Here is a 56,383-nt window from a genome sequence, read left to right as displayed (position 1 = left end):
GCTGGCCGAAGCCACCGAGCGCGACGCCGAGCTGGCACGCGGCGAGCGGCGCGGCTGGATGCACGGCTTTCCGCTGGCCGTGAAAGACCTGAGCCACGCCGCGGGCCTGCCGACCTCGATGGGCTCGCCGCTGTCGCCGCGCTCGCCGGCGCGCACCGACAGCCTGCACGTGGCGCGCGCCCGCGCGGCCGGCGCGGTGGTCATCGGCAAGACCAACACGCCGGAGTTCGGGCTGGGCTCGCACACCTACAACCCGGTGTTCGGCATCACCCGCAACGCCTATGCGCCCGAGCGCAGCGCGGGCGGCAGCAGCGGCGGCGCGGCCGTGGCGCTGGCCCTGGGCATGCTGCCCGTGGCGGACGGCAGCGACATGATGGGGTCGCTGCGCAACCCGGCCGCCTTCAACAACGTGATCGGCATGCGGCCCTCGCGCGGGCGCGTGCCGGGCAACCCCGACGACGAGCTGTTCTTTCAGCAACTGGGCACCGAAGGCCCGATGGCCCGCACGGTCGAAGACGCGGCGCGGCTGCTGGCGGTGCAGTCGGGCTTCGATGCGCGCGTGCCGCTTTCTTCGCCCCACGCCCTGCCCTCGCCCGATGCGCTGCAGCTGGACGGCGACGGCCAGGGCCTGCGCGTCGGCTGGCTAGGCAGCATCTGGCCTGACTTGCCGCTGGCGCCCGGCGTGCGCGAGCTCGGCGAAAAAGCGCTCGACACCTTCCGCACCATCGGTTGCGAGGTCGAGGCCTGCACGCTCGACGTGCCGCGCGAGCACAACTGGAGCGCATGGCTGCGGCTGCGGCAGTTGCTGGTGGGCGGCAAGCTGGGCGCCTACATGAGCGACCCCAAGCTCTTTGCGCAACTCAAGCCCGAGGCGCAATGGGAAATCGAGCAGAGCCGGCACCTCGACGCGGCCTCGCTTTATCAGGCGTCGCTTTACCGCTCGAACGTGTACCGCGCGTTCCTGAAGCTGTTCGAGCGCTTCGACTTCGTGGTGGCGCCCACGGCGCAGGTGTTCCCGTTCGATGCCGAGCTGCACTGGCCGGCGGAGGTGGGCGGCGTGAAGAGCGACACGTACCACCGCTGGATGGAGATCGTCACGCCGTTCACGCTGGCGGGGCTGCCGACCTTGAACGTGCGCGCGGGGTTCAGCGAAGGCGGGCTGCCGATGGGGCTGCAGCTTGCGGGGCCGATCCATGCGGACCTGGAGGTGCTGCGGCTCGGGCATGCGTACGACCAGGCCTGCGGCTGGGGCGCCCACCGCCCGCCGGTTTTGGGCTGACTCTCTCCCCCGCTGGGCGGAGGGTTGGGGCGGGGGCCAGCGGCGCATCCACTGAGCGCTCTGCCTGCCCCCATCCCAGCCTTCCCCCGGAGGGGGAAGGCGCAATACATCACACGGGCGTGACCACGCCGCGGCCTGCGAAGTGCCCTTCGGCGTTCGCAAGGAAATGGTCGACCGACTTCTGCGTCGCCTCGGGCGACCAGCCCGCCACGTGCGGCGTGAGCAGCACGTTGTTCAGCCCGACCAGCGGCTCGGGCCGCTTCGGTTCGCTCTCGTACACGTCCACGCCAGCACCCGCAATGCGGTGCTCGCGCAGCGCCGCCGCCAGCGCCTCGGTGTCGACCACGCTGCCGCGCCCGATGCTCACCAGGTAGCCCTTCGGCCCCAGCGCGTCGAGCACCTCGGCATTCACCATGTGCTTCGTCGCCGGCCCGCCAGGCGCCACCAGCACCAGGAAGTCGGCCCATGCCGCCAGCGACTTCAGGTCGTCGAAGTAGCGGTGCGTGGCGCCCTCGCGCGGCTTGCGGTTGTGATAGCCGACCTCCAGGTCGAACGCCGCGGCCCTCTTGGCAATCTTCTGGCCGATGGTGCCCAGCCCCAGAATGCCCAGCTTCTTGCCCGACACGTTGGCCGGCTGCTCGATCGCTTCGCGCCACACGCCTTCGCGGCACAGCCGGTCGAGCGTGCGGAAATCGCGAACGATGCTGATCAGCATGCCCATGGCGTGGTCGGCCACGCAGTCGTCGTTGGTGCCGGCGCCGTTGGCCGTTGCAATGCCGCGCGCACGCGTCACCTCCAGCGGCACGCCTTCGTAGCCCGCGCCCATGCAGCAGATGAGCTCCACCGCGGGCATGGCCGCAATTTCTTCCGGCGTGATGCCGATCACGCCAATGGTCAGCACCGCGCGAAACTTCTTGCCGTGCTCGGCGATGGCGGCGGCGCGCTGGGCGGGGCCGAAGGCATAGGTCATGTCGTAGACCTCGGCAATCTGCGCCTGGTGGGCACTCGACAGGCTGTTGAGCACCAGCAGGGGAATCTTGGTCGGCACGTGGGAGCTCCTGAAATCGATGAAAAAGAACTGAATGGGTCGCGAATGATCGCGCTAGAGCAGTGGCGCTGCTTCGCTCTTTTGCAATGCCCACATGTGGGCGTAGCGGCCTTGCCGGGCCAGCAGCTCCGCATGCGTGCCGCGCTCCACGATCACGCCGCTTTCGAGCACCAGGATCTCGTGCGCGTCGACCACCGTGGACAGCCGGTGCGCAATGACCAGCGTGGTCTTGTCCTGCGCGGCGCTCTTCAGCTCCGACTGAATGGCGCGCTCGTTGGCCGAGTCGAGCGCCGAGGTGGCTTCGTCGAAGATCACGATGGGCGGGTTCTTCAGCAGCGTGCGCGCAATGGCCACGCGCTGCTTTTCGCCCCCCGACAGCTTCAGCCCGCGCTCGCCCACCGTGGTGTCGTAGCCCTTGGGCGAGGCCGCGATGAAGTCGTGAATGCGCGCGGCGCGTGCGGCGTTTTCCACCTCTTCGCGCGTGGCGCCCGGGCGGCCGTAGGCAATGTTGTATTCGATGGTGTCGTTGAACAGCACCGTGTCCTGCGGCACGATGCCGATGGCGCGGCGCACGCTGGATTGCTGCACCTCGCGGATGTCCTCGCCGCCGATGGTGATGCGCCCCTGCTGCACGTCGTAGAAGCGGTACAGCAGCCGCGCCAGCGTCGACTTGCCCGAGCCCGAGGGGCCGACCACCGCCACCGTCTTGCCCGCGGGAATCTCGAAGCTCAGGTGCTTCAGGATGGGCCGCGCGGGCTCGTAGGCAAAGCTCACGTCCTCGAAGCGCACGGTGGCGTCGGTGCCGGCCAGCGGCTGCGCACCGGGCGCGTCGCGCACCTCGCGGTCTTTCTCCATCAGCACGAACATCTTGTCCAGGTCGGTCAGGCTCTGCTTGATCTCGCGATAGATCACGCCCAGAAAGTTCAGCGGAATGTAGAGCTGGATCATGAAGGCGTTGACCATCACCAGGTCGCCCAGCGTCATGCGCCCCTCGACCACGCCCGACGTGGCGCGCCACAGCATCAGCACCAGGCTCACGGCAATCAGCGCCTGCTGGCCGGTGTTGAGCATGCTCAGCGTGCGCTGGCTCTTGATGGCGGCCTTGCGGTAGCGGTCCAGGCTGGCGTCGTAGCGTTTGGCCTCGAAGTCTTCGTTGTTGAAGTACTTGACCGTTTCGTAGTTCAGCAGCGAGTCGACCGCGCGGCTCTGCGCCACCGAGTCGAGCTCGTTCATGGTCTTGCGGAACTGGGTGCGCCACTCGGTCACCGTGACGGTGAAGCCGATGTACAGCACCAGCGCGCCACCGGTGATCCAGACGAACAGCGAATCGAACTTCACGCCCAGAATGGTGAGCACCAGCACCAGCTCGATGATGGTGGGCACGATGCTGTAGAGCGACATCGAAATCAGCGAGTGCACGCCGCGCGTGCCGCGCTCGATGTCGCGCGTCATGCCGCCGGTCTGGCGCTCCAGGTGAAAGCGCAGGCTCAGCGAGTGCAGGTGCTGAAACACCTCCAGCGCAATGCGCCGCGCGGTGCCTTCGGTGGCCTTGGCGAAGATCAGCTCGCGCAACTCGCCGAACAGCGAGGTCGAAAAGCGCAGCAGCCCGTAAGCCAGCAGCAGGCTGATGGGCACGATGAGCAGGGCCTGCGCCATGTCCGGCTTGGGCGTCATCGTGTCGACCAGGTTCTTCAGCAGCACCGGCACGCCCACGTTGGCCACCTTGGCGCCCACCATGAAGGCCAGCGCGGCCGCCACGCGCCACTTGTATTGCCAGAGGTAAGGGAACAGCCGCCGCAGCGTCGCCCAGTCGGAGCGGTCGCTGCGCTCGGGCGGGTGGCCGGACACGGTGTGGGAGGGGGAGGACGGTGGGGGGAGGGCTTCGCCACTGCGGCGCATGGAGGACAATCGTGGTTGCTTGTTTGTTCCAGATTGTGCCCATGTCAGATACTTCCAGTGCCGCCGCCGCTGCCACCCTCAAGAGCCTGCCCACCGACATGGAGCTGGTGCTCAAGGTCATTCCGATGCCGGCCGACTGCAATGCCAATGGCGACATCTTCGGCGGCTGGGTCATGGCGCAGTGCGACCTGGCCGGCTCGGTGATTCCCGCGCGCTACGCCAAGGGCCGCCAGGCCACGGTGGCGGTGAACGAGTTCATCTTCAAGCAGCCGGTGCGCCTGGGCGACATTCTGTCGTTCTATTCGAAGCTGGTGCGCATCGGGCGCACGTCGGTCACGGTCACGGTCGAGGTGTTTGCCGAGCGCTTTCGCGCGCAGGGCGAGTACATCAAGGTGACGCAGGCCACCTTCACCTACGTGGCCATCGACGACAACGGCCGCCCGCGCCCCATCGAGCCGCTGACCGAATAAGGCTCCGGCGCGCGGGCCCCTCGGGCCCGGCGCTCACGCCGCAGCGCGCTCAGACCTTCGAAAAGTCCGGCTTGCGCTTTTCCATGAACGCGCCAAAGGCTTCGCGCGCCGCGGGTTCGCGCAGCATGCGCCCGAAGCTCGCGCCCTCCTCCCCCATGCGTTCCAGCACGGCGGGCATCTGCGCTTTTTTCAGCAGCCGCTTGGTTTCGACCAGCGCGGTCAGCGGCTTGGCCGCGAGCTTGCGTGCCTGAATTTGCGCAATGGCGTTCGCCTCGGTCGGCGGCACCACGCGGTTGACCAAGCCCACTTCGAGCGCAGCCTCGGCCATGAAGGGCTCGCCCAGCAGCAGCGCCTCGGCCGCGCGGTGGTAGCCCAGCATCTGCGGCACCAGCAGGCTGGACGCTGCTTCGGGGCACAGGCCCAGGTTCACGAAAGGCATCGAGAACGCGGCGTTGTCGCCCGCGTAGACCAGGTCGCAATGGAACAGCATCGTGGTGCCGATGCCCACGGCCGGGCCGCACACCGAGGCCACGATGGGCTTGGGAAAGGTCGCGATGCCGCGCAGGAAGCGGAACACGGGCGACTCTTGCGTGGACGGCGGGCCGTTGAGAAAGTCGCCGATGTCGTTGCCGGCGCTGAAGATGGTCGGGTCGCCCTGCAGCAGCACGCAGCGCACGGCGGGGTCGGCCTCGGCCGTGGCCAGCGCATCGGCCAGTTCGCCGTACATGGCGCTGGTGATGGAGTTCTTCTTGTCGACGCGGTTGAAGGTGAGGGTCATCACACCGGCTTCGGTGTGGACGAGGATGTCGCTCATGAAAATGATCCTTGAATAAAAACGGGTGGAGCCGCGCTCAGGCGGCAAGGGCTTCGCGCACAAAATCGAGCCGGTCCTGGCCCCAGAACATCTGGGTGCCGACGAACATGGTCGGCGCGCCGAACACGCCGCGCGCCACGGCCTCCTGGGTCACGGTCTTCAGTCGGTCCTTGGTTTCCTGCGCGCCGGCCAGCGCAAGCAGTTCGGCGGCGTCGAAGCCCGCATTCTGCAAGACGGCGCCGACGGTGGCCGGGTCGTTGAGGTTCGTGGGCTCGACCCACATGGCATGGAACACGGCGTCGACGTAGGCACCGAAGCGCTCGGGTTGCGTCGCTTGGATGCCGGTGGCGCCGCGCATGAGCAGCAGGGTGTTGATCGGAAAATGCGGGTTGAGCACAAAGGGCACGCCGTAGCGTTTCGCAAAGCGCTGCAGGTCGACGTTCATGTACGGGCCCTTGGGCTTGATGTCGACGGGCGAGTGGTTGCCCGTGGCCTGGAACACGCCCCCCAGCAGCATGGGTTTCCACACCAGTTCGGCACCGGTGTCGGCGCACACATGCGGCAGTTGCGTTGCGGCCAGGTAGGCGGCGGGGCTGCCGAAGTCGAAATAGAACTCTACGGAATGGGTCATTGCTGTCTCCTTTGGGGGCTGTCTTGTTCAGGGCTTTTTTTCAGGGCGCTGTTGTTCGGGGCTCATTTTTTCAGGGCTCATTTTTCAGGGCGGGTGCACAGGCCGCCGGGTACTCCCCTCCGCGAATGTCCTCCGGCCTGCGGCCTCCCCCTTTATTTCGCTGCGGGGAGCACCCGACGCCCTGTGCACTTGGGCACGCTGCTGGTGATCGCACGATCAACGACTGCTCCGCGTAACGCTCGTGAGGGTGGGGTGCCTTGCGCAGCGAAATAAAGGAGGAGGGGCGCAGCCCCGGGGGACATTCGCGGAGCAAGGTACCCCGCCCTCGCGAGCGCGCCCTGAAGAACGACCGCAATCAAGCCAACGCCCGAAAGTCATCTCAAAACTTCTCGGACCACGGCCGCAGATCGATCTCATGCGTCCAGGCATCACGCGGTTGCGCATGCAGCATCCAGTACGTATCGGCGATGTGCTCAGGGTTCAAGATGCCGTCGCTTTCCTTCAGCGCATAGCGCTCCGGAAAAGTCGTGCGAATGAATTCGGTGTCGATTGCGCCGTCGACCACCACGTGCGCCACATGAATGCCCTGCGGCCCAAGCTCGCGCGCCATCGACTGCGCCAACGCGCGCAAAGCCATCTTGGCACCCGAAAAGGCACCAAAGTTTGCCGCGCCGCGCAACGACGCCGTGGCCCCCGTGAAGATCATCGTGCCGCGATGGCCAGTGCGGGGCATGTCGCGCGCCACCATGCGCTTGGCCACCTCGCGCCCGTTGAGAAAGCCCGAGAAACAGGCCATCTCCCACACCTTGAAATACTTGCGCGCCGTCTCCGTGAGGATGCTCTCCGGCACGTTCGCGCCAATGTTGAACACCATCACCTCGATCGGCCCGATGGTCGACTCGATCTGTTCGACCAGCGCCACCACGTCCTCCTCCTTGCGCGCATCGCAGGCGAAGGCGTGGGCCTTGCCGCCCTCGGCCTCGATCTGCGCCACCAACGGCTGCAGCTTGTCCAGGCTGCGCCGCGTGACACAGGTGGCATAGCCCTCGCGCGCGAAGCGCCGGGCAATGGCGCCGCCAGTGGCGTCACCGGCGCCGACGATCAGTGCAGTCTTGGTCAGCGCCATGGCGGTCATTCCTTGTAGTAGACGATCTGGTTCGACGTGGCCAGCAGCGCGCCGCTTTCGCTCCACAGCTGCGCAGCCTGGTCGAAGAAGCCGTTGCTGAACTGCTGACCCGTGGCGCTGCCCAGCAGAAAGCCGGTGCCGACCTCGGCCAACTGCGCCGCATTGGCGTGAAAGTACGTGGTGATCGAAACCGTGCCCGCCGGCACCGGCTTGGCGCGGCGCAACCACACACGCGGGTAGAACAGGTCGCTCATGGCGGCCAGCGAAGGAAAGTCCAGCGGGCGGGCTTGCGCGTCGCGCAGCCACAGGCGGCTTTGGCTGTGGTGGCCGCTGCCGTCCCACTGCGCGGGAATGCCGCCGCTGACCGGGCGCATCTCGTACTGACGCACCCACGCCACGCCCGACGGGCCGATGGTGATGCGCTCGACCGCATCGGGCCTGGGCACCTCGGGCATCGGCAGGTCGTTCTCGCCCCAGGTCTCGCGGCGCAACGCGGTGATCACCGTGGCGGTGGTCGTCATGGTCGGCACGCCACCCGCTCCACCAACACCACCCGCGCCACCCTGCGTGATCTGCACCGTCCAGTGCTGCGTCGAGCGGTTGGTGCGCACGGCCGTGGCCTGGATGTCGAACGCACCGGCCTCCAGCGCCGCCGCGTAATTCACCGTGAGCGCAATCGGCACGCCGAGCAGGTCAGGGTGTTTCAGCACCGCCTGCAGCGCCAGCGCCGCCGTGGTGCCGCCGAAGGGCCCGACCATGTTCCAGTAGTCGGGGCTGGTGGTGCCGGTGAAGTGGCCCACGCGAATGTCGCTGTGGTGGAGCTCCAGGGCTTTGTCGAAGGGGTGCGTGCTGGTCATGTTCGGCAGTGTGCCTTCGGTGGGTCGGCGCGGGCAGTCGTGTGCGGGACGCCGGCGTGCTGCACTGCAGTACGCGCGGCAACCATGCTCAAACGCGCTCGAAAATGCCGGCGGCGCCCTGCCCCATGCCCACGCACATCGTGACCATGCCGTACTTGAGGTTCTCGCGGCGCAGCGCATGCACCACGGTGGCCGCACGAATGGCGCCGGTCGCGCCCAGCGGATGCCCCAGCGCAATGGCGCCGCCCATCGGGTTGACCTTGGCCGGGTCGAGCCCCAGCGTGCGAATGACGGCCAGCGACTGCGCGGCGAAGGCTTCGTTCAGCTCGAACCAGTCGATGTCTTCATGCTTCAGGCCGGCATAGCGCAGCGCGGCGGGAATGGCCTCGATCGGGCCGATGCCCATGATGTGCGGCGGCACGCCCTTGCTGGCAAAGCTCACGAAGCGCGCGAGCGGCGTGAGGCCGTATTGCTTGACGGCCTTCTCGCTCGCCAGAATCAGCGCGCCGGCGCCGTCCGAGGTCTGCGAGCTGTTGCCGGCCGTGACCGTGCCGCGCGCGGCGAACACGGTGCGCAGCCTGGCCAGGCCTTCGATGCTGGTGTCGGGGCGCGCGCCTTCGTCGAGGCTGACGGTGCGGGTCTTGGCAATGGACTCGCCGGTTTCCAGATTGGGCGTGCGGTCGGTCACTTCGATGGGCGTGATCTCGTCGGCAAACTTGCCGGCCTTCTGCGCGGCCAGCGCCTTCTGGTGCGAGGCGAGCGCAAATTCGTCTTGCGCCTCGCGGCTCACCTTCCATTGCTGCGCGACCTTCTCGGCCGTGAGGCCCATGCCGTAGGCAATGCCCACGTCGCCTTCGCGTTCGAAGATGGCGGGCGACAGCGAGGGCGCGTTGCCCATCATGGGCACCATGCTCATGCTCTCGACACCGGCCGCGATCATCACGTCGGCTTCGCCCACGCGGATGCGGTCGGCGGCCATCTGCACGGCCGAGAGGCCGGAGGCGCAGAAGCGGTTGACGGTGATGCCGCCGATGCTGGTCGGCAGACCGGCCAGCACCGCGCCGATGCGCGCCACGTTCAGGCCCTGCTGCGACTCGGGAATGGCGCAGCCGCAGATGATGTCTTCGATGGCCTTGGGGTCGAGGCCTGGTACTGCGGCGAGTGCAGCCTTGAGCGTGGTGGCGAGCAGGTCGTCGGGGCGGTAGTTGCGGAAAAAGCCGCGGTGGGACTTGCCGATGGGGGTGCGGGTGGCGGAGACGATGTAGGCGTCTTGGATTTGTTTCATGGCGTCAGATTCCTGGTGTCTTGTGTGGCTCGTCCGTCCGATGGGACGGTGGCTTGCTGTCTTGCCCCCTCTCCCGCTTGCGGGAGAGGGTTGGGGTGAGGGCTGTCTTCCTGCAGCGCCTGCAGGATCCGCTCCCGCACCGCATCTGTCTGCGTCAGCACTTCGTGGTTCCAGAACCGCAACACGCGATAGCCCTGGGCTTGCATGAAGCGCGTGCGGTTCTCGTCGTACTCGGCGGCATCCACATGCTGTCCGCCATCCAGCTCCACGATCAACTTTGCGTCGATACATGCGAAGTCTGCAAAGTAAAGGCCGATCGGGCGTTGGCGGCGGAACTTGTGGTCGGCGAGACGGCGGTCGCGCAGGTGGAACCAGAGCAGGGCCTCGGCGTCGGTCGGGGTTTCGCGAAGGCTGCGTGCCCTCACCCTAACCCTCTCCCGCGAGCGGGAGAGGGGACCGGACGTGTCGAGGTTGTCGCTCATGGTCCTTGCCAGAATCAGTTACGCACCGGCTTCCCCGTGCTCAACATCCCCATGATCCGCTCCTGCGTTTTCGGATGCACGATCAGCGAGCAGAACGCCTTGCGTTCCAGCGTCATCAGATACGCCTCCGTCACGAGCGACCCCGCATCCACATCACCCCCGGTGACCACCTCCGCAATCAGGCTAGCAATGTGGAAGTCGTGCGCGCTGATGAAGCCACCGTCGCGCATGTTCACCAACTGCCCCTTGATCGTGGCCGCGCCGCTGCGCCCGGCCACGCGGAAGCTGCGGCGCAACGGCGGGCGGTAGCCGGCGTCGGCCATGGCATTGGCCTGCTGCAGCGCCACGTACAGCAGCTCGTCCTTGTTCGGCACGATCACGTCGCTGTCGAGCAGGTAGCCCAGCTTCTTCGAGTCGAGCGCGCCGGTGCCCACCTTGGCCATCGCGGCGGCGGTGAAGCCTTCGGTGAGAAACGGCAGCAGGTCGGTGCCCGTCGAAGCCGATGCGTTCTCGGCCGCACGGCGCGCGATGTAGGTCAGCCCGCCCGCGCCGGGGATCAGCCCCACGCCCACTTCGACCAGGCCGATGTAGCTTTCCATCGCCACCACGCGCCGGGCGGAATGCACCGCCAGCTCGCAGCCGCCGCCCAGTGCCATGCCGCGCACTGCCGCGATGACCGGTACGTTGGCATAGCGAATCTTGAGCATCATGTTCTGCAGCTCTTCTTCCGCGCCTTCGACCGCGCCGATGCCCGCGACCACAAAGGCCGGCAGCATCGCCTGCAGATCGGCGCCGACAGAAAACACCTCGTCGGGCGACCAGATCACCAGGCCCTTGTATGCCGCCTCGGCCAGGTCGACCGCAGCGCTCAATGCGTCGGCCACGTCGGGGCTGATGGCGTGCATCTTCGAGTGGATGCTGGCGATGAGCACCTCCTCGAACCCGGGCTTGTCGAGCGTCCACACGCGCACGTCGCCTTCGTCGCTGATCGTCGTGCCGGCCGTGTTGGCGTCGGCCGCATTCGCGCCCAGCACGCTCTCCGGGAACAGCTGGCGCTCATGCACGGGCAGCTTGCGCTGCGGCACGAACTTGTTCTGCGAAGCACTCCAGGAGCCTTCCGGCGTGTGCACGCCGCCGGCCTCGGCCACCGGGCCTTCGAACACCCACTTGGGCAGCGGCGCGTTGCTCAATGCCTTGCCCGCGTCGATGTCTTCCTGCACCCACTTGGCCACCTGCGCCCAGCCGGCCTCCTGCCACAGCTCGAACGGGCCCTGCTTCATGCCGAAGCCCCAGCGCATCGCAAAGTCGATGTCGCGCGCGCTCTCGGCAATGTCGGCCAGGTGCACGGCAGCGTAATGAAAACCGTCGCGCAAGATCGCCCAGAGGAACTGCCCCTGCGGCCCTTCGCTCTCGCGCAGCAGCTTCAGGCGTTGGCCCGCGGGCTTCTTCAACATGCGGCCATACACCTCGTCCGCCTTGGCGCCGGCCGGCACGTAGTCGCCGCTCTTCAGGTCGAAGCGCAGGATGTCGCGGCCGACCTTCTTGAAGAAACCGGCCTTGGTCTTCTGGCCCAGGTTGCCCAGTTCGAGCAGCTTGGCAAGCACCGGTGGCGTCGAGAAGTTGGCGTAGAACGGATCGCTCTCGGCGTTCAGGTTGTCCTGCAGCGTCTTCACGACATGGGCCATCGTGTCCAGGCCCACCACGTCGGCGGTGCGGAAGGTGCCCGAGCTTGCACGGCCCAGCTTCTTGCCGGTGAGGTCGTCCACCACGTCGGGCGTGAGGCCGAACTTTTCGACTTCCTTCAGCGTGGCCAGCATGCCGGCAATGCCGACGCGGTTGGCAATGAAGTTGGGCGTGTCGTGCGCGCGCACCACGCCCTTGCCCAGCGTGCTGGTGACGAAGGCCTCCAGGTCGTCGAGCGCCTGCGGCTGCGTGGTGGGCGTGTTGATCAGTTCCACCAGGAACATGTAGCGCGGCGGGTTGAAGAAGTGAATGCCGCAAAAGCGCGGCTTCAGCGCTTCGGGCAATGCCTCGCTGAGCTTGGTGATCGACAGGCCCGAGGTGTTCGACGCCAGGATCGCATGCTTGGCCACGTGCGGCGCGATCTTCTTGTACAGATCGAGCTTCCAGTCCATGCGCTCGGCAATGGCCTCGATGATGAGGTCGCACTCGCCAAGCTTGGCCAGGTCGTCCTCGTAGTTGGCCTGCTCGATCAGCACCGCGTCGGCCACGTCGCCGAGCGGCGCGGGCTTGAGCTTCTTGAGGTTGTCGATGGCGCGCGTGACGATGCCGTTCTTCGCCGCACCTTGGGCGACCGCACCGGTCGCGTCCTTGGCCGCCAGGTCGAACAGCACCACGGGCACGCGCACGTTGACGAGGTGGGCCGCAATTTGCGCGCCCATCACGCCGGCGCCGAGCACGGCGACCTTCTTCACTTGAAATCGGGACATGTTGCTTGGTATTTCTTGGATGGTTTGCGTGCAGGTTTACTGCACACGATTCCAGGTTTGGGTGCGCCAGAAGGGGCCCAGGTAGCCGCGCACTTCGAGCTTCTTGCCACCTTCGATGGGCGTGAAGCTCGCGCGGTATTCCTTGCCGTTCTCGGGGTCGAGGATCTTTCCGCCTTCCCAGACGTCCTTGGCCTCGGCCTTCTTGCCGCCGCGAATGATCTCCAGGCCGACCATGGGCTTGCCCTTGCGGTCGTCGCTGCATTCGTCGCAGGTGGCGCCGGGCTTGGCGTCCTTGCCCAGCGCCTTCTCTATGCGACCGAGCAGCGCGCCGTTGGCTTCGGCAATGCTGATCTCGGCCTTGACCTCGCCGGTCTTGTCGTCGACGTTGCGCCACACGCCCACCGGCGTGCTCTGGGCCATGGCCGAGAAGGCGGTTGCGGTGAACAACAGGGCTGCAAGCGTTTTTTTCATGATCGGCTCCCGGGTGAGTGAGTGAGGAGAAGGCGCGGCGGTCAGGCCAGTGCCGCGTCGGTGTCCATCAGCACCTTGCTGCCGGCGCGCGCGGTGCGCATCAGCGTTGCGGTCTCGGGGAACAGCTTGGCGAAGTAGAAGCGCGCGGTCTGCAGCTTGGCCACGTAGAACGGGTCGGTGTTGCCGGCCGCAATTTCGCGCAGCGCCACCTGCGCCATGCGTGCGAACAGGTAGCCGAACACGAAGTGGCCGGCCACGCGCAGATAGTCGACCGCGGCGGCGCCCACTTCGTCGGGGTTCTGAAAGCCCTTGAAACCGATCTCGGTGGTGAACTTGGTGAGCTGCTCGCCCAGCACCGCCACCGGCGTGATGAACTCCGACATCTTCTCGTTCACGCCCTCTTCTTCCACCAGCCGGGCCACCAGCTTGCCGAACTTCTTCAGCGACGCGCCGTTGTTGCCCAGCACCTTGCGGCCCAAGAGGTCGAGCGACTGGATGGTGTTGGTGCCTTCATAGATCATGTTGATGCGGTTGTCGCGCACGAACTGCTCCATGCCCCATTCCTTGATGAAGCCGTGGCCGCCGAACACCTGCATGCAGGCGTTGGTCGCGGTGTGGCCGTTGTCGGTAATGAAGGCCTTGACGATGGGCGTGAGCAGCGCAACCAGTTCGCCGGAGTCCTTGCGCACCTTCTCGTCGGGGTGGTTGTGCTCCTTGTCCAGCAGCAGCGTGCAGAAGATCTGCAGCGCGCGGCCGCCTTCGGCATAGGCCTTGGCGGTGAGCAGCATCTTGCGCACGTCGGGGTGCACGATGATGGGGTCGGCCTCCTTGTCCTTGGCCTTCACGCCGGAGAGCGAACGCATCTGAATGCGGTCCTTGGCATAGGCCAACGCGTTCTGGTAGGCCACTTCAGTGAGGCCCAGAGACTGGTTGCCCACGCCCAGGCGGGCGGCGTTCATCATCACGAACATTGCGGCCAGGCCCTTGTTGGGCTCGCCCACCAGCGTGCCGGTGGCGCCTTCGATGACGATCTGCGCGGTGGCGTTGCCGTGAATGCCCATCTTGTGCTCCAGGCCGGCGCAGAAGATCGGGTTGCGCTCGCCCAGCGCGCCGTCGGCCTTCACATGGAACTTGGGCACCACGAACAGGCTGATGCCCTTGCTGCCCTTGGGCGCGTCCGGCAGGCGGGCCAGCACCAGGTGAATGATGTTGTCCGTCATGTCGTGCTCGCCGGCCGAGATGAAGATCTTGCTGCCGGTGATGCGGTAGGTGCCGTCGGCCTGCGGCTCGGCCTTGGTGCGCAGCAGGCCCAGGTCGGTGCCGCAATGGGGTTCGGTCAGGCACATGGTGCCGGTCCATTCGCCGCTGGTGAGCTTGGGCAGGTAGGTCTTCTTCTGTTCGTCGGTGCCGTGTGCCTTCAGTGCTTCGTACGCGCCGTGCGAGAGGCCCGGGTACATCGTCCAGGCCTGGTTGGCGCTGTTGAGCATTTCGAACAGGCACTGGTTCACCACGAACGGCAGGCCCTGGCCGCCAAAGGCCGGGTCGCACGACAGCGCGGGCCAGCCGCCTTCCACGTACTTGGCGTAGGCGGCCTTGAAGCCGGTGGGCGTCTTGACTTCGTGCGTGGCCTTGTCGAGCACGCAGCCTTCTTCGTCGCCGCTGATGTTCAGCGGAAAAGCCACTTCGGCGGCGAACTTGCCGGCCTCTTCGATCACCGCGTTGATGGTGTCGGCGTCGGTGTCGGCATGCGCCGGCAGTGCCTTGAGTTCTTCGGTGACGTTGAGCACTTCGTGCAGCACGAACTGCATGTCGCGCACGGGTGGGGTGTAGGTAGGCATGCGGAACTCTCCTGGTCGAAGCTAGATGGAAAAAAACGGAAAAGAAAAAAACGAAAACGGGGGGTGCGGCACGCGCCGCGCGCGGGTCAGCGCACGGTCTTCAGGCGGCGCCCGGCCGGTGCGGCGGCAGCAGCGGTCGGCACCGGGGCGGCCAGGGTCGCGCTGCGCGCAAGGATGTTGTCGAAGCCGACGGTGGCGCGGCCGATGGAGCCGGGCACCTGCAGAAAGCGCGCCTCGTAGTGCAGCGCCAGAATCAGCCCGTGAATCTCGAACGCCACCTGGCGCTCGTCGGCGTCGGCGCGCAGATGGCCTTCGCTTTGCGACTGCACGATGGCGCGCAGCACGGCGGCCTGCCAGATGCTGACCGACTCGACCAGCGCGTCACGCACCGGGCCCGGGCGGTCGTCGAACTCCGAGGCGCCGCTGATGTAGATGCAGCCCGAGTCGATTTCGGTCGACGTGCGCTTCATCCAGTTGGCGAACATGGTGCGCAGGCGCGGCAGGCCGCGCGGCGCCTTCAGGGCGGGGAAGAACACTTCATGCTCGAAGCGCGCGTGGTATTCGCGCACCACCGAAATCTGCAGTTCCTCGCGCGAGCCGAAATGGGCGAACACGCCCGACTTGCTCATCTTGGTGAGTTCGGCCACGGCGCCGATCGACAGGCCTTCCAGCCCGATCTGCGCAGCCAGCGCCAGCGCGGCGTCGACGATGACGGCCTTGGTCTGCTGGCCCTTCTGGGCGGCACGGGCGGGCTTGGCGGGAACGGCGGTGGCGGTCATCGTGGAAATCCCAGGGCAATAAAAACGAACGGTCGTTCTATTTTGCAGGGCGTTCCCACTTTTGGCTTCAATAAACCTTTAGTTATTAAAGGTTAATTGAAAAGGGAAGGGGCCGCCATCGGCCCCTTCCCTTGGTATGTCTTACAGCCCCTGTCAGGGGCTGGCGGCTCAGAAGTCCTGCGACACCGGCCGCACCACCACTTCGTTGATGTCCACGTTCGCCGGCTGCTCCACCGCATAGATCACGGCGCGGGCCACCGCGTCCGACGGGATCTGGTTGGCGTCGTAGAACGCCTTCACGCCCGCGGCGCTGTCGGCGTCGCTGCTGCCGAACTTCAGCTCCGACTCCACCGCGCCGGGCGACACCGTGGTCACGCGAACGCCGCTGTTGCCCATTTCCACGCGCAGGCCTTCGGAAATGGCGCGCACCGCATGCTTGGTGGCGCTGTACACGGTGCCGATGGGCGTGAACACCTTGAACCCGGCAATGGACGCCACGTTCAGGATGTGCCCGCTGCCCTGCGCCTGCATGCGCGGCAGCACCGCGGCAATGCCGTAGAGCACGCCCTTGATGTTGACGTCGATGGTGCGGTCCCACTCGTCGACCTTGAGCTTCTCGATGGGCGACAGCGGCATCACGCCCGCGTTGTTGACCAGCACGTCGATGCGGCCGAAGGCTTCGACCGTTGCGGCGGCCAGCTTTTCGAGGTCGGCGCGCTTCGCCACGTCGGTGGCCACCGCAATGGCTTCGCCACCGGCTTCGCGAATTTCGGCGACCACCTTGTCGAGCCGGTCGGTGCGGCGCGCGGCCAGCACCACCTTGGCGCCGCGCGCGGCCAGGTGGCGCGCCATCGACTCGCCAATGCCGCTGCTCGCGCCGGTGACGATGGCGACCTTGCCCTTGATGTTGTCTTGAACGGATGTCATGAGAATTTCCTTGCGGGTTGAACGGGTTGTTGAAGAACTGCCTGCAGTGTGGAAAATCCACTCGTTCCCGTAAATGAAACTCTGGCGACTTCAGAATTCCGCAATCAGGAACACTCGCCCCACCCCCTTCTCACCATCCCCATGTCCAACCGCCTCGAAGCCCTGCGCGTGTTCTGCACCGCCGCCGACGCCGCCAACTTCCGCGAGGCTGCCGTGCGCCTGTCGGTGTCACCCCAGGTGGTGACGCGCGCGGTGCGCGAGCTCGAAGAAGACCTGGGCGAGCCGCTGTTCCACCGCAGCACACGCGGCGTGCAGCTCACCGACTTCGGCCGCCAGCTGGCCGAGCGCGCCCGCGTGGCGGTGGGCGGCGTCGACGATCTGTTTCACCGCACCGACCGGCGCGCGCTGTCGCAGCATGCGGGCACGGTGCGCATCACCGCGCCCCACATGTACGGCCGGCTCATTCCGCAGGTGCTGGCGCCGCTGGTCACCGCGCACCCCGGCCTGATGCTCGACCTGCGCCTGTCGGAGCAGCATGCGGACGTGGTCGACCAGCAGATCGACATCGGCGTGCGCGTGGGCCCGATGCGCGACGCCCGCTTCGTGGCGCGCGCCGTCGGGCGCATGCCGCTGCATGTGGTGGGGTCGCCGGCGCTCATCGAGCGGGTCGGCGCGCCGGCGGACATTAATGCGCTTGCCGGCCTGCCGCTCACCGCGCTGATCGATCGCAGTTCGGGCCGGCCGTGGCCGTGGGCGTTCAGCAAGCGGCGGGTGTTCACTGTGGCGTCGCCCGCGTTCGTGACGGACAACATCGACGCCGAATGCGCCGCCGTGCTGGCCGGCGTGGGCTTCGGCCAGCTCATTGCGCCGCTGGCGCAACCGTGGCTGCAGTCAGGCGCGCTGGTGGCCGTGCTGGAGGCCGACGAGCCGGAGCCCTGGCCGATTCACGTCTACCGCCCGCAGCGCGCGCCGGTGCCGGCGCGCGTGCGGTTGGTGTACGACGCGCTGGTTCGCGCGCTGCGGTGACGGGTGTTCACCAGCGTTGAAAAGCGTTGAACACCGTTGAAGAGCGCTCTCACTCGTACTGCTGACCGGTGCGCATCAGCTCGGGCGTGCCGATCACTTCGTTGAGCGCATCGAAGTCCAACATCTGCGCGCGCCATGGCTGCGTGGTGCGGTGCTGGTGCAGGCTCGCGTAGTAGCCCTGCAGCGTGTGCACCACCGCGCGTGCGGTGCCGCCCGGGAAGATGGCAATGCGAAAGCCGTGCTTCTGCAGCGCATCCGCATCCTGCACCGGCGTCTTGCCGCCTTCGACCATGTTGGCCAGCAGCGGCACGCGGTGCGCGAAGCGGCTGCAGGCCGCGTCCATCTGCTCAGGCGAGCGCAGCGCCTCGATGAACAGCGCGTCCACGCCGCAAGCAAGGTAGGCCTCGGCGCGGTCGAGCGCGGCCTCCAGACCTTCTACCGCCACCGCGTCGGTGCGCGCAAGGATCAGCGTGTCGCTCGACTGGCGTGCGTCCAGCGCGGCCTTGAGCTTGCCGACCATCTCGCGCTCGGGCACCACGGCCTTGCCGTCCAGGTGGCCGCAGCGCTTGGGAAAGGTCTGGTCTTCGATCTGCACCATGGCCGCGCCCGCGCGCTCGAAGCCGCGCACCGTGCGCTGCGTGTTCAGCGCATTGCCGAAGCCGGTGTCGGCATCGACGATCACCGGCAGACTCACGCGCTCGGTGATGCGTGCCAGCGTGTCGGCCACCTCGGTGAAGGTGGTCAGGCCGATGTCGGAGCGGCCCAGGCGCGTGTAGGCGATGGAGGCGCCCGACAGATACAGCGCCTCGAAGCCGGCCTGCTCGGCCACCAGTGCGCTCAGCGCGTCGTACACGCCGGGGGCCAGCACCACGTCGGGCCGGGCCAGGCGGGCTTTGAAATTGTGGGTCGTCATGCGGACGCCTCCTTGTGTTGAACCAGTGCGGCGGCCGTGTGCGCCGCGATGTAGCCACCAGCCACGGCGCTCAGCAGCCCGTTGCCGGAGAGATAGCCCCACACCGCGTCGCCCGACACACCGCCGGCCGCGCCGCCCGCCGCCAGCAGGTTGGCGAAGGGCGTGCCGTTTTGCCGCAGCACGCGCATGTCGGGCGCGGTGTCCAGGCCGCCCTGGGTGTGAAAGAGCGCGCCGGTCACCTTGACGGCGAAGTACGGTGCGTCCAGGCCGCGCGTGAACACGCGACCGTCAGGTGCGGTGCCAGAGCGCATCGCGTCGAGCGTGCCCTGCAGCACCGCGCTGTCACAGCCAATGCAGTCCGCCAGCGCCGCCACCGACTCGCAGCGGCGCAGCGCACCGGCGGCCTCGGCCTCGCAGAAGTCGGGAAAGCCGCGCGCCAGCGTGAGCAGCGGCGCATCGAACACGTTCCAGGCGATGCCGCCCGGTTGCGCAAGCACATGCACCGCGGCCTCCGAGTAGCCCTGCGTCTCGTCGTGAAAGCGCCGGCCCTCGCGGTTGATCTGCACGCCGCCTTCCATCATCACGGCCCACGACATCAGCGCGCCCTGCGGCGTCACCCACGAGCCGTGGCCCTGGTAGCCGCCCAGGTCGCGCAGCCGCGCACCCAGCGATTCGCCCCAGCGCACGGCGCTGCCGTCGTTGCCCACATGACCGCCGAAGGTGGCCTCGGCCATCTCGGGCAGCAGCGCGCGCACCATCTCCGTGTTGCCGCCAAAGCCGTTGCAGGCCAGCAGCAGCGCGCTGCAGCCCAGCGTTTCATGCTGGCCGTCGGGGCGCAGGTAGTCGATGCCGATCACGCGGTCGTGCGGGTCGAGCACCAGCGTGTCGACCACGGCCTGCGTCAGCACCGGAATGCCCGCGGCCTCCACGGCCGCCTGCAGCGCCGCCATCAATGAAGCGCCGGTTTTCTGCGGCAGCGCGTGCATGCGGTGCACGCTGTGGCCGGGGTAGAGAAAGCCGTCGAGCAGCATCCACGCAAGGCCGTGCCGCTCCTGCAGCGCATCGAGCGCGGGCCCGATGGCCGCGGCATATGCATCGACCAGCGCACCGGCCGCGCGGCCGTGCGCCTTGGCCTGAATGTCGGCCGCAAAGCGCGCGGCGCTGTCGTCGGCCACGCCGTGTGCAAGCTGCGCGCGCGTGCCCGGCGCGGGAATGAAGCCCGAAGACAGCGCGGTCGATCCACTGGGCAGCGCATCGCGCTCCAGCACCACGCAGTCGACGCCCGCGTCGGCCAGCATCAGCGCGGCCGTGAGCCCGCAGGCGCCACCGCCGACGATGGCCACCGCCACGTGCACGTCGGCTTCGACCTGTTCGGCACGGCGAACGGTTCTTGCCGGCACGCTCATGCCAGCGCCGCGATGAAGGGCGTGCACGCCGTCACCTCGGCCACGTTGCGCATGTCGGCCAGCGAGGTGGCGTGGCGCTCTTCGCCAAAGGCCGCGCAGCCGTCGGCCAGCACCAGCGTGCGGTAGTCGCGCATGTGCGCGTCGCGCACCGTGCTGGCCACGCCGCCGTTGGTGACGATGCCGCACACCGCCACGGTGTCGATGCCCGCGCGGCGCAGCACCCAGTCGAGCTGCGTGTTGAAGAAAGCGGAATACGCGACCTTGCTCACAGTCAAGTCGACCAGCCCCGCCAGCGCATCGACGTTCGCCTGGCCCCAACTGCCCGGCGCGAAGTCGCCCTTGGCCAGGTACGGGCGCAGCGCCTTCAGGTGCGGCGAGACCATCGGCTCGCCCTGGGCATCGGGCCACAGCGTGAACTGGCTCGCCACCACCAGCCCGCCCGCCGCCTTCAGCGCGCGCGCCACGGCGGCCACGCGCTCGGGCAGCAGCAGCGCGGGCGGGTTGGTGTCGCCGCCGCGCGCGTAGGCGCCCTTGGCATCCAGAAAGTCGTTCTGCAGGTCGATGACGACCAGCGCGGTCTTCGCTGCAACGATCTTGGCCGCGACAAGCTCCGTGCCTTCGCTCACGACGGCCTCACCAGCAGGTTGCCATACCCATCGACCTCGGCATGAAAGCCGGGTTCGAGCCACACGGTGGTGTCGGCCTGCTCCAGTATGGCGGGGCCGTCGATGCGCGTGGCCACCGGCAAATCGAGCCGCGCATAGCGCACCGCGTCGTGCCACTGGCCTTGATGGAACACGCGCTGCGTGCCCAGCGGCGCGGTGCTGCCCTCGCCTTCGGGCGCCAGCACCTTCAGGTCGAACTTGGGCCGCACGCCGATGCGCGCATAGCGCAGGTTCATCACGCGGATGGCGATGCCGTCGAGCGTGCGACCGAAGGCGGCGGTGTAGGCGGCTTCGAATGCCGCGCGAATGGACGCGGCCGTCACAGGCACCTGGCCCGCATCGGCCAGCACCACGGGCAGCGTGTGCGTCTGGCCGGCGTAGAGCATGTCCAGCGCCACCACTTCGCGCACGGCGTCGAAGCGCACGCCCGACGAATCCAGCCGCTGCTGGCAGCTGGCGGCCAGCGCATCGATGCGGCGCTGCACGTCGGCCACGTCCAGTTCGGCCAGCGGCTTGTTCAGCGTTTGCACCGCGTCGTGGCGCATGTCGGCAATGACGCAGCCCAGCGCCGACGTCACGCCGGGGTAGCGCGGCACGATGCCGGTGGCCACGCCCACCTCGCGCATCATGGCGCACACATGCAGCGCGCCGCCACCGCCGAAGGGCATGTAGGCGAAGCGGCGCGGGTCGTGCCCGCGCTCGATGGACACCAGCCGAATGGCACCGGCCATGCGCGCATTGGCCACGGTAAGAATGGCCTCGGCCGCCGCGTGCGCGTCGAGCCCCAGCGGGCGCGCCACGTGTTCTTCGATGGCCTGGCGCGACTTCTCCGCGTCCAGCGCGGCCAGCAGGCCGCCACCCAGCGGGCGGTCGGCGGCAATGCGGCCCAGCAGCACGTTGGCGTCGGTCACGGTCGGGCGCATGTTGCCGCGGCCGTAGCAGGCCGGGCCGGGCACGCTGCCGGCCGACTCGGGGCCCACCTGCAGCATGCCGCTGGCATCCACCGAGGCAATGGAGCCGCCGCCGGCGCCGATGGTCTCGATCTGGATCATCGGCGAGCGAATCACCATGCCGAACTCGATGGCGGTCTGCGCCGCCAACGCGGCCTCGCCGTTGGCCACCAGCGACACGTCGAACGATGTACCGCCCATGTCGCCCGTGATCGCATTGGGGAAGCCCGCCGCGCGTGCGATGGCCGCGCAGGCAATGACGCCGGCCGCCGGGCCCGACAGCGCGGTGCGCACCGGCAGGTCGCTCGCGGTCTGGCGCGACATCACGCCGCCGTTGCTCTGCACCACCAGCAGTTCGCCGGCAAAGCCCTGCGCGCGCAAGTCGTTCTCCAGCCGGCCCAGGTAGCTGCCCACCACGGGCTGCAGCGCTGCGTTGAGCGTGGCGGTGGAGCAGCGCTCGAACTCGCGAATTTCGGGCAGCACCTCGCTGGCCGAGGTGACGTGCGGGTTGGGCCACAGCTCGCGCACCGCGGCCACGGCCAGGCGTTCGTTCTCGGGGTTGGCGTAGGTGTTGATGAAGAACACGCACACCGCCTCGCAGCCGGCTTCGAGCAGCGAGCGGGCTTCGGCGCGCACCTGTTCGAGGTCGACCGGCGTGTGCAGCGTGCCGTCGGCCAGCACGCGCTCGTCCACCTCGCGGCGCAGGTCGCGCGGCACCACGGGCTTGAAGCTGCCGCGCAGGCCCCAGGTTTCGGGGCGGTCGCGCCGGCGCATCTCCAGCACGTCGCGAAAGCCGCGCGTGGTGATGATGCCGGTGCGCGCCACCTTGCGCTCCAGCAGCGCATTGGTGCCCACGGTGGTGCCGTGCACGATGGTGGCAATGGCCGCGGCCGAGTCGGCCACGCGTGCCACGCCGTTCATGAAGCCGCGCGCTTCTTCGCCGCGCGTGGAAGGCACCTTGACGATGCGCGCGCTGCCGTTGGCCTCGTCGAGCACGAAGAGGTCGGTGAAAGTGCCGCCGACATCGACGCCGACGACAAGGGAGTTACCAGGGGAAGTCATTCAGATGCTTTCTTCGTCGATTCGCTGCTCACATAACCCATGGCCGCATCGGCCACGCGCTGCTCCGGTTGCCGCGCGGCGGCACTGCCCCAGCCGCCGCCGCCGGGTGTTTCCAGGCGCACGCGCTCGCCCTGCGCCAGCGTGATGCCGCGCATCTTGGAGACCATGGGCGGTGTGTGCCACTCGCCCGCGTTCTCGTAGCTGAACACGTTGACCGCGCCCGAGCCGCCACCCGCAATGCCCTTGGGCGGCGAGGTGCCGCGTTCGCCGAAGACGAACACCTCGGCATCTTTTTCGAGCAGTTCAATTTCATAGACGGCGCCCAGGCCGCCGCGGTGCTGGCCGTCGCCGCCGGAGTCGGCGCGCAGCGACCATTCGGTGAAGCGCACCGGGTAGGCGGCCTCCAGAATTTCGAGCGGCGGAATGGTGGCGGTCGAGATGGGCGCGTTGCCGTGCGACAGCCCGTCGCCACCCGAATGCCCGCCATGGCCGCCGCCGAAGAAGCTGAACATCACCCAGCGCTGGCCTTCGCGGCCCTTGTCGCTGCGGTGGCCCGCGATCGACAGCGCATTGATGGTGCCGTAGGCCTGCGCCACGGCGCGCGTGGGGTCGGCCTGCGCGGCGGCGCTGAAGATCACGTCGATCATGCGCAGGATGGTCTCGGTGTAGCCCCCCACCGGGCGCGGGCGCTCGCAGCTGATCACCAGCTTGTCGGGAATCACGAAGTCGACCGCGTCCAGCACGCCGGCGTTGGCGGGCACGTCGGGGAACAGGTGCTTGAGCGCCACGTAGCACGCGGCCACCGCCGTGGCGCGGGAGATGTTCACCGGCCCGGCGCATTGCGGCGACGTGCGCGAGAAGTCGAGCGAGAGCCGGTCGCCGGCCACCGTCATGTCCAGCGCGATGGTCAGCGGCACGTTGGTGATGCCGTCGTTGTCGAGCACGTCCTCGAAGCTGTAGCGCCCGTCGGGCAGCGAGGCGATGTGCGAGCGCATCAGGCGCAGCGCGCGGCTGCGCAGCTCGCTCAGCGCGTTCAGCACCAGGTCGTCGCCGTACTCGTCGAGCAGGCCGTGCAGGCGGCGCTCGCCCAGCTCCAGCGCGGCCAGCTGGCCGTTCAGGTCGCCCCACAGGCTGTCGGGCAGGCGCGTGTTGGCCTGCAGGATGGCCAGCACGTCCAGGTCGAGCTTGCCGCCGCGCACGATGCGCACCGGCGGAATCTGCACCGCCTCCTGCCAGCACTCGGTGGCCGCGGGGTTGTAGTTGCCGGGCACCGCGCCGCCCACGTCGTGCCAGTGCGCGGCCGAGGCCATGTGGCAGTACAGCTTGCCGTTGCGAAAGAAGGGCTTGACCAGCTTGAAGTCGTTGGCGTGCGTGCCGCCTTCGTAGGCGTCGTTGCTGATCCAGATGTCGCCGTCCTGCATGCCGCCGCGCGGCGCTGCGGCCTTGGCGGTGGCGCGCACCGCAAAGGCCATGGCGCCCACGAACACCGGCAGGCCCGACTTGCCCTGCACCAGCGTGTCGCCGGTGGTGGCGTCGTACAGGCCGTGGCAGGCGTCGTGCGCCTCGGCAATGATGGGGTTGAACGCGCTGCGGTAGAGCGTGGCGTCCATCTCGTCGGCCACCTGTTCGAGGCGGCCGCGCAGCACGGCGAGCGTGACGGGGTCGAGGGTTGTCGCGGAGGAAGAGTCAGGCATCGGGGGCTTTCGTGAAGGCGGGGCGGCCAGAGCGCTGGCGCAGCTGGTTCAACAGTCCGCCGGCGCGGACCATGTCCATGAGGAATCCGGGCACCGGCTCGCAGGCCAGGCGCCTGGGGCCCGGTGCAACGATCTCGGGGGTGGAGGTGTCGAGGGCAATCTGCTCGCCTTCGGCGAGCGATTCGGCCTCGGCGCAGGTCAGCAGCAGCAGGCCCACGTTGAAGGCGTTGCGAAAGTACAGGCCGCTGTACGAGGGCGCAATGACGGCGACCACGCCCAGGTGCACAAGCACCGCCGCGGCCTGCTCGCGCGAGGAGCCGATGCCGAAGTTGGGGCCGGCCACCAGCACGTCGCCCCGCTGCACGCCGGCGGCAAAGTCGGGGCGAATGGCTTCGAGGCAATGCTTGGCGATGATGTCGATGCCGTGCTTCATGGCATGGCCCGGCGCGAGCAGGTCGGTGTCGATGTCCGCGCCCAGGCGCCAGACGCGGTGGGTGGCTTTGGTCACGCTCATGCCAGCACCTCGCGCGGATCGGTCACCTGGCCACGCAACGCCGAGGCCGCCACCGTGTACGGCGAGCCCAGATAAACCTGCGCAGTCGGCGAGCCCATGCGGCCCTTGAAGTTGCGCGCCGTGGTCGAGATGACGGTGATGTCGTCGCCCATCGGGTCGCCGTAGCCGGAGCAGGCGCCGCAGGCTGTAGGGAACAGCTCGGCGCCTGCGTCCAGCAGCACCTGCAGCACGCCTTCGGCACGTGCTTGCTCCTGGTCCTGGATGCTGGCGGGCGCGACGATCAGCCGCAGGCCAGCCGCCACCTTGTGGCCGCGCAGCACCTGGGCCGCGGCGCGCAGGTCGTCGAGCTTGGCGCCGGTGCACGCGCCGATGTAGGCCACGTCCACATGGGTGCCCGCAAAGCGGCTCACGCCGTGCGAATTGGCCGGGCTGTGCGGCGCGGCGATGTGCGGCTCCAGCGTGCTGGCATCGAAGCGGTGGCGCGTGAACTCGGCCGCCTCGTCGGTGAACCAGCGCGACGTGTCGGCATGCGGTGCGCCGGCCGTCTGCAGGAAGGCGGCGGTGGTGTCGTCGGGCGCAATGAGGCCGGCCTGCGCGCCCAGCTCGGCGCTCATGTTGGACAGCGTCATGCGCTCCTGCATCGACAGCGCGGTCACGCCCGGCCCGGCAAACTCCACCGCCTGGTAGCGCCCACCGTTCATGCCGAAGCGCCCGATCATGTGCAGCATCATGTCTTTGGCGGTCACGCCCGCGGGCAGCCTGCCGTCCCACCACATCTGAATGGTTTCGGGCACGCGCAGCCAGATTTCTCCGGTGACGACCACGCCCAGCATCTCAGTGCTGCCCACGCCGAACATGTAGGCACCAAAGGCGCCGCCCGTGGGCGAATGCGAGTCGCCGCCCACGCACAGCATGCCGGGGCGAATGTGGCCGTGCTGCGGCACCACCACGTGGCAGATGCCCTGGCTGTCGTACACGTGCGGCAGTTGCTGCTCGCGTGCCCAGTCGCGCGCAATGCGCACGATGCGGCGCGAGTCGTCGTCGCGCTCGGGCACGTAGTGGTCCATCACCAGCACGATGCGCGAGCGGTCCCAGATCTGCGCGCCCAGTTCCTCGAGCATGGGCTTCAGGCGCCGTGGGCCCGAGGAGTCGTGGAACATGGCGAGGTCGACGCCGCAGGTCACGATCTCGCCCACCGCCACGTGCGCGCGGCCGCTGGCACGCGCGATGAGCTTCTGCGCCAGCGTCTGTGGCGGCGTCTGCGGCGGGGTGGAATGGCGTGTGTCGGAGGTCATTCCGGCTTCGCTCCAGAGAATTTCACGACCTTGGCCCAGCGCACGATTTCGCTCTGCACGAAAGCGGAGAACTGCTCCGGCGAATTGCCCACGGGAATGGCGCCTTCGGTGTCGAGCCGCTTCAGCATGTCGGGCTGCTGCAGCGCATGGCGCGCCGCATCGCCGAGCTTGCGCGACACGTCCGCCGCCATGCGCGCCGGGCCGAACAGGCCGAACCAGGCGCTCGACTCGTAGCCGGGCAAGGCCTCGGCAATGGCCGGCACGTTGGGGAACGCGGGCAGGCGCTTGGCGGTGGTGACGCCCAATGCCTTGAGCTTGCCGGCCTGGATGTGCGCCTTGACGTTGCCCACCGCGGCAAACATCAGTTGCACCTGGCCGGCCAGCAGGTCTTGCACGGCGGGCGCGGTGCCCTTGTACGGGATGTTCACGATGTCCACGCCCGACTGCATCTTGAAGGCCTCGCCCGCCATGTGCAGCGACGAGCCGACCGCGCCAATCGCAAAGTTCAACTGCCCCGGCCTGGCCTTGGCCAGCGCGATGAGTTCGCGCACGTCCTTCGCGGGCACCGAGGGGTGCGCCACCAGAATCGACGGCGACGTGGCCACGCAGGTGAGCGCGGTGAAGTCCTTCACCGGGTCGAAGGGCAGCGTGGGGTACAGCGTGGCGTTGATGGCGTGGCTGGTGAAGCTCAGCAGCAGGGTGTTGCCGTCGGGCGCGGCCTTGGCGACCGCGTCGGCGGCGATGTTGCCGCCCGCGCCGGGGCGGTTTTCCACGATGACGGTGCGGCCCAGCGCGGGGCCCATGCTGACGGCGAGCGAGCGGGCCAGCGTGTCGGTCGAGCCACCGGCCGGCGCGCCGACCAGAATGCGCACAGGGGCGCTGCCGATCTGCGCGCGGGCGGCGCCGCTGGCCAGGGCCAGCGCGGCGGGCGCGATAAGAATGTCGCGGCGTTTCATGAGGGAGTCTCCTTTTCTTGTCGCAGGACTGAATGGCTTGAAAGGCCTACAGCCCCAGGTACGCGCGCCGCAGTTCGTCGCTGCCCAGCAGCGCATCGGGCTTGCCCGAAAAGCGCACGCTGCCGTTTTCCAGCACATAGGCGCGGTCGGCAATCTCCAGCGACTGCCCCACGTTCTGCTCGACCAGCAGCACCGCGAGGCCGCCGTCGCGCAGCTCGCGAATGAGCGTGAACATCTCTTCCACCAGCAGCGGCGACAGGCCCAGCGAAGGCTCGTCCAGTATCAGCAGCACGGGCTCTGCCATGAGGCCGCGGGCAATGGCCAGCATCTGCTGCTCGCCGCCGCTCATGGTGCCGGCGTGCTGCGCGATGCGCTCGCGCAGGCGCGGAAAGATGTGGAACATCTTCTCCACGTTGGCCGCGCGCCGCTCGCGGGCACGGGTGAAGGAGCCCAGCTCCAGGTTCTCCAGCACGCTGAGGTTGGGGAACACCTTGCGGCCTTCGGGCACCTGAATCAGGCCGGCCTTGACCACGTCGCGGTAGTGCGCGCCGGTGAGGTCCTTGCCGTCGAAGCGCACGCTGCCGCTCCAGGCCGGCGTGAGGCCGCACACCATCTTGTTGAGGGTCGACTTGCCCGCGCCGTTGCTGCCCAGCAGCGCGACCATTTCGCCCGCGTTGACCTGCAGGTCGACGCCGCGCAGCACCTCCACGCGGCCGTAGCCGCCGCGCAGCCCTTGAATGTCCAGCAGTGCGCTCATGCTGCGTCTCCCACGTTGGCGGCCGCGGCCTTGCGCAAACGCGCCGCCGTGCCATGGCCCAGGTAGGCCTCCACCACGCGCTCGTCGGACGTGACCTGCGCCGGGTTGCCCTCGGCAATCAGCTGGCCCTGCGCCAGCACCCACACATGCTCGGCCAGGTTCATCACCGCCTGCATGACGTGTTCGATCATCAGCACGGTCACACCGCTGTCTGCAATGGCGCGCACCACCGGCATCATTTCGGAAATCTCCTGCGGGTTGAGGCCTGCGAGCACTTCGTCGAGCAGCAGCAGGCGCGGCCGCGTGGCCAGCGCGCGGGCGAGTTCGAGGCGCTTGCGCCCGGCCACGGTGAGGTCGGAGGCCGGCTTGTCCAGCTGCGGCGCCAGGCCCACGCGCTGCGCGACGGCCTCGGCGCTGGCCAGTGCCTCGGCGCGGTTGCGCACATGCAGGTGCGCGCCCACCGCGATGTTCTCGCGCACGGTCTGCGCGGCGAAGGGCTTCACGATCTGAAAGGTGCGCGTCATGCCCAGCACCGCGTTGCGGTGCGGTTCATGGCCGGTGATGTCCTGGCCGGCAAAGCGCACGGTGCCGCTGTCGGGCTTCAGAAAGCCCGACATCAGCGCAAACAGCGTGGTCTTGCCCGCGCCGTTGGGGCCGATCAGCGCGGTGAGGCTGCCCTCCTTCACGGCCAGGCTCACGTTCTGCACGGCCTTCAGGCCGCCAAAGGCGCGCGAGATGCCGTCGAGTTTCAGCAGCGGCTCAGTCATTCTTGCCTCCCTTCGCGTTCCACAGTTGCCGCACCGAGAGCCCCAGGCCCGCCACGCCGCGCGGCAGGAAGATCACGATGAGCACCAGCACCGTGCCGTAGATGACCATGTTGATGCCCGGCAGCTCGCCGAACAGGTTGCGCGTGAAGTCCGACAGCAGGTGCAGCGTGACCGCCCCCAGCACCGGCCCCCACAGCGTGCCCATGCCGCCCACGATGGCCGCCACCAGCGCCTCCACCGAGGTGACCGAGCCGTAGGCGATGCCCGCGTCGATGTACTGGAACACCTGCACATAGAACGCCCCTGCCGCGCCCATGAAGGCCGCCGACAGGCCGATGGCCGCGAGCTTGACCCGGAACGGGTTGACGCCCACGGCGCGCGCGGCGTCTTCGTTGTCGCGCACCGCCTGCAGGTAGGCACCGAAGCGGCCGTTGCGCAGCCACCAGGTCACCAGCAGCGCCACGACCACCATCGCCAGCACCAGCCACAGGTAGCCCGCGCGCGACGCAAACTGCATGTTGCCCACCGCTTCGCGCAGCGGCACCATCAGCCCCACGCCGCCGCCCGTGAAGGGCACCGAGGTCGCAAGAATGCGAAACACCTCGGCAAAGGCCAGCGTGACCAGCGCGAAGTAAGAGCCCTTCAGGCCGTAGCGAAAGGTGAGCGCCCCCACGAACAGCCCGACCAGCGCCGCACCGGCCACGGCCATCGGCAATGCGATCCACGGGTTGATGCCGCCCTGCAATTGCGCAATGGCCTGGATGTAGGCACCGGTGCCGAAGAACAGCGCATGCCCGAAAGAGAACTGCCCGCCAAAGCCGCCGAGGATGTTCCAGGCCTGCGCGATGAGCGTGGCGTAGAGCGCCATCATCACGAAGTTGAGCATCACGCCCGACTGGGTGACCAACGGCACGCAGCCGACGACCACCGCGAAAAGGGCAATGCCCGCAAGTTGCCTGTATCCCGAATTCATGCCCGCCTTCATGCCTTGGCTCCGAACATGCCCTGCGGGCGAAACAGCACGACGCCGATGAAGATCGCAAAGATGCCGATCTGCCCAAGCGACTCGCCCAGATACAGCCCGCCAAGCGACTCGACCACGCCCACCAGCAGCCCACCGACCAGGGCGCCGACGAAGCTGCCCATGCCCCCCAGCACCACGATGGTGAAAGCCACCAGCACAAAGCCGCCGCCCACCTGCGGGTTGACGTAGTACGCGGGCAGCAGAAAGCAGGCCGCCGCGCCCAGGCACGCCAGGCCGATGCCGAAGTTCATGGCGTAGACGTGGTCCACGTCGATGCCCATGAGCTTGGCGCCCTCCTTCTCCTTGGCGACGGCGCGAATGGCGCGGCCCAGGTCGGTGCGGCCCATGATCCAGAACAAGATGCCCGACACCACCAGCGCGCCGGCAAAGGCCACGAGCTTGGGCACCGCGATCATGGCGGGGCCGATGGCCACGGTGCTCAGCGAATACGCCGTGTCGATGCTGCGCGTGTCCGACTTGAAGAACAGCAGCGCCAGGTTCTCCATGACGATGGCAATGCCCAGCGTGGCCAGCAGAATGTTTTCGTCCTTGCCGTGGCCGGCCCGGTTGATGACGATGCGCTGCAGCGCGTAGCCGAGCGCGAACATGCCGACGATGGCAATGGGCAGCGCCATGTACGGGTCGATGCCCCAGCGCTCCTTCAGGAAGTACACCGCGTACAGCGCCAGCATGAGGCTGGCACCGTGCGCGAAGTTGATGATGTGCAGCACGCCGTAGATCAGCGTGAGGCCCACTGCAATGAGCGCGTACACGGCGCCTGTCGTCAGGCCGTTCAGGACTGAGGGGAAGAGGATGTTGAGATCGAGCATGTTTTGTTTCTGGCGCTTTCAGCGGGTGCGCTTTTTTTCAGGTCCGCCCGGTGCGCGGTTCGGGCCGGGCGACCCCACTGCGCCGGCCCTTCGGGCTCCCCTGCGGTGCTCGCGTTTCGCGGGGTCTCGCAGAACTCGCTGCGCTCAAACAGCTGCGAGCCCTGATCCGCGAAACGCTGCGCTCCTCGGCGGCACAGAGGGGATCGCCCGACCCGAACCGCACACCGGGCTCCAGGGCAGAACCGGCGCGGTCGGCATGCAAGGGGCGCACTCGCAGCGTGCCCACGACCACGGCGGCGGCGGTGGTGGCCGGCATGCCTTCGGGTGTGCGTTGAGGCACCGGCGAGCACCGCAGCGGCAGGCGGATCAGGGCTCGCCCTTGTTTGAGCGAAGCGAGTTTGGGCGAGACCCCGCCTGACGCGAGGAGCAGCAGCGAAGTCCGAAGGACCGGTGACGTCGCACACCCGAAGGCATGCCGGCCGCCGCCGCCGTCGCACCCCAAGCCACCAACATGCAGCACCGGGTTCATGCCTTCAGCGGAAACACCGGATCGACCTCGCGATAGTCGCGAGGAATGATCACCTTGATGTCGTTCTTCACCACCTGCGTCATCAACGGCTGCGCGCCTTCGTTCTGCCCGTTGACGAACTTGGTAGGGCCGTAAGGCATGAAGTGGTTCGAGAAGGTGCTCTTCTCCAGCGCGTCGATGATGGCCGCGCGCTCGGTCGACTTGGCGCGCTCGATGGCGTCGGCCAGCAGCCACATCGAGGTGTACGTCATGAACACCTCGTAGCTGAAGAACTGGCCCTTGGCCTCCACGCGCTTGCGCAGCTCCTGCGAGCGCTTGTCCTTCGGGTTGAACCAGTGGTTGCAGTCGATGATGCCGTTGGCCGCGTCCGGAAACTCCTTCACGAACTTGTAGCTCGACGCCGCGCCGCCCAGCACCGAGAAGATCGCCTTGGGCACCACCTTCTGCTGCTGCATGGTGCGCACCAGCAGCGCGTATTCGTTGTAGTAGTTGGCCGGAATCACGATGTCGGGGTTGATCGACTTCATGCGCAGCACGATGTTGTTGAAGTCGCGCGTGGGGTTGGCGTGCTTCACCACCTCCTTCACGTCGAAGCCGTAGCCCGGCAGCTCGCGTGCGAGCAACTGCGCGGTGCCGGCACCGAACAGCGACTCCTCGTGAATGATCATCACGGTCTTGGCCGGGCTGCCCGCGGCCTTGTTGAGCACCAGCAGGTTGGCAATGGCCACCTCGGTCGACTTCTTGTAGCCGGGGCCGAAGCGAAAGGTGTTCTTCAGGCCGCGCTCCACGATCTGGTCGGCCACGCCCACGTCGACCACGTGCGGCAGGTTGTACTTGGCCGCGGCCTGCGTGGTGGCCAGGCAGATGGCCGAGGCGAATGCGCCCACGATGGCCGACACACCGGCCTCGTTCATCTTCTCGACCTCGGCCGCGCCGGCCTGCGGCTGCGACTGCGCGTCGCCCAGCAGGGCCTCCAGCTTGGCGCCGCCGAGCGACTTGATGCCGCCGGCCGCGTTGATGTCCTCGATGGCCATCAGCGCGCCCAGGCGGCATTGCTGACCCGAATAGGCCAGCGCACCGGTGACCGGGTGCAGCACGCCGACCTTGATGGCCTTGGGCTGCGCCCCGGCCACGAGCGGGAAGGCCACGGCAGTGGCCAAAGCTGCGGACTGCGACACGAAACGGCGGCGGTTCTGGTTCTGCATGGGGCTTTCCTTTTTCTTCAGTTGAACTGGGCTGACACGTCTTTGCTGACCCACACCTTGGCGTCGATGCTGCCCACTCGGGAGAGCTGCATTTCGTAGGTGTAGCGGTCGGGGCGGTAGAAGCCGTGCAGCCACTGCACGGGCCGCTCGTCTTCGTCGTAGATCAGGCGGCGCACCGCCAGCAGGGCGGAGCCGACGGACACATCCAGGTGCTGTGCAAGCACGTTGTCGGCCAGCCGCGCGGAAATGGTCTGGTGCGCGCGCCCCACCTTCACGCCGGACTCTTCGAGCAGCACCAGGATGGGCTTCTTCGACAGCTCGCGCCGACCGAAGCGGCGCGCAATGGTGTCGGGCACATAGGTGGTGATGTGCGAGAGCGGGCCTTCCTTGGTGGAACGCACGCGCACGGCCTTCTGCACCGCGTCGCCGAGCTTGAGTTCCAGCGCCTCGGCCACCTGGGTGGAGGCGGTGATGGTCGCCACCTCGATCACCTTCACCGAGGTGTGCAGGCCCATGGTCACCAGGTTCTCGAGCAGGCCGCGCAGATTGGCACGCTCCATGCTCTTGCCGCTGGGGCCCTCGCCGGTGGCCGGGGGCGGCAGTGCGCGCGTGCGGCGCCCGGGGTTGCGCTCGATGAGGCCTTCGGTCGCCAGCTGCTCCAGCGCACGGCGCACCGTGACGCGCGCCACCTTGAACTGCGCCATCAGCGCCAGTTCACCGGGCAGCCCCTCCGCAAAACGGCCTTCGTGCAACTGCTCACGCAGGACCAGATAGATCTGGTGGTATTTCGGCAAAGGCATTTGCGACATGCCTTTGATGTTTTTGCAGTTTCAATGTTCTGTCAATGGGACATTTAAAACCCAAGGGCGCGCCACAAAAGAAAAGGCGCCCGCAGGCGCCTTGAGACGTTCAGCAAGCCTCGGTGCGGGCTCAGAGCTTGAAGGGCACCACTTCCTGGCGCTGCTCGCCCAGGCCTTCGATGCCCAGCGTCATCACGTCGCCCTTCTTCAAAAACAGCGGCGGCTTCATGCCCATGCCCACGCCCGGCGGTGTGCCGGTGGTGATGACGTCACCGGGCATCAGCGTCATGAACTGGCTCACGTAGCTCACGATCTTGGCCACGCTGAAGATCATGGTCTTGGTGCTGCCCGTTTGCACGCGCTGGCCGTTCAGGTCGAGCCACATCGCGAGCTTTTGCGGGTTCTCGATCTCGTCGCGCGTCACCAGCCACGGGCCCAGCGGGCCGAAGGTGTCGCAGCCCTTGCCCTTGTCCCAGGTGCCGCCGCGTTCGATCTGGTATTCGCGCTCGCTCACGTCGTTGATGGTGCAGTAGCCGGCCACGTAGTCGAGCGCGCTCTTTTGCGACACGTAGCGTGCCCGCGTGCCAATGACCACGCCCAGCTCCACTTCCCAGTCGGACTTGACCGAGCCCTTGGGCAGCATCACGGGGTCGTTCGGGCCCTGGATGCAGCTGTTGGCCTTCATGAAGACCACGGGCTCCTTGGGCACCGGCAGGCCGGACTCGGCCGCGTGGTCCGCATAGTTCAGGCCGATGGCGATGAACTTGCCGACGTTGGCCACGGGGCTGCCCAGGCGCGGCTTGCCGCGCACCAGCGGCAGCTTGTCGAGCTTGGTCTTGCGCAGCCTGGCAATGGCGGCGTCGCCAAGTTGCTCGGGGCCGATGTCGTTGACGATGGCGCTCAGGTCGCGCAGCTTGCCGTCGTTGTCGATGAGGCCGGGCTTCTCCTTGCCGGGGTTGCCGTAGCGGACGAGTTTCATGCTTTCCTTTCAGTGCATTGAATCGAAGGGGTGTGCGGGGCGGGCACGGACAAAGCCAATGCCGCTCTCGGGTTCATATGGTGATGCCGCCGTCGACCGTGAAGGCCTGGCCGGTGGCAAAGACCGATTCGTCGCTGGCCAGAAACACCACCACCGGCGCAATTTCCTCGGCCTGCGCGAGCCGGCCCATGGGCTGGCGCGCAATGAAGGCCTGGCGTGCGGCGTCGGGGTCGGCGTTGGCGTTGATGCGCTCGCCCAGCGAGGGCGTGTCGACCGTGCCGGGGCACACCGCATTGCAGCGGATGCCGCGCGCCACGTAGTCGGCGGCCACGCTCTTGGTAAGGCCCAGCACGGCCGCCTTGGTGGTGCCGTAGACGAAGCGGTTGGGCAAGCCCTTCATGCTGGAGCACACGCTGGCCATGTTGATGATGCTGCCGCGCCCTGCCGCCAGCATGCCGGGCAGCACGGCCTGGATGGTCCACATCTGCGCGCGCACGTTCAGGCTGAAGGCGAACAGCAGGTCGTCGTCGGTGGCCTGCTCGATGGTGCCGTTGTGCACCACGCCCGCGCAGTTGAAAAGAATGTCGAGCGCAGGGAGCTTGCCCACCACCGCGCCAATGGCGGCCTTGTCGAGCACGTCGAGCTTGAGCGCGGTCACGTTGGGCATGCCGGCGTAGCGCGCGAGCAGCGCCTCGTTGACGTCGGTGGCGAACACCTGCGCACCCTCCGCGGCCATGGCCAGCACGCTCGCGTAGCCGATGCCCTGCCCCGCGGCGGTGACCAGCGCGGTCTTTCCCTTCAGTCTCATGGTGTCTCCTGGTGCCTTTGGTGGGCAGTGTTGGGGTTTGGCCCGATGGTGTCGCGGCCGGCGCATCGTATTCTGAATTGGCCTTACCACTTGTCCAATTCAGGACAACCCTTAAGCCGCCTTCGTTCTTCCACAGCCCTTCCACCATTCTTTTCCCGTGCCGATCCAGACCCTCGAACCCCAGCGCCTCTACCGCCAGATTGCCGAACAGCTGCGCGTGCTGATCGGCAAGGGCGAGTTCGCGGTGGGCGCGCGCATTCCGGCCGAGCGCGACCTGGCCAAGCAGCTGGGCGTGAGCCGGCCTTCGGTGCGCGAGGCGCTGATTGCGCTGGAGGTGGAAGGCTGGGTCGAGATTCGCACCGGCTCGGGCGTGTACGTGCTCGACCGGTCGCACCGCACGGCGCCACCTGCGAACGGAGCAGGCACCGGCACTGAATGGGGCCCGCTGGAGATCATTCGCGCGCGCCGGCTGGTCGAAGGCGAAACCGCCGCCACCGCCGCGCAGCACGGCAAGCGAAAAGACGTGGACGCCATGCGCCGCGCAATCAAGATGATGCGCGAGCTTGCCGCGCGCAACGAGGTGCCGCACGAAGGCGACCGCGCCTTCCACCTGGCCATCGTGAACGCCTGCGACAACGTGGTGCTGACCGAGACGGTGCAGGGCTTCTGGGAGTCGCGCCAGGGGCCGATCTTCGCGCGGATGATCGATTACTTCGAGACCATGACGTCGTGGCAGGCGGCCATCGGCGAGCACGAGGCCATCCTCGACGCCATTGCCGCACGCGACCCGGGCGCGGCGCGCGACGCCATGCACCAGCACATGGACAAGTTCCACCAGCGGTTCAGCGCGAGCTGGCGCCGCGCGAAGGCAGCCTGAAGCCTGCGCGCCAGCACCACCTCCATCCCTCTTCATGCACACCAGCCAGCCATAGCCACAGCAACAGCCAGCCGACCCCCATGACCCCCTACATCCGACTCCACCCCGCCGACGACGTCGTCATCGCGCGCTCGCAACTGCTCGGCGGCACGCTCGTCGAAGGCGTGGCCGTTCGCGGCCTCATTCCGCCGGGCCACAAGATTGCGATGCACGTCATTGCACAGGGCGAACCGGTACGCCGCTACAACCAGATCATCGGTTTCGCGAGCCGGCCCATTGCCGCCGGCGAGCATGTGCACACGCAGAATTTAGACATGGGCCCGGACAAGGGCGCGGTGTCGGAAACCTTCGAGCGCGACTACGCCTTCGGCGCCGACGTGAAGCCCGCGCCCGCCAGGCGCGAGGCCACCTTCATGGGCATCAGGCGCGCCGACGGCCGCGTGGCCACGCGCAACTACATCGGCGTGCTGACCAGCGTGAACTGCTCGGCCACGGCCGCGCGCGCCATTGCCGACCACTTCTCGCGCAAGACCAACCCGCAGGCGCTGGCCGACTACCCGAACGTCGACGGCATCGTGGCGCTCACGCACGGCACCGGCTGCGGCATGGACACCGAAGGCATGGGCATGCAGATACTGGAACGCACGCTCACGGGCTACGCCACGCACCCTAACTTTGCGGGCGTGCTGGTGGTGGGCCTGGGCTGCGAGGCCAACCAGATCAAGGCCTGGCTCGCCACCGGCCACCTGGCCGAAGGCGAGAACTTTCGCACCTTCAACATCCAGGACACGGGCGGCACGCGCAAGACGGTGGAGAAGGGCGTGGCGCTCATCCACGAGATGCTGCCGCGCGCCAATGCGGTGAAGCGCGAGCCGTGCAGCGCGGCGCACATCACCATTGGGCTGCAGTGCGGCGGCTCCGACGGCTATTCGGGCATCAGCGCCAACCCGGCGCTGGGCGCGGCGGTCGACTTGCTGGTGGCGCACGGCGGCACCGCCATCCTGAGCGAAACGCCCGAGGTGTACGGCGCAGAGCACCTGCTCACGCGCCGCGCGGTGAAGCGCGAAGTGGGGCAGAAGCTGGTGGACCGCATCAAGTGGTGGGAGAACTACACGGCCATCAACCAGGGCGAGATGAACAACAACCCCTCGCCTGGCAACAAGGCCGGCGGGCTCACCACCATCCTCGAAAAATCATTGGGCGCGGTGGCCAAGGGCGGCACCAGCAACCTGGAGGCGGTGTACGAATACGCCGAGCCCGTGAGCGCGCACGGTTTCGTCTACATGGACACGCCGGGCTACGACCCGGTGAGCGCCACGGGCCAAGTGGCCGGCGGCGCCAACCTGATCTGCTTCACCACGGGGCGCGGCTCGGCCTACGGCTGCGCGCCCTCGCCTTCGCTCAAGCTCGCGACCAACTCGGCGCTGTGGCAGCGGCAGGAAGAAGACATGGACATCAATTGCGGCGAGATCGTGGACGGCACGGCCACCATCCAGGAGATGGGCGAGCGCATCTTCGCGCTGGTGCTGGCCACCGCGTCGGGCGCGCAGTCCAAGAGCGAGCAGCATGGCTACGGGCAGAACGAGTTCGTGCCCTGGCAGGTCGGCGCGGTGATGTAGCCGAGCCGGCCCCACCCATCCATCGCCCGGAGGCCGCCGCACTGACCGGCGCGGCATTGCAGGACGGGCATCCGCAGGAGACAACCGAGTCCCGGGCAGCGGGTTCGGACCACAAGGACAACACCATGAAGAAGATCCGACTCTCACCCACGGCGCTGGCCACAGCCTTCGTAGTGGGCGCCGCCGCGCTGCACATTCCGGTGGCGAACGCGGCCGACACCAAGGCCAAGAAGATCGCGCTGTCGAACAACTTCGCCGGCAACTCGTGGCGACAGGCCATGCTCAAGAGCTGGGACAAGGTAACGAAGGACGCGGTCGCCAAGGGGGTGGTGGCGCAGGCGCCGAGCTTCACCACGTCGGAGAACCAGGCCACGGAGCAGGCGGCGCAGATCCAGAACATGATTTTGCAGGGCTTCGACGCCATCGTGATCAACGCGGCCTCGCCCACGGCGCTGAACGGCGCGGTGAAGCAGGCCTGCGACGCGGGCATTGTGGTGGTGTCGTTCGACGGCATCGTGAACGAGCCCTGTGCCTACCGCATCGCGGTGGACTTCAAGCAGTTGGGCGCAATGCAGATCGACTACTTTGCGAGCCGCGGCATCAAGGGCAACCTGCTGGAGGTGCGTGGCATTGCGGGTGTGTTCGTGGACGACGAAATTCACCAGGGCATTACCGCGGCGGTGGCCAAGCGGCCCGAGTACAAGATCGTGGGCTCGGTGCATGGCAACTGGACGCAGACGGTGGCGCAGAAAGAGGTGTCGGCCATTCTGTCGACGCTGCCTCCGGTGACGGCGGTGGCCACGCAGGGTGGTGACGGCTATGGCGTGGCGCAGGCGTTCAAGGCGGCGGGGCGTCCGACGCCGATCATCTTCATGGGCAACCGGCAGGACGAGTTGGCGTGGTGGAAGGAGCAGCGCGACGCCAACAAGTACCAGACGATGTCGGCCAGCATTGCACCGGGGGCGTCGACTTTCGCGTTCTGGGTGGCGCAGCAGATCCTCTCCGGTGCCAAGGTACCGAAGGAGATGAAACTGCCGATCAGCGTGGTGACGCAGGACACGCTCGATGACGCGGTGAAGAACACCGAGGTGGGCAGTGTGGTGAATGTCGAGTACTCGCAGAAGGAAGTGGTCGACTTCATTGCCAAGGCCAAGTGATGCGGTGCTGTTCTGGGCGCTGCTGTTCAGGGCGGTGCTTTTTTGGGCGCAGCCGTTCAGGGCTCGCCCACGCCGACGGGGTACCTTGCTCCGCGAATGTCCCCCGGGCTTCGCCCTCCTCCTTTATTTCGCTGCGCAAGGCACCCCATCGGCGTGTGCGTTATTCAGAGGAGTGGTTGATCGTGCGATCAACCAGAGCGTGCCCAGGTGCACAGGGCGTCGGGTGCTCCCCGCAGCGAAATAAAGGAGGAGGCGAAGCCGGGGGACATTCGCGGAGGGGAGTACCCGGCGGCCTGTGCACACGCCCTGAACAACAACGCCAAAACACACGACAAGAGGCGAAACAAACATGACCGAAGTCCTTGTAGAGGCACGCGGCGCAGCGAGGTCATTCGGCGCAGTACAGGCGCTGCGCGGCGTAGACCTGCAACTGCGACGCGGGGAATGCGTAGGCCTCGTGGGACACAACGGCGCAGGCAAGTCCACGCTCGTCAACGTGCTGTGCGGCGCGCTTGCACCCGACAGCGGTGAACTGCAGTTTGCCGGACGGCCCGCCGACAGCCCCGCCTGGAGCCTGCGCGAGGCTCGGCGATGGGGACTGCGCTGCGTGTTCCAGGAACTGTCGCTGTGCGACAACCTCACGCTCGCGGAGAACATGCGCATTGCACAACCGCAGTCGGCCGAATGGGCCTGGCGCAAACGCGCAGGGGCGCAACTGATGGCCTCGCTCGATCGCATCTTTCCGGGCCACGGGCTGCGGGCCGACGACGTGGTGGGCGAACTGCCCATCGGCAAGCGACAGATCGTGGAAGTGGCGCGTGCGTTCACCGTCACGCCAGGGGCGCAACCGCTGGAACTGATGATCCTCGACGAACCCACGTCCTCGCTCGACGGACAAGCCGCCACGCAACTGCTGGCCTACATCCGCAGCTTCGTGGCCGAAGGCAAGACCTGCGTGCTCATCACGCACAAGCTGCGCGAGATCTTCGCGGTGACAGACCGCCTGGTCGTGATGCGCGACGGCCAGGTGGTACAGGCCACGCCGACCGCGGAGACCGACCGCGACAGGCTGGTGATGGCAATGGGGCAGGCCATTGCAAATGAGGTCAAGAACGCCCCGCTGCCCGACGACGCGGCGGCAAGAACACGCGAAGCCGGTGGCGGCACGCAGGCTGTGGTGCAGGTTGCAGCCTCCACTCAGCGCGGCATGGCCATGCAGGCTTCGCGTGGCGAGGTCATCGGCCTGGCGGGGCTGGCCGGGCATGGCCAGACCGCGATGCTGCTCGCGCTGCAAGAGGCCTCGCAGCATGGGCGCAAGGATGCGATGCGCGTCGAGGGCGGCACCGCCTTCGTGGCCGGCGACCGGCAGACCGACGGCGTGTTCACGCTCTGGTCCATCGCGCGGAACATGACGGTCGGGTGGCTCGCGCAGTTGCGTGCGCGCAGCCCGCTGATCGACCTGCAGCGCGAACACGAACAGGCGCAGCAGTGGCGCCAGCGGCTTGGGCTGGTCACGCCCGACCTGAACCTGCCGATAGGCTCGCTCTCGGGCGGCAACCAGCAGAAGGTGCTGTTCGCACGCGCGCTGGGCTCGAGCGCACCGGTCATCCTCATGGACGACCCGATGCGCGGGGTGGACGTGGGCACCAAGCGCGATGTGTACGCGCTCATTCGCGACGAGGCGCGCCAGGGCCGCACCTTCGTCTGGTACACGACCGAGTTCGACGAGCTGCATCACTGCGACCGCGTCTATGTGTTCAGCAACGGGCGCGTGGTCGGTGAGCTGGCCGGCGACGACATCAGCGAAGAGCGCGTGGTGGCGCTTTCCTTCGAGGAGGCTGCGGCATGAGCGCGAATGCAATCACGAGCACAAGAACAATGACAAGAGCGACCACAAGAGCGCCAAGCCCCGCGCGCCGCGTGGCGATGCTGCATGCCCTGCTGCCCGCAGTGGCGCTCGCGGTGCTGCTGGCGGCGGTGTTCCTGAAGCAGCCGCGTGCCATGTCTTACTTCGGCATCAACCTGCTGCTGAACCTGGCCATTCCGGTGATGTTCGCAACGCTGGCGCAGATGATGATTCTGGCGGTGAGCGACCTCGACCTGTCGATCGGCCCGTTCGTGTCGCTGGTGGCGTGCATCGGCGCCACGCTGATGCCCACGCAGCCGCTGCTCGCGGTGCTGGCGCTGGTCGCGGCGGTGGGCGTGTATGCGCTGGCGGGCGCGGTGATAGAGGCTCGGCAGTTGCCGTCGATCGTGGTCACGCTGGGGCTGTCGTTCGTGTGGCTGGGCTGCGCGGTGCTGCTGCTGCCCACGCCGGGCGGCACGGCGCCCGAATGGCTGCGCGGCGCCATGAGCTGGCGCACGCCGCTGTTGCCCATGCCGATCTGGATGGCGATCGTCACGGGCATCGTGGGCCACCTGCTCATCACGCGCAGCGCCTTCGGCACGCTGGTGCGCGGGATGGGCGGCAACCCCGGCGCGATTGCGCGCGCGGGCTGGAACATGGTTTGTGTGCGCGCCGGCGTGTATGCCATTGCGGGGCTGTTCGGCGTGTGCGCCGGGCTGATGCTGGTGGGCCAGGCGACGTCGGCCGACGCCAACATCGCCTCGCGCTACACGCTGGTGGCCATTGCCGCGGCCATTCTGGGCGGGGCCGAATTCGCGGGCGGCAAGGTGGCGCCGGTGGGCGCGGTGATCGGTGCGCTCACGGTCACGCTGGCGGCCTCGTTCCTGACCTTTCTGAACATAGCACCCGACTGGCAAGTGGGCATGCAGGGGCTGATTCTGGTGGCGGTGCTCGGCCTGCGCGCGGCCATCGACATGGTGGGAGGCAAGCGATGAACGCAACACAAGAAACCTTGGCCGCGCCCGTGGCCCTGCCTCGGTGGAAGCGCTGGAAACAGCTGGCCGGCAACCGCCCCTGGCTGGGCTCCTGCGTGGCCGCCGTGCTGGCCTGGGCCGCCACGGTGTGGAGCGCCAACGGCCAGGGCGCAGGCGACCTGCTGGCCGCGGCGCTGGCGTTTTCGGCTTTCACGGTGCTGGTGTCGCTGGGGCAGATGCTGGTGATCAGCGTGGGGCCGGGCAATGCCGACCTGTCGATTCCCTCGACCATCGCGCTGTCGGGCGCGGCCGCGATGATCGTCATGAACGGCAGCAACGCGATGCTGGTGCCGGGGCTGCTGGCGGCCACGGCCGTGGGCATGGGCGTGGGGCTGTTCAACTTCGGGCTGATCCGGCTGCTGCGCATTCCGCCGATCATCGCCACGCTGGCGGCCTCGCTGATCGTGATGTCGGTGGCCATCAACTTCGGACGCGGGCTCAAGGTGAAGCCACCGGCGCTGTTCTCCGACCTGATGGCGATGCGCATTGCCGGCGTGCCGCTGGTGGCGATGGTGGCCGTGGTGGTCACGGTGCTGATCGCGTTGATGCTGGAGCGCACGGTGCTGGGCCGCTCGATTGCGGCGGTGGGCCAGAACCGCCGCGCCGCGCAACTGGCGGGCCTGCGCGTGGAACGCACGCGGCTGCTGGCCTATGTGATCTGCGCGGGGCTGGCCGGCTTCACCGGCGCGCTCATCGCGGGTTTTTCGGGCGGCAACTCGCTCGACCAGGGCGCCGAGTATCTGCTGATGACCATTGCGGTGGTCGTCATCGGCGGCACGGCGGTGGCGGGCGGGCGACCGAGCGTGCCGGGCATCTGGGGCGCGGCCATGTTCATGTTCTTGCTGGTGGCGCTGCTCAACGCCGTCGGCGCCGGGCCGGGGCTGCGCACGCTGCTGACCGGGGTCATCATCATCGCGGTCATCGTGCTGGCCAGCGCGCGCCCCAAGCGCTGAAGCCGACGCACCCACTCTCACGAAAGAAGAAAGACACCCCCCATGGCCACACTCCCCTTCGGCTTTCTGGACGGCACCGGCTTCGAGCACCTGGACCCGCGCTTCAAGACCTGCATTCCCGGCCCCGAGCGCCTGGAGCGCCTGTGGAGCGGCGCGCGCTGGTGCGAAGGCCCGGCATGGTTCGCGGCGCACCGCACGCTGGTGTGGTCGGACATTCCGAACAACCGCATGCTGCGCTACGACGAGCTGAACGGCACGGTCGGCGTGTTCCGCGCGCTGGCCGACAACACCAACGGCCACACGGTCGACCGCCAGGGCCGGCTGGTGAGCTGCGAACACCTCACACGCCGCGTGACGCGCACCGAGCACGACGGTAGCCTCACGGTGCTGGCCTCGCACTGGCAAGGCAAGCGGCTCAATTCACCGAACGACGTGGTGGTGCACTCCGACGGCGGCGTGTGGTTCACCGACCCGAGCTACGGCATCCTGTCGGACTACGAAGGCCTGCGCGCCGACAGCGAGATCGGCGCCTGCCATGTCTACCGCGTCGACCCCGCCAGCGGCGAGGTCGCGCGCATGACCGACGACTTCGTGAAACCCAACGGGTTGGCGTTTTCGCCCGACGAGTCGCTGCTGTACATCGCCGACACCGGCGCGAGCCATGCGGCGGACGGGCCGCGGCACATCCGCCGCTTCAACGTGGGCGCCGACGGCCGCAGCCTGAGCGGCGGCGAGGTGTTTGCCGAATGCACCAACGGGCTGTTCGACGGCTTCAGGCTCGACACCGAAGGCCGCATCTGGAGCAGCGCCGCGGACGGCGTGCACGCCTACCACCCCGACGGCACGCTGCTGGGCAAGATCCTGGTGCCGGAGCGCGTGGCCAACGTGTGCTTTGGCGGGCCCAAACGCAACCGCCTTTTCATCTGCGCGACGACGTCGCTCTATGTCATTACCTTGAACGCAAAGGGAGTCTGATCCATGTCCAGAACACTGCCGGCCGACAGCCTGCAAACCGATGTTGCCCGCGTGCTCGAAGCCGCGGGCAGCACGCCCGCCGAAGCACAGCAGGTGGCCGCCAACCTGGTGCTGGCCAACCTCAGCGGCCACGATTCGCACGGCGTGGGCATGCTGCCGCGCTACATCGACGCGGTGGCCGAGGGCGGCCTGAAGCCCAACGCCGCCGTGCGCGTGAACATGGACATCGGCACGCTGATGGGCCTGGACGGCCAGCACGGCTACGGGCAGATCGTGGGCGTGCAGGCCATGGAGCTGGGCATTGCGCGCGCCAGGCAGCACGGCAGCTGCATCTTCACGCTCTCGCATGCGCACCACCTGGGGCGCATCGGGCACTTCGCGGAAATGGCGACGGCGCAGGGCCTGGTGGCGATGCACTTCGTCAACGTGCTGTCGCGCCCGGTGGTCGCGCCCTGGGGCGGCGGCGACGGGCGCTTTGGCACCAACCCGTGCTGCATCGGCATTCCGCTGGCGGGCGCCGAGCCCTTCGTGCTCGACTACGCCACCAGCCGCGTGGCGCAGGGAAAGATGCGCGTGGCGCACAACAAGGGCGATCAGGTGCCAGACGGCTACCTGATCGACGAGAACGGCGCGCCGACCAACGACCCCGGCGTGGTGGTGGTGCCGCAGGGCAACGGCCTGTTCGGCGCGCTCATGACCTTCGGCGAGCACAAGGGCTACGGCATGGCGGTGGCGTGCGAGCTGCTGGGCGGCGCGCTGACCGGCGGCGGCACCTGGCACCGGCCGGCGGACACGTCGCGCACGGTGCTGAACGGCATGCTGACGGTGCTGATCGACCCGGTGAAGCTGGGTACGCAGAAGGCCTTCGATGAAGAGGCGCGAGAGTTCATCGACTGGCTGCGGCAGAGCCCGCCCGGGCAGGGCTTCGATGCGGTGCAGATCGCGGGCGAGCCCGAGCGCAAGGCGCGTGCGGCGCGGCGGCAAGAGGGAATCTGGGTGGACGACGCGACGTGGGGAGAGATCGTCGCGGCGGGCGGCAAGGTGGGTGTGTCGATCACCGCCTGACCGCATGGCTCCTTCCCCTTCCGGGGGAAGGCTGGGATGGGGGCAAGCGCCCAACGAGCGCTGAGAGAAGGCCCAAGCCGCCGAGCCCCCACCCCGACCCTCCCCCAGCGGGGAGGGAGAAATTCAGAAACACCTCACACGATCAGCGCGATCGTCGCCTCCAGGTGTTCCGAAGGCGCACGGCGAAAGCCCGAGCGCGCAAAGCGCTGCAACTGCCCCACCACGAAAGCCGTAAGCGCCGCTGCGCGCACCTGCGCGTCGACCGTCGGCGTGGCCGAGCCGTCTGCAGCAGCGGCACCGCGCAGCACCTGTCGCAGGGTGGATTCGATCTTGTCGAAGAACTGGTTCATGCGCTGCTGCAGGCGCTCGTTCTCGTAGACCAGCGCATCGCCCACCATGACGCGGGTCATGCCGGGGTTGCGCTCGGCAAACTGCACCAGCAGCGTGAGGATTTTTGCGGCTTGCTGGGCACCGGTGGCGCCCTCGCGCTCGAGGATCTGGTTGACCAGCGTGAACACGCTCTGCTCGATGAAATCGATCAGGCCCTCGAACATCTGCGCCTTGCTGGCGAAGTGGCGGTACAGGGCCGCCTCGCTCACCTCGAGCCGGGCGGCCAGGGCCGCGGTGGTCACGCGCTCGGCGCCGGGCTGCTCGAGCATGGCGGCCAGCGCCTGCAGGATCTGCACGCGCCGCTCGCCCGGCTTCGGGCGCTTGCGCGCCGGGGGGGTGGGCGTGGGCGGGTCGGCGGGAGTCTCTAGGCCGGAAGCACTGGTCGTCTCTTCGTTCTGCATTGGAGCGCGTGCAAAGATGTAATCAATTGATTCTCGCACAGGGCAGTGAGCACGCGCCCTCCACCTGACCCAGAAGGTCAGCGGGCCCGGATCATCGTTCCGTAGGCCTGGTCGGTCAGGATCTCCAGCAGCATCGCGTGCGGCACCCGGCCGTCGATGATGTGCACCGCGTTCACGCCGCTCTTGGCCGCGTCCAGCGCGCCTTCGATCTTGGGCAGCATGCCGCCCGAGATGGTGCCGTCGGCGAACAGCTCGTCGATTTCGCGCGCGCTCAGATTGGTGAGCAGCTTGCCGTTCTTGTCGAGCACGCCGGGCGTGTTGGTCAGCAGCATGAGCTTCTCGGCCTTGAGCACGATGGCCAGCTTGCCGGCCACCACGTCGGCGTTGATGTTGTAGCTCTCGTTCTCCTCGCCGAAGCCGATGGGGCTCACCACCGGAATGAAGGCGTCGTCCTGCAGCGCCTTCACCACGCTGGGGTCGATGGAAACGATGTCGCCGACCTGGCCCACGTCGTGGTGCACGTTGGGGTCGTTGCGGTCGGCGAGCTTGAGCTTTTGCGCGCGAATGAGGCCGCCGTCGCGCCCCGTGAGGCCCACGGCCTTGCCGCCGGCCTGGTTGATGAGGCCCACGATGTCCTGCTGCACCTCACCGGCCAGCACCCATTCGACGACCTCCATGGTCTCGGCGTCGGTCACGCGCATGCCCTGGATGAAGCTGCCCTTCTTGCCCAGCTTGTTCAGCGCGGCCTCGATCTGCGGGCCACCGCCGTGCACCACCACCGGGTTCATGCCCACCAGCTTGAGCAGCACCACGTCTTCGGCAAAGTCGGCCTGCAGGGCGGGGTCGGTCATGGCGTTGCCGCCGTACTTGATGACGATGGTCTTGCCGTGGAACTTGCGGATGTACGGCAGCGCCTGGGCCAATATCTCGGCCTTGTCGCGCGGGGGAATGTTGAGGACGGGGTCGATCATGGGCGGTCAGGCTCCAAAGCGTTGGACGGAAAGACGAAATTCTTGCAAGGCTGCGGCGTTACGGACGCAGCCAGCGCGGCACCTTGAAGCGCACGATCATCAGATAGGCGCCCACATAGGTCGTGACGAACAGAAGACAGAAGAACATCAGCACCAGCGTGTTGTTCCAGAACATCACGGCCGGCACCACCGACAGCGCCGCAAACATCCACAGGTAGGGCGAGGTGCGGTTGTTGCGCGCCAGCAGCTGGCGGGCCTCGTCGTCGGCCAGCGCCACGCGCACGATACGCCGGAAGATCAGCTGATGGAAATGCAGCGCGTCGGCCGTGCCGGGCGATTGCCCGCGCGCCAGCTTGCGGTAGATGGAAAACAGCGTCTCCCACACCGGGTAGATGAGCAGCAGCATGGGGAACCAGGGCGAGACCACGCGGTGGCGCTGCACCAGCGTGACCACGGCCACGGCAATCACCATGCCCCACACATAGGCGCCGCCGTCGCCGGCAAAGATCTTTCCGCGCGGGTAGTTCCACACCAGAAAGCCCATGGTGGCGCCCACCAGGCAGACCACCATCGCCGCCAGTTGCCGGTCGCCCACCTGCAGCGCCACGTGCGAGATGGCCAGGCAGACCAGCACCGCCACGGTGCCCGCCAGGCCGTTGTAGCCGTCGATGATGTTGAACGCGTGCGGCAGGCCGCCAATGGCCAGCGCCGCGAACAGCACGGTGGCGAAGGGAATCATCACCAGCCAGCCGTCGATGAACTCGAAGCCGGTGCGCGACACGCCCAGCCCCAGCAGCCAGCACAGCAGCAACGCCGAACCCATGGTGAGCCCGAGCCGGTAGCGCACCTGCACCTTCTGGGTGACGTCCTCCACGATGCCGCCCAGCACGGCCGGCAGGATGCACAGCAGCGTGAGCATCGAGGTCTTGACGGGCCACGACACATAGAACGGGTCGGTGCCTGTGACGCCGGCGGCCAGCCAGGCCGCCCCCATGCCCATCAGGATGCCCGCACCGCCCAGGCGCGGCACATGGCCCTTGTGAAAGCGTTGGGGCATGTCGGCGCCATAGGCACGGGCATGCCTGCGCGCACGGCGCATGAACAGCTGCACCGAGAAGGCGGCGACGAAGAAACTGATGACGATCAGAGCAATCATGTGTGGGGGTTGGGGAACCCTAGAATTCCCGAGCGAAATTAGACCATGCCCACGCCCCCCTTCTCCCCCCCCGCCCCCTCGATCACCATTTCCATCGTCAGCCACGGCCAGCTGGCCTTGGTGCTGCCGCTGCTCGCGCAGCTCGACCTGCATTGCCGCGCCGTCACCGCCAAGGTGGTGCTCACCCTGAACATCCCCGAACCCGACTTGCTTGCGGGCCGGAGTTGGGGTTTCGAGGTCGAACGGATAGCGAACGCCAGCCCCAAGGGCTTTGGTGCCAACCACAACCAAGCCTTCTCGCGTTGCGCCAGCCCGTGGTTTCTGGTGCTCAACCCCGACATCCGCCTGGACAGCGACGTGCTCACGCCCCTGCTCGCGCAGGCCGCGGCCGACGCCGGGCTGCTGACGCCGCGCATCCTGGAGCCCGGCAAGGCCGAGCCGGAGCCGCACCGGGCGCTGCTCACGCCGCTGGAGATCGTGAGCCGCAACAAGCCGGGCTATGTGCGCCCACGCGTGCCGGCGTGGATTCCGGGGCTGTTCATGCTGTTTCGCAGCGACGCCTACCGGCAGGTGAGCGGCTTCGACGAGCGCTTCTTCATGTACGGCGAAGACTTCGACATTTGCGCGCGCACCCGGCTCGCCGGCTGGAAGCTGCAGGTCGCCGAAGACCTGGTCGCCCGGCACGACGCGCAACGCGAGAGCCACCGGAGCAAGAAGTACCTGTACTGGCACGTGACCAGCCTGCTGAAGGTGTGGGGGTCGGGGGCGTTCTGGCGGTACTGGCGGCTGGGCAGTTAGCTCTGTCCCCGAGGACGCAATCAGCCGCGTTCGAGCAAGTCCTGCGCGATCGCATGCCCGCCGCGGCCGAAGCGTGCATAGCGGCCGCGGGCCGCCTCTGCCAGCACCGGCAGCAGCCGCAACCCCCGCGCCGCGGGCAGCTCGGCCCTGAACCGCTGGTGCGCGACCTTGGCGCGCTGTGCGTCCATGTAGCGCGCCGGCACGCGGTCGCCAAGCTGCATCAGCCGCTGCAGCAGCGCCTCGGCACGGCGCAGGCGCTGCACATGCTTGTCGCCGCGCTCGACCATCGCCTTGGCCACCTTCTCGGACAGCGTGAGCCGGCGTGCGCCGATCTGGTTACTGGCGTGCTGGCGGTAATCGATGGTCGGCTCGGGCAGCACGTCGACGCGGCCGATGGCGGCGGCCACCGCGCCCAGCCACTCGTCGTGCACCCATTCCGGCGGGAACGGCAGCGCCGCGTCGAGCAGTGTCTTGCGGAACATCGTGGTGGCGCCCGTCACAAGGTTGCGCCGCAGCAGCACGCCGAAGGCCTCGCCACCCGCGATGGCGGCAAGCTCGGCTGGCTGCACCTCCAGCGCGTGGAACAGCGTGGTGCCCAAGGGCTTCAGGTCGGCGTCGACCAGGCGGGCGTCGGAGTGCAGCAGCAGCAGGTCGGGCCGCGCCTCGAACTGCGCCGCCATGCGCGCGAGCCGGCCGGGGTGCCACACATCGTCCTGATCGCACAGCACGATCAGGACGTGGCTGCAGGCGCTCACCGCCTGCTCGAAGTTGCGCGTGACGCCCAGTGCGGGCGTGTTGCTGAACACCCGCAAAACGATCTGGTCCGCCACGCCGCACTGCGCCAGGGTGTCGCGCACCACGGCCACGGTGTCGTCGGTGGAGTTGTCGTCGGACAGTACGATTTCCCGGGGCAGAGGGGTCTGCGCGCAGATGCTGCGGACCTGCTCGGGGAGGTAGCGCGCGCCATTACGAGTGCACAGCGCGACGGAAACTTCCAGCGCCATCAGACCGGCGCGAGGCGCGGCGGCCAAGCGTAGCTGAAGTCTTCGCGGGCGAGCATGAGGTTGGGGCTGTAGGCGGGGTCGTTCTCCAGCAAAGCGCCCCACCGGCGCTTCATGTAAGCCACGTCCTGAAGAAAGAGCGCGCTGGGCGGCTGCGTGCCAGTCATCGCGCGGGCCTCGGGTCTGTGGTCGAGCAATTCGGCACAGGGTGTCCAGAGCGTGCGCAGACCGGCTTCTCCCAGGCGCAGGCAGAAGTCCACATCGGCAAAGGCCTCCTTGAGATGGCCTTCGTCGAAGCCGCCCACTTGCAGATAGCGGTCCTTGCGAATCACCATGCAGGCCGAGCTCACGGCCGACAGCGACTGAATCAAGGCCGCGCGGCCTCCGTACCCCTCACGCCCGGCGGGCATGCCGCGGTGCGAAACGCCGGCCACGCCGTGCGCCCCAAGGCCCAGGATGATGCCGGCATGCGTCAGGATGCGGCGCCGGTCCCGCAGACGCGCGCCCACCGCGCCAACACCGGGTTGCAGCGCCAGGCTCACCATGTCGGACAACCATTCGGGCGTGACGACCTCCAGCGTGTCGTCGAGCAGTGCAATCACTTCGCCCGCTGCCGCACCGACCGCCGCGTTGCGCAGCGTTGAGGTCTCTTGCCGCTGCGCATGCCGCAGCACGCGCACGTTCGGCATTGCAGCAAAGGCCTCCAGGCAGGCGCGCGAAGCCGCATCGTCGGAGGCGTTGTCGGCCACGATGATTTCATAGCGCGGGTAGGTTGTTTTTTCGACGATCGCGTCCACGCAACGGCGCAAGGACGCCGCGGCGTTGCGCGTCGGAATGACCAGCGACACCAGGGGCGGCGCATCGGGCAACGCATAGCGCACCCGATAGCCGAACCCGATGTGCTCGGCCCGCGCGCGGGTCTGCGTGCGCTCGAAATGCTCGTTGAGCGACCGTTCACCGGCCAGCACGGCATAGGGCTTGGCGTCCATCGACTTGGCCGTGCTTTCCGCGTGCACGCGCCAGTGGTAGAGCACCCTTGGAATATGGCGCACCTGCCCCGGCGCAAGGCGCTCCATGCAGCGAATCACCAGGTCCCAGTCCTGCGAGCCTTCCAGGCCCAGCCGGAAACCACCGACCTCGCGCACCAGCTCGGCCGACAGCACCCCCAGGTGGCTGAACATGTTCTGCGAGCGGAACAGGTCGGTGTTCCAGTCGCACTTGAAGTACGGGCCCGACCGGTTCAGGGCCTCGTCTATCTTGTCCTCGTCGGAATAGATCAACCGCGCATCGGGATGGCGGGCAATGCAGTCGGCCACCCAGAACAGCGCGTGCGCGGGCAGCAGGTCGTCATGGTCCATCAGCGCGATCCACGTGCCGGTGGCCAGCTCGAGTGCGCTGTTCGACGCGGCGGAGATGTGGCCGTTCTTCGGCCGGAATACCACCTTGATGCGCGGGTCGGTGTCGGCATACGACTTCAGAATGGCCCGCACTTCGTCCGACGGCGAGGCATCGTCCGCAATGCACAGCTCCCAGTTCGGGTAGATCTGCTCGCGCACCGACTCGATGGCCTCGCGCAGCCACACCGGATTGGGGTTGTACGAGGGCATGACCACGGAAATCAGGGGCATGTCGGTCATCGACGCCACGCGCTGCACGATCCTGTCCCTGACGGCGGGTGTGAGCGTGTCGTGGTCGCGAACCCAGCGCGCGTAGTCGTTGAAGCCCGTGACGCGCCGGCCAAGCTCCCACTGAATGCCGCGCCAGCCCGCCTTGCGGAACATGCGCCATGCACGCTGCAGCCGCCCACCGACGCCGGGGGTTTTCCAGAGCACGGTCAGAAAGAAGTCGAAGAGCCGAGATACAGATTTCATAGACGGCCTGCCGGCGGGCGGCAAGGAGGGAACTTTTTCGTGGAATACGCGCCGTACAGGCGGCTCGAAGGGGAGCTGAGGAGATGCAAGGGGCCCGGTGTGCGCCAGCCGGCGATTATCTTCGCTTCCCCTTTTCGCCCGGCCAGGTGCATGCCGCGGGCGCTCGACACGGCCTGTTCACCCCCGCCCCGTAAAATCGCGCGGTTCACACAAAGGATAAAAACGAGGCCGCGCCTTCAGCGCCGCGGACAAGCCCTTCGAGCTTGCCCATCAGCGGCCTGGCATGTCGGGGCGAAAAAACCGCCGTTTGCCGCGCAGCCTCGTATCGACGCACATGAGCCAAGTTCACTCCAACCTCCAACGCAGCGCATGGGTCGACTGGTGGGAAGGTACCCGCCGCACAGACATCTGGTGGACCCTTGCCTGGTCCGACATCGTGCTGCGCTACCGGCGCTCCATGCTGGGCCCGTTGTGGCTCACGCTGAGCATGGGCGCCATGATCGGCGGCATGGGCCCGCTGTACAGCTCGCTGTTCGGCACCGAGCTGTCCAAGTTCTTTCCGCACCTGGCGCTCGGCATCATCTTCTGGGGCTTCTTCTCGAGCATGGTCACCGACTCGTGCAACGCCTTCGTCGGTTCGGCCAACTACCTCAAGCAAGGCTACTTTCCGATCAGCCTGTTCGTCTGGCGAAGCATGGCGCGCAACATCATCCAGTTCGCGCACCAGATCGTGCTGTACATCCCCGTGGCGCTGTGGGCGGGCATCTCGCTGTCGTGGTCGGTGCTGCTCGTCATTCCGGCGTTCCTGCTCGTGCTGATCAACGCACAGGCTTTGGGCCTGGCCCTTGGCCTGGTCTGCACCCGGTTTCGCGACGTGACCCAGATCGTCACCAGCGTCATGCAGATGCTGATGTTCCTCACGCCCGTGTTCTGGCTGCCGTCGAGCCTTCCGGGGCGCGCCAAATACATTCTGTGGAACCCGTTCGCGCAGATGCTCGACCTGTTGCGCACGCCGCTCATGGGCGGGGTTCCGGATGCGCACAACTGGTGGGGCATTCTTGGATGGACCGCAGTGAGCGTCGTTGTTTCCTGCGCGCTGTTCGCAAAGTACCGCCGCCGCGTCGTTTACTGGCTCTGAAGAACCATGGCTTTCATTTCTCTCAAGAACGTTTCCGTCAACTTCCCCATCTATGGGGCGGGCGCCAGCTCGCTGAAGAAGACGATTGCATCGTCGGTCACCGGTGGCCGCTTCGGCCAGGAAACCGGCGTCCACGTGGTCCAGGCCCTCAGCAACATCAACATCGAACTCAAGAGCGGCGACCGGCTTGGGCTGATCGGCCACAACGGCGCGGGCAAGTCGACGCTGCTTCGCACGCTGGCAGGCGTGTACGAACCGTCGGCCGGTGAGTTCATGCGCCAGGGCACGGTGTCCAGCCTGATCGATCCCTCGCTGGGCATCGAGCACGACGCCACCGGCATCGAGAACATCATGCTGCGCGGGTTGATCATGGGCATGAACAAGAAGCAGGTGGAGGCATTGACCCCCGATATCTGCGAGTTCAGCGGCTTGGGCGAATACGTGCACATGCCCGTGCGCACCTACTCCACCGGCATGCTGATGCGCCTGGCGTTTTCCATCTCCACCAGCGTGGAAGCAGACATTCTGCTGATGGACGAATGGCTGTCCGTGGGCGACGCGGCCTTCACCGAAAAGGCCGAGCAGCGAATGAAGGACGTGGTGGCCAAGTCCGGCATTCTGGTGCTGGCCTCCCATTCACCCGAGCTGATCGCCAAGGAATGCAACCGGGTGATCCACATGGAGCACGGGCGGATCGTCGAGCGCTGAGAGGCTCCAAACAAGTGCAGCCAAGGCGTCTTCTTTGCGAGGAAGCGCCAAATTGCTGTCCAACTCGCACCGCAGACAAACGCAGCACGCGTGAATTCCCGCCGTTCGTGGGCACCCTACCCACTCTCTGGATCGTTGCTCGCCCGCCTGACATTCGCGACGGGAGCCTTTTTCGCGTTGAAGGTCGCCCTCTAGAATCCGCCGAACGGCGACCCTCGGTCGAGAGGACCAGACATGACGACAACGAGCGAACCGGCTTTCTTGGCGGACCTGGACAACAAGATCTTCACCATCCGCACCGCGCTCTACGACAACGACAAGAAGGCGCGAGCCTCCAGCCGCATCTGCTGGACCCGGAATGTGTATCCGCGGACGAGCGCGGCGTGTTGTTTCACCATGTCGACAACTCGACCGCGAGGATGAAGCAGCCCTTGACCGAGCAAATAGGTGGGGCACCGTTGGAGAAACTCACCACCTACGACGCCGACGCTTGCACTTTGTTCGCGTCTGTCCTTCTTGGATTGGCCGAGCTTGCGATGATCGATGCCGAGCACACGAATACCGCGTGCTTTCTGACTTCATTCAGGTGCTTTCCTATCTCAAGCCTGATTCGGTGATCGCGTTCCACGATGCGAACCTCATCATCGACGCGATCCAGAACGCCGAGCGCATGCTGCGCTATCTAAAGATCGAATTCGAGACGGTTTTTCTTCCCGATTGTGTTGCTGCCATCGGAATCAGAGGCATGGCCGCTCCTGTTCGCGAAATGCTGCTGGCTCACGCGCATGAACGGGCGACATACGTTCAGCGGTCGAAGAAGCAACTACAACAGATGGTGGCGATGTCACTTTTCGAAGCCGGGAACTACCAAGCTTGCGAGACGCTGCGACGGTCACTCAAGCAATCGAAGATGCCAGAGCCTCCAGTCAAGCAGGTTCAGGACAGACGATTCAGGCGTTGCGGGATCAGGTCGCTGCTGCGACTGCGCGGTGCACAGAGTTCGAGCATGCTGCCGGTGGCGCCGCCGCGCGAGTTGAGGCATTGGAGCACTCGAGATCCTGGAAAGTCACGACGCCACTGCGTGCTGTGAGCCGCATGTTTCAGTGTCGCCCGTGGCGTCCACGATGGGAACGCCACACCAGCCAACGAAATGCCGCTCCTTCTCGGCGCAGCTGAAAAAGACCAGGATGCTCACGATCGTTGATTGCATTGCCCAGTGAGGGGAAGTGGCGCTGACGAAGGCAAGCTTTAATCCCGTACGATCGTTCAATGAGCACAACCCCCCGCGACCGCATAGGACTCGTACTTTCTGGCGACGTACTGGAAATCGGACCTGGAAGTCGGCCGTTTACCGTCGCCCCAGGCGCCAACGTGCAATACGCAGATCGTGCAGTGGAGGGAGGGCGTGATCAAAACTGGCCTGAGTTGATCGGACAGCCCGCAGGCGTCCAAGCGCACTACGACTTGAACCTCGACACGGATGGCCTTGCCCCATTCAGATCAGGTTCTCTGGATGGTGTCGTCGCTTCTCATGTCCTTGAGCACGTGGCCAATCCTCTGGAAGTGATTGCAGAGTTTGGGCGAGCGCTGCGATTCGGCGGCAAGCTACTACTTGTAGTGCCGGATCGTCATCAAACGTTCGACGCCCCACGCAGGGCTACGCCCTTTTCGACGGTGCTGACCAAGCATCGAGAAAAGACGACCGAGGTAGATGAGGCAAGCATCAGGGACTTTTGCCAAGCCATCTATGGCCAGCCTCCGATACATCCTACGGAAGTAAGGGAATGGCATAACCCGGCCATGCTGGATGCGGACCGGCTCGCACTCCATCGAAGACGGAGCATTCACGTCCATGTGTGGAGTCCAGAGGAATTCGCCTCGCTGATAGTCTGTTCGCTGCTTGAGGGGATCACAGCTTGGCGGTTGGAGTCGATGTATTTTTCAGACCATTTTCCCGCTCGAACTGCGGACGAGTTCGCGCTTGTTTTAGAGAAGGTGCCGTTCGCCAACCCAAACGAACTGGGACGCCAGTTTGTTGATGCATGGTGTAACTCCGTGCTTGATGACACCGCTATTGATCCAGTTCGCTTGGCTCGGTTCGAAGAGGCGCTCCGTCGCGATTGTGCCGACGCCGCAATTAACTCGTTGCCACTGCAGCTGTTTGCCGCCAAACATGCAGCCCTTGGAATGGCATCGACTCAAGATCGCATTACTTCGCTCGAAGTTGAGCTCAAGACGACGCAGATACGCGCAGCCGAAGCAATCGCGCAGGGCAAGGCGCTGGAGCTTTCAACCTCATGGAAAGTGACGGCGCCGTTACGTGCTTTGCGCCGCCTGTTTCGATAGCTGCCGCTTCATCGAGATCTCGGCACTGATCGCACTGCCCTGCATTTCCGCGATCAACGGCTGTGCTTTCTCGCCTATCGCAGCAAACTTCACCGCACTGAACAGGACTGCACCATTTCCTGCGACATACAACGCAACGCGGCAGCGACACCCAGTTCGAACACAGTACCCACATCCAGGCAGGCGCAGCGCAAGTGTGGAAGATTCGCCATGAAGCCACTTCCTGCACGCGCTCCATTGATGCGTCCAAAGGTCGTCAGCAGTTCAAGTGCGCAAAAGAGCATGCTGCAACGCAGTGCGATACTTGCGCATGACGCGCATCCAAAAGCTGTTGCGTGGGTTCGATCTGGCGACGGCCAGCCTTATCGAGATTGGCGCACTCGATAGGCCGATTGTTCCGCCGGACACGCCAAAAGTGTTCTACGTCGATCATGCGAGCACACCTGACTTGCGGAAAAAGTATGCGACCGATCCACACGTGAACATTGATCGGTTGGTCGATGTTCATGGCGTATGGGGAGAGCGCACGCTCGCGGAAATCGCGGCCCCCGTAGCGCCGGTTGACGGCATAGTGGCGTCGCATGTCATCGAGCATGTCCCGGATCTGATCGGCTGGTTTTTCGAGCTGGCCTCTGTCTTGAAGCCTGGCGGCGAAGTGCGGCTTTGCATTCCTGATAAGCGCTACACGTTTGACTTGCCGCGGGCGGAGACCCAAATTGCCGATGTACTGAGTGCTCACCTTACGGGGGCGAGGGTGCCGCAGGCGCGCGCTATCCTCGATCATTTTCTCAACGTAGCGCACGTCGACTGTGTCGACGCTTGGGAAGAGCGAATCACTGGCGAGACTGCACCGCGACAGGTCGACTCCAAAGCAGCGATCGAAGCAGCGATCGAAGCAGCGATCGAAGCAGCGATCGAAGCAGCAGAGGATATGCTGGCCAATGGCACCTATCGCGACAGTCACTGCTGGGTATTTACGCCTCACTCGTTTGCCGTGTTGATGGGGCGACTTGCTGAGACTGGGCATCAGCCCTTTCGGTGCGAGAGTTTTTCTCCAACTGAGCGCCACACCTTCGAGTTCTTCGTGACCTTGGAAGCCTGTGACGACAAGCAGCGCATCGTGGAAAGTTGGAAGACGTTGCACGCCCAGGTACTCGCCAAAAGTGGAGAACTTCGATCCGTCGTCCGCGAGGAACTGGCCGAAGCCTTGCGACAGGTCGATGCACTGCATGCAGAAGCAGAACTTCTGCGCGAGCACACCGCAGATCATCGAGTTCAAGCTGCTGCGAGTCTCAAGGTCACAGCTTCACTGCAACAGCAGGTTGAAAACCTGACCGCCGTCATCGAGGACTTGCGAGGGTCCACGTCGTGGAAAGTCACGGCACCACTGCGTGCTGTGCGACGCCTGCTTAAGTAGTCCGCCCTGAACAATTCGGTTTTCAGCTGAGTGCAACGTGACGCAGCGTGGCGACCGGCGCCAGCGCAGCCAGCAATGCATACAGGTCCAAGCCGAGTCGGGCGCAAAGAAGCCGCAGCTTCGC

General features: G+C 66.9%; 52 protein-coding genes (1 of these 52 cut by a window edge). 18 read left to right on the top strand and 34 right to left on the bottom strand.

Annotated features, from left to right (window positions below; genetic code table 11):
• A protein-coding gene (locus tag VLK31_RS33045; RefSeq protein ID WP_409172719.1) for an amidase crosses the window boundary here: on the top strand, positions 1 to 1,279 show its 3' portion. 179 nt of this gene lie to the left of the window's left edge; the window shows 1,279 of its 1,458 coding nt (coding positions 180–1,458); the start codon falls outside the window, past its left edge; the stop codon is at positions 1,277 to 1,279.
• A 109-nt stretch (positions 1,280 to 1,388) separates the two neighbouring features.
• Here the strand turns inward: VLK31_RS33045 and VLK31_RS33040 are convergent, their stop codons facing one another.
• A complete protein-coding gene (locus VLK31_RS33040; protein ID WP_409172718.1) occupies positions 1,389 to 2,327 on the bottom strand; it encodes a 2-hydroxyacid dehydrogenase in 939 nt (312 codons plus the stop codon).
• 54 nt (positions 2,328 to 2,381) lie between these two features.
• Positions 2,382 to 4,226: an ABCB family ABC transporter ATP-binding protein/permease gene (locus VLK31_RS33035; RefSeq protein WP_409172733.1), complete on the bottom strand. Its 1,845-nt coding sequence runs from the start codon at positions 4,224 to 4,226 to the stop codon at positions 2,382 to 2,384.
• 41 nt (positions 4,227 to 4,267) lie between these two features.
• On the opposite strand from VLK31_RS33035, the gene VLK31_RS33030 reads away from it, so the two are divergent.
• A complete protein-coding gene (locus VLK31_RS33030) occupies positions 4,268 to 4,696 on the top strand; it encodes an acyl-CoA thioesterase (RefSeq protein WP_409172717.1) in 429 nt (142 codons plus the stop codon).
• Between the two features lie 49 nt (positions 4,697 to 4,745).
• Here the strand turns inward: VLK31_RS33030 and VLK31_RS33025 are convergent, their stop codons facing one another.
• From VLK31_RS33025 to VLK31_RS32975, 11 genes are all read right to left on the bottom strand, one after another.
• Positions 4,746 to 5,510 carry an enoyl-CoA hydratase gene (locus tag VLK31_RS33025; protein ID WP_409172716.1) on the bottom strand — a complete coding sequence of 255 codons (765 nt, stop codon included), beginning with the start codon at positions 5,508 to 5,510 and terminating at the stop codon, positions 4,746 to 4,748.
• 37 nt (positions 5,511 to 5,547) lie between these two features.
• Positions 5,548 to 6,141: a 2-hydroxychromene-2-carboxylate isomerase gene (locus VLK31_RS33020; protein WP_409172715.1), complete on the bottom strand. Its 594-nt coding sequence runs from the start codon at positions 6,139 to 6,141 to the stop codon at positions 5,548 to 5,550.
• Between the two features lie 379 nt (positions 6,142 to 6,520).
• The gene (locus VLK31_RS33015) at positions 6,521 to 7,267 is read right to left on the bottom strand and encodes an SDR family oxidoreductase (RefSeq protein ID WP_409172714.1); all 747 of its coding nucleotides are present in this window, start codon (positions 7,265 to 7,267) and stop codon (positions 6,521 to 6,523) included.
• A 5-nt stretch (positions 7,268 to 7,272) separates the two neighbouring features.
• Positions 7,273 to 8,124, bottom strand: a complete 852-nt coding sequence (locus VLK31_RS33010; RefSeq protein ID WP_409172713.1) for an acyl-CoA thioesterase — start codon at positions 8,122 to 8,124, stop codon at positions 7,273 to 7,275.
• Between the two features lie 88 nt (positions 8,125 to 8,212).
• The gene (locus VLK31_RS33005) at positions 8,213 to 9,409 is read right to left on the bottom strand and encodes an acetyl-CoA C-acyltransferase (protein ID WP_409172712.1); all 1,197 of its coding nucleotides are present in this window, start codon (positions 9,407 to 9,409) and stop codon (positions 8,213 to 8,215) included.
• Positions 9,406 to 9,891, bottom strand: a complete 486-nt coding sequence (locus tag VLK31_RS33000; protein WP_409172711.1) for an endonuclease domain-containing protein — start codon at positions 9,889 to 9,891, stop codon at positions 9,406 to 9,408. Before VLK31_RS33000 ends, VLK31_RS33005 begins: the two co-directional genes overlap by 4 nt.
• A gap of 14 nt (positions 9,892 to 9,905) precedes the next feature.
• Complete coding sequence (locus VLK31_RS32995) at positions 9,906 to 12,341, bottom strand: 3-hydroxyacyl-CoA dehydrogenase/enoyl-CoA hydratase family protein (RefSeq protein WP_409172710.1); 2,436 nt, start codon at positions 12,339 to 12,341, stop codon at positions 9,906 to 9,908.
• 36 nt (positions 12,342 to 12,377) lie between these two features.
• Positions 12,378 to 12,812 carry a DUF2147 domain-containing protein gene (locus VLK31_RS32990; protein WP_409172709.1) on the bottom strand — a complete coding sequence of 145 codons (435 nt, stop codon included), beginning with the start codon at positions 12,810 to 12,812 and terminating at the stop codon, positions 12,378 to 12,380.
• A gap of 41 nt (positions 12,813 to 12,853) precedes the next feature.
• On the bottom strand, positions 12,854 to 14,650 hold the full coding sequence (locus tag VLK31_RS32985) for an acyl-CoA dehydrogenase C-terminal domain-containing protein (protein WP_409172708.1): 1,797 nt from the start codon (positions 14,648 to 14,650) through the stop codon (positions 12,854 to 12,856).
• 86 nt (positions 14,651 to 14,736) lie between these two features.
• On the bottom strand, positions 14,737 to 15,429 hold the full coding sequence (locus VLK31_RS32980; RefSeq protein ID WP_409172707.1) for a TetR/AcrR family transcriptional regulator: 693 nt from the start codon (positions 15,427 to 15,429) through the stop codon (positions 14,737 to 14,739).
• Between the two features lie 168 nt (positions 15,430 to 15,597).
• Complete coding sequence (locus VLK31_RS32975) at positions 15,598 to 16,356, bottom strand: SDR family oxidoreductase (protein WP_409172706.1); 759 nt, start codon at positions 16,354 to 16,356, stop codon at positions 15,598 to 15,600.
• Positions 16,357 to 16,497: 141 nt separating this feature from the next.
• Here VLK31_RS32975 and VLK31_RS32970 point away from each other — a divergent pair, with 141 nt between their 5' ends.
• On the top strand, positions 16,498 to 17,382 hold the full coding sequence (locus VLK31_RS32970; protein WP_409172705.1) for a LysR family transcriptional regulator: 885 nt from the start codon (positions 16,498 to 16,500) through the stop codon (positions 17,380 to 17,382).
• Positions 17,383 to 17,431: 49 nt separating this feature from the next.
• Here VLK31_RS32970 and VLK31_RS32965 read toward each other — a convergent pair whose 3' ends face one another.
• The 16 genes from VLK31_RS32965 to VLK31_RS32890 form a co-directional block, all read right to left on the bottom strand.
• Positions 17,432 to 18,295, bottom strand: coding sequence for an oxaloacetate decarboxylase (locus VLK31_RS32965; RefSeq protein ID WP_409172704.1), 864 nt, complete (start codon positions 18,293 to 18,295; stop codon positions 17,432 to 17,434).
• Positions 18,292 to 19,701, bottom strand: a complete 1,410-nt coding sequence (locus VLK31_RS32960) for an FAD-dependent oxidoreductase (RefSeq protein ID WP_409172732.1) — start codon at positions 19,699 to 19,701, stop codon at positions 18,292 to 18,294. Before VLK31_RS32960 ends, VLK31_RS32965 begins: the two co-directional genes overlap by 4 nt.
• Complete coding sequence (locus tag VLK31_RS32955; protein WP_409172703.1) at positions 19,698 to 20,327, bottom strand: cysteine hydrolase family protein; 630 nt, start codon at positions 20,325 to 20,327, stop codon at positions 19,698 to 19,700. The genes VLK31_RS32960 and VLK31_RS32955 overlap by 4 nt, the downstream gene beginning before the upstream one ends.
• On the bottom strand, positions 20,324 to 22,378 hold the full coding sequence (locus tag VLK31_RS32950; RefSeq protein WP_409172702.1) for a hydantoinase/oxoprolinase family protein: 2,055 nt from the start codon (positions 22,376 to 22,378) through the stop codon (positions 20,324 to 20,326). Before VLK31_RS32950 ends, VLK31_RS32955 begins: the two co-directional genes overlap by 4 nt.
• The gene (locus VLK31_RS32945; protein ID WP_409172701.1) at positions 22,375 to 24,072 is read right to left on the bottom strand and encodes a hydantoinase B/oxoprolinase family protein; all 1,698 of its coding nucleotides are present in this window, start codon (positions 24,070 to 24,072) and stop codon (positions 22,375 to 22,377) included. Before VLK31_RS32945 ends, VLK31_RS32950 begins: the two co-directional genes overlap by 4 nt.
• A complete protein-coding gene (locus VLK31_RS32940) occupies positions 24,065 to 24,586 on the bottom strand; it encodes a 3-isopropylmalate dehydratase (protein ID WP_409172700.1) in 522 nt (173 codons plus the stop codon). Before VLK31_RS32940 ends, VLK31_RS32945 begins: the two co-directional genes overlap by 8 nt.
• Positions 24,583 to 25,881, bottom strand: a complete 1,299-nt coding sequence (locus VLK31_RS32935; RefSeq protein ID WP_409172699.1) for a 3-isopropylmalate dehydratase large subunit — start codon at positions 25,879 to 25,881, stop codon at positions 24,583 to 24,585. The genes VLK31_RS32940 and VLK31_RS32935 overlap by 4 nt, the downstream gene beginning before the upstream one ends.
• Positions 25,878 to 26,837, bottom strand: a complete 960-nt coding sequence (locus VLK31_RS32930) for a tripartite tricarboxylate transporter substrate binding protein (RefSeq protein ID WP_409172698.1) — start codon at positions 26,835 to 26,837, stop codon at positions 25,878 to 25,880. The genes VLK31_RS32935 and VLK31_RS32930 overlap by 4 nt, the downstream gene beginning before the upstream one ends.
• Positions 26,838 to 26,883: 46 nt before the next feature.
• The gene (locus VLK31_RS32925; RefSeq protein ID WP_409172697.1) at positions 26,884 to 27,594 is read right to left on the bottom strand and encodes an ABC transporter ATP-binding protein; all 711 of its coding nucleotides are present in this window, start codon (positions 27,592 to 27,594) and stop codon (positions 26,884 to 26,886) included.
• Positions 27,591 to 28,361 carry an ABC transporter ATP-binding protein gene (locus VLK31_RS32920; protein ID WP_409172696.1) on the bottom strand — a complete coding sequence of 257 codons (771 nt, stop codon included), beginning with the start codon at positions 28,359 to 28,361 and terminating at the stop codon, positions 27,591 to 27,593. The genes VLK31_RS32925 and VLK31_RS32920 overlap by 4 nt, the downstream gene beginning before the upstream one ends.
• Positions 28,354 to 29,334, bottom strand: a complete 981-nt coding sequence (locus VLK31_RS32915; RefSeq protein ID WP_409172695.1) for a branched-chain amino acid ABC transporter permease — start codon at positions 29,332 to 29,334, stop codon at positions 28,354 to 28,356. The genes VLK31_RS32920 and VLK31_RS32915 overlap by 8 nt, the downstream gene beginning before the upstream one ends.
• An 8-nt stretch (positions 29,335 to 29,342) precedes the next feature.
• Complete coding sequence (locus VLK31_RS32910) at positions 29,343 to 30,215, bottom strand: branched-chain amino acid ABC transporter permease (protein ID WP_409172694.1); 873 nt, start codon at positions 30,213 to 30,215, stop codon at positions 29,343 to 29,345.
• 525 nt (positions 30,216 to 30,740) lie between these two features.
• Positions 30,741 to 31,949: an ABC transporter substrate-binding protein gene (locus VLK31_RS32905; RefSeq protein ID WP_409172693.1), complete on the bottom strand. Its 1,209-nt coding sequence runs from the start codon at positions 31,947 to 31,949 to the stop codon at positions 30,741 to 30,743.
• A 17-nt stretch (positions 31,950 to 31,966) separates the two neighbouring features.
• Entirely contained in the window at positions 31,967 to 32,749 is a 783-nt protein-coding gene (locus VLK31_RS32900) for a GntR family transcriptional regulator (RefSeq protein ID WP_409172692.1), read from the bottom strand.
• Between the two features lie 130 nt (positions 32,750 to 32,879).
• On the bottom strand, positions 32,880 to 33,728 hold the full coding sequence (locus VLK31_RS32895) for a fumarylacetoacetate hydrolase family protein (RefSeq protein ID WP_409172691.1): 849 nt from the start codon (positions 33,726 to 33,728) through the stop codon (positions 32,880 to 32,882).
• A 73-nt stretch (positions 33,729 to 33,801) separates the two neighbouring features.
• Positions 33,802 to 34,536, bottom strand: coding sequence for an SDR family oxidoreductase (locus VLK31_RS32890; protein WP_409172690.1), 735 nt, complete (start codon positions 34,534 to 34,536; stop codon positions 33,802 to 33,804).
• Between the two features lie 157 nt (positions 34,537 to 34,693).
• Between VLK31_RS32890 and VLK31_RS32885 the strand changes: the two genes are divergently transcribed.
• The 8 genes from VLK31_RS32885 to VLK31_RS32850 all read left to right on the top strand — a co-directional run bounded on the left by VLK31_RS32885 (position 34,694) and on the right by VLK31_RS32850 (position 44,062).
• Positions 34,694 to 35,413, top strand: coding sequence for a FadR/GntR family transcriptional regulator (locus VLK31_RS32885; protein WP_409172689.1), 720 nt, complete (start codon positions 34,694 to 34,696; stop codon positions 35,411 to 35,413).
• Between the two features lie 80 nt (positions 35,414 to 35,493).
• Positions 35,494 to 37,032 (top strand): UxaA family hydrolase, encoded by a 1,539-nt coding sequence (locus tag VLK31_RS32880; RefSeq protein ID WP_409172688.1) that lies wholly within the window; start codon positions 35,494 to 35,496, stop codon positions 37,030 to 37,032.
• A 125-nt stretch (positions 37,033 to 37,157) separates the two neighbouring features.
• On the top strand, positions 37,158 to 38,189 hold the full coding sequence (locus VLK31_RS32875; RefSeq protein ID WP_409172687.1) for an ABC transporter substrate-binding protein: 1,032 nt from the start codon (positions 37,158 to 37,160) through the stop codon (positions 38,187 to 38,189).
• A 349-nt stretch (positions 38,190 to 38,538) separates the two neighbouring features.
• Positions 38,539 to 40,038: a sugar ABC transporter ATP-binding protein gene (locus VLK31_RS32870; RefSeq protein WP_409172686.1), complete on the top strand. Its 1,500-nt coding sequence runs from the start codon at positions 38,539 to 38,541 to the stop codon at positions 40,036 to 40,038.
• A gap of 29 nt (positions 40,039 to 40,067) precedes the next feature.
• On the top strand, positions 40,068 to 41,030 hold the full coding sequence (locus VLK31_RS32865; RefSeq protein WP_409172685.1) for an ABC transporter permease: 963 nt from the start codon (positions 40,068 to 40,070) through the stop codon (positions 41,028 to 41,030).
• Positions 41,027 to 42,022 (top strand): ABC transporter permease, encoded by a 996-nt coding sequence (locus VLK31_RS32860; protein ID WP_409172684.1) that lies wholly within the window; start codon positions 41,027 to 41,029, stop codon positions 42,020 to 42,022. Before VLK31_RS32865 ends, VLK31_RS32860 begins: the two co-directional genes overlap by 4 nt.
• Positions 42,023 to 42,064: 42 nt before the next feature.
• A complete protein-coding gene (locus tag VLK31_RS32855) occupies positions 42,065 to 42,997 on the top strand; it encodes an SMP-30/gluconolactonase/LRE family protein (protein WP_409172683.1) in 933 nt (310 codons plus the stop codon).
• A gap of 3 nt (positions 42,998 to 43,000) precedes the next feature.
• Positions 43,001 to 44,062, top strand: coding sequence for a malate/lactate/ureidoglycolate dehydrogenase (locus VLK31_RS32850; protein ID WP_409172682.1), 1,062 nt, complete (start codon positions 43,001 to 43,003; stop codon positions 44,060 to 44,062).
• Between the two features lie 134 nt (positions 44,063 to 44,196).
• On the opposite strand, the gene slmA is transcribed toward VLK31_RS32850, so the two are convergent.
• From slmA to VLK31_RS32835, 3 genes are all read right to left on the bottom strand, one after another.
• Positions 44,197 to 44,853 (bottom strand): nucleoid occlusion factor SlmA, encoded by a 657-nt coding sequence (gene slmA / locus VLK31_RS32845; RefSeq protein WP_409172681.1) that lies wholly within the window; start codon positions 44,851 to 44,853, stop codon positions 44,197 to 44,199.
• A gap of 77 nt (positions 44,854 to 44,930) precedes the next feature.
• On the bottom strand, positions 44,931 to 45,824 hold the full coding sequence (gene argB / locus VLK31_RS32840) for an acetylglutamate kinase (RefSeq protein ID WP_409172680.1): 894 nt from the start codon (positions 45,822 to 45,824) through the stop codon (positions 44,931 to 44,933).
• A gap of 58 nt (positions 45,825 to 45,882) precedes the next feature.
• Positions 45,883 to 46,980 (bottom strand): MraY family glycosyltransferase, encoded by a 1,098-nt coding sequence (locus VLK31_RS32835; protein WP_409172679.1) that lies wholly within the window; start codon positions 46,978 to 46,980, stop codon positions 45,883 to 45,885.
• 45 nt (positions 46,981 to 47,025) lie between these two features.
• Here VLK31_RS32835 and VLK31_RS32830 point away from each other — a divergent pair, with 45 nt between their 5' ends.
• Positions 47,026 to 47,778, top strand: a complete 753-nt coding sequence (locus VLK31_RS32830; protein ID WP_409172678.1) for a glycosyltransferase family 2 protein — start codon at positions 47,026 to 47,028, stop codon at positions 47,776 to 47,778.
• A gap of 20 nt (positions 47,779 to 47,798) precedes the next feature.
• Here the strand turns inward: VLK31_RS32830 and VLK31_RS32825 are convergent, their stop codons facing one another.
• Both VLK31_RS32825 and VLK31_RS32820 read right to left on the bottom strand, forming a co-directional pair.
• Positions 47,799 to 48,809 (bottom strand): glycosyltransferase family 2 protein, encoded by a 1,011-nt coding sequence (locus tag VLK31_RS32825; RefSeq protein WP_409172677.1) that lies wholly within the window; start codon positions 48,807 to 48,809, stop codon positions 47,799 to 47,801.
• On the bottom strand, positions 48,782 to 50,650 hold the full coding sequence (locus VLK31_RS32820; RefSeq protein ID WP_409172676.1) for a glycosyltransferase family 2 protein: 1,869 nt from the start codon (positions 50,648 to 50,650) through the stop codon (positions 48,782 to 48,784). Before VLK31_RS32820 ends, VLK31_RS32825 begins: the two co-directional genes overlap by 28 nt.
• Positions 50,651 to 50,984: 334 nt before the next feature.
• Here VLK31_RS32820 and VLK31_RS32815 point away from each other — a divergent pair, with 334 nt between their 5' ends.
• From VLK31_RS32815 to VLK31_RS32790, 6 genes are all read left to right on the top strand, one after another.
• A complete protein-coding gene (locus VLK31_RS32815) occupies positions 50,985 to 51,788 on the top strand; it encodes an ABC transporter permease (protein WP_409172675.1) in 804 nt (267 codons plus the stop codon).
• Between the two features lie 6 nt (positions 51,789 to 51,794).
• Positions 51,795 to 52,496, top strand: coding sequence for an ABC transporter ATP-binding protein (locus tag VLK31_RS32810; RefSeq protein ID WP_409172674.1), 702 nt, complete (start codon positions 51,795 to 51,797; stop codon positions 52,494 to 52,496).
• A 234-nt stretch (positions 52,497 to 52,730) separates the two neighbouring features.
• Complete coding sequence (locus VLK31_RS32805) at positions 52,731 to 52,919, top strand: hypothetical protein (RefSeq protein WP_409172673.1); 189 nt, start codon at positions 52,731 to 52,733, stop codon at positions 52,917 to 52,919.
• Positions 52,920 to 53,061: 142 nt separating this feature from the next.
• Entirely contained in the window at positions 53,062 to 53,586 is a 525-nt protein-coding gene (locus VLK31_RS32800) for a hypothetical protein (protein WP_409172672.1), read from the top strand.
• A 179-nt stretch (positions 53,587 to 53,765) separates the two neighbouring features.
• Positions 53,766 to 54,842: a methyltransferase domain-containing protein gene (locus VLK31_RS32795; RefSeq protein ID WP_409172671.1), complete on the top strand. Its 1,077-nt coding sequence runs from the start codon at positions 53,766 to 53,768 to the stop codon at positions 54,840 to 54,842.
• Between the two features lie 310 nt (positions 54,843 to 55,152).
• A complete protein-coding gene (locus VLK31_RS32790) occupies positions 55,153 to 56,259 on the top strand; it encodes a methyltransferase domain-containing protein (protein ID WP_409172670.1) in 1,107 nt (368 codons plus the stop codon).
• The last annotated feature ends 124 nt before the right edge of the window (positions 56,260 to 56,383 follow it).

Source organism: Variovorax sp. H27-G14 (assembly GCF_046156345.1).
Taxonomy (GTDB): Bacteria; Pseudomonadota; Gammaproteobacteria; order Burkholderiales; family Burkholderiaceae_C; genus Variovorax.
The sequence above is the reverse complement of the archived record's forward strand: the minus strand, read 5'-3'. Positions and strand labels throughout refer to the sequence as shown.

Coding starts and splice junctions, on each gene's coding strand:
- VLK31_RS33035 (WP_409172733.1), bottom strand. CDS start 4,226: ATGCGCCGCAGTGGCGAAGCCCTCCCCCCACCGTCCTCCCCCTCCCAC.
- VLK31_RS33030 (WP_409172717.1), top strand. CDS start 4,268: ATGTCAGATACTTCCAGTGCCGCCGCCGCTGCCACCCTCAAGAGCCTG.
- VLK31_RS33025 (WP_409172716.1), bottom strand. CDS start 5,510: ATGAGCGACATCCTCGTCCACACCGAAGCCGGTGTGATGACCCTCACC.
- VLK31_RS33020 (WP_409172715.1), bottom strand. CDS start 6,141: ATGACCCATTCCGTAGAGTTCTATTTCGACTTCGGCAGCCCCGCCGCC.
- VLK31_RS33015 (WP_409172714.1), bottom strand. CDS start 7,267: ATGGCGCTGACCAAGACTGCACTGATCGTCGGCGCCGGTGACGCCACT.
- VLK31_RS33010 (WP_409172713.1), bottom strand. CDS start 8,124: ATGACCAGCACGCACCCCTTCGACAAAGCCCTGGAGCTCCACCACAGC.
- VLK31_RS33005 (WP_409172712.1), bottom strand. CDS start 9,409: ATGAAACAAATCCAAGACGCCTACATCGTCTCCGCCACCCGCACCCCC.
- VLK31_RS33000 (WP_409172711.1), bottom strand. CDS start 9,891: ATGAGCGACAACCTCGACACGTCCGGTCCCCTCTCCCGCTCGCGGGAG.
- VLK31_RS32995 (WP_409172710.1), bottom strand. CDS start 12,341: ATGTCCCGATTTCAAGTGAAGAAGGTCGCCGTGCTCGGCGCCGGCGTG.
- VLK31_RS32990 (WP_409172709.1), bottom strand. CDS start 12,812: ATGAAAAAAACGCTTGCAGCCCTGTTGTTCACCGCAACCGCCTTCTCG.
- VLK31_RS32985 (WP_409172708.1), bottom strand. CDS start 14,650: ATGCCTACCTACACCCCACCCGTGCGCGACATGCAGTTCGTGCTGCAC.
- VLK31_RS32980 (WP_409172707.1), bottom strand. CDS start 15,429: ATGACCGCCACCGCCGTTCCCGCCAAGCCCGCCCGTGCCGCCCAGAAG.
- VLK31_RS32975 (WP_409172706.1), bottom strand. CDS start 16,356: ATGACATCCGTTCAAGACAACATCAAGGGCAAGGTCGCCATCGTCACC.
- VLK31_RS32970 (WP_409172705.1), top strand. CDS start 16,498: ATGTCCAACCGCCTCGAAGCCCTGCGCGTGTTCTGCACCGCCGCCGAC.
- VLK31_RS32965 (WP_409172704.1), bottom strand. CDS start 18,295: ATGACGACCCACAATTTCAAAGCCCGCCTGGCCCGGCCCGACGTGGTG.
- VLK31_RS32960 (WP_409172732.1), bottom strand. CDS start 19,701: ATGAGCGTGCCGGCAAGAACCGTTCGCCGTGCCGAACAGGTCGAAGCC.
- VLK31_RS32950 (WP_409172702.1), bottom strand. CDS start 22,378: ATGACTTCCCCTGGTAACTCCCTTGTCGTCGGCGTCGATGTCGGCGGC.
- VLK31_RS32945 (WP_409172701.1), bottom strand. CDS start 24,072: ATGCCTGACTCTTCCTCCGCGACAACCCTCGACCCCGTCACGCTCGCC.
- VLK31_RS32940 (WP_409172700.1), bottom strand. CDS start 24,586: ATGAGCGTGACCAAAGCCACCCACCGCGTCTGGCGCCTGGGCGCGGAC.
- VLK31_RS32935 (WP_409172699.1), bottom strand. CDS start 25,881: ATGACCTCCGACACACGCCATTCCACCCCGCCGCAGACGCCGCCACAG.
- VLK31_RS32930 (WP_409172698.1), bottom strand. CDS start 26,837: ATGAAACGCCGCGACATTCTTATCGCGCCCGCCGCGCTGGCCCTGGCC.
- VLK31_RS32925 (WP_409172697.1), bottom strand. CDS start 27,594: ATGAGCGCACTGCTGGACATTCAAGGGCTGCGCGGCGGCTACGGCCGC.
- VLK31_RS32920 (WP_409172696.1), bottom strand. CDS start 28,361: ATGACTGAGCCGCTGCTGAAACTCGACGGCATCTCGCGCGCCTTTGGC.
- VLK31_RS32915 (WP_409172695.1), bottom strand. CDS start 29,334: ATGAATTCGGGATACAGGCAACTTGCGGGCATTGCCCTTTTCGCGGTG.
- VLK31_RS32910 (WP_409172694.1), bottom strand. CDS start 30,215: ATGCTCGATCTCAACATCCTCTTCCCCTCAGTCCTGAACGGCCTGACG.
- VLK31_RS32905 (WP_409172693.1), bottom strand. CDS start 31,949: ATGCAGAACCAGAACCGCCGCCGTTTCGTGTCGCAGTCCGCAGCTTTG.
- VLK31_RS32900 (WP_409172692.1), bottom strand. CDS start 32,749: ATGCCTTTGCCGAAATACCACCAGATCTATCTGGTCCTGCGTGAGCAG.
- VLK31_RS32895 (WP_409172691.1), bottom strand. CDS start 33,728: ATGAAACTCGTCCGCTACGGCAACCCCGGCAAGGAGAAGCCCGGCCTC.
- VLK31_RS32890 (WP_409172690.1), bottom strand. CDS start 34,536: ATGAGACTGAAGGGAAAGACCGCGCTGGTCACCGCCGCGGGGCAGGGC.
- VLK31_RS32880 (WP_409172688.1), top strand. CDS start 35,494: ATGACCCCCTACATCCGACTCCACCCCGCCGACGACGTCGTCATCGCG.
- VLK31_RS32875 (WP_409172687.1), top strand. CDS start 37,158: ATGAAGAAGATCCGACTCTCACCCACGGCGCTGGCCACAGCCTTCGTA.
- VLK31_RS32870 (WP_409172686.1), top strand. CDS start 38,539: ATGACCGAAGTCCTTGTAGAGGCACGCGGCGCAGCGAGGTCATTCGGC.
- VLK31_RS32865 (WP_409172685.1), top strand. CDS start 40,068: ATGACAAGAGCGACCACAAGAGCGCCAAGCCCCGCGCGCCGCGTGGCG.
- VLK31_RS32860 (WP_409172684.1), top strand. CDS start 41,027: ATGAACGCAACACAAGAAACCTTGGCCGCGCCCGTGGCCCTGCCTCGG.
- VLK31_RS32855 (WP_409172683.1), top strand. CDS start 42,065: ATGGCCACACTCCCCTTCGGCTTTCTGGACGGCACCGGCTTCGAGCAC.
- VLK31_RS32850 (WP_409172682.1), top strand. CDS start 43,001: ATGTCCAGAACACTGCCGGCCGACAGCCTGCAAACCGATGTTGCCCGC.
- slmA (WP_409172681.1), bottom strand. CDS start 44,853: ATGCAGAACGAAGAGACGACCAGTGCTTCCGGCCTAGAGACTCCCGCC.
- argB (WP_409172680.1), bottom strand. CDS start 45,824: ATGATCGACCCCGTCCTCAACATTCCCCCGCGCGACAAGGCCGAGATA.
- VLK31_RS32835 (WP_409172679.1), bottom strand. CDS start 46,980: ATGATTGCTCTGATCGTCATCAGTTTCTTCGTCGCCGCCTTCTCGGTG.
- VLK31_RS32830 (WP_409172678.1), top strand. CDS start 47,026: ATGCCCACGCCCCCCTTCTCCCCCCCCGCCCCCTCGATCACCATTTCC.
- VLK31_RS32820 (WP_409172676.1), bottom strand. CDS start 50,650: ATGAAATCTGTATCTCGGCTCTTCGACTTCTTTCTGACCGTGCTCTGG.
- VLK31_RS32815 (WP_409172675.1), top strand. CDS start 50,985: ATGAGCCAAGTTCACTCCAACCTCCAACGCAGCGCATGGGTCGACTGG.
- VLK31_RS32810 (WP_409172674.1), top strand. CDS start 51,795: ATGGCTTTCATTTCTCTCAAGAACGTTTCCGTCAACTTCCCCATCTAT.
- VLK31_RS32805 (WP_409172673.1), top strand. CDS start 52,731: ATGACGACAACGAGCGAACCGGCTTTCTTGGCGGACCTGGACAACAAG.
- VLK31_RS32795 (WP_409172671.1), top strand. CDS start 53,766: ATGAGCACAACCCCCCGCGACCGCATAGGACTCGTACTTTCTGGCGAC.
- VLK31_RS32790 (WP_409172670.1), top strand. CDS start 55,153: ATGACGCGCATCCAAAAGCTGTTGCGTGGGTTCGATCTGGCGACGGCC.